Annotated in this window: 50 protein-coding genes and 3 pseudogenes (2 of these 53 running past the window's edge); 26 read left to right on the forward strand and 27 right to left on the reverse strand. The window is 51.5% G+C overall.

The annotated features are described in order from the left end of the window. The 9 genes from SH580_RS01730 to SH580_RS01770 all read right to left on the reverse strand — a co-directional run. Positions 1–1,342: the 5' portion of a sulfatase family protein gene (locus SH580_RS01730; protein ID WP_319833280.1), read on the reverse strand. It extends 104 nt beyond the left edge of the window; the window shows 1,342 of its 1,446 coding nt (coding positions 1–1,342); its start codon is at positions 1,340–1,342; its stop codon lies beyond the left edge, outside the window. After that, complete coding sequence (locus SH580_RS01735; protein ID WP_319833281.1) at positions 1,339–1,599, reverse strand: hypothetical protein; 261 nt, start codon at positions 1,597–1,599, stop codon at positions 1,339–1,341. Before SH580_RS01735 ends, SH580_RS01730 begins: the two co-directional genes overlap by 4 nt. 732 nt (positions 1,600–2,331) lie before the next feature. Beyond that, positions 2,332–3,894 carry an arylsulfatase gene (locus SH580_RS01740; protein ID WP_319833282.1) on the reverse strand — a complete coding sequence of 521 codons (1,563 nt, stop codon included), beginning with the start codon at positions 3,892–3,894 and terminating at the stop codon, positions 2,332–2,334. A 9-nt stretch (positions 3,895–3,903) separates the two neighbouring features. Further along, positions 3,904–5,304 (reverse strand): sulfatase family protein, encoded by a 1,401-nt coding sequence (locus SH580_RS01745; RefSeq protein WP_319833283.1) that lies wholly within the window; start codon positions 5,302–5,304, stop codon positions 3,904–3,906. 17 nt (positions 5,305–5,321) lie between these two features. Continuing rightward, positions 5,322–6,683: a sulfatase family protein gene (locus tag SH580_RS01750; protein ID WP_319833284.1), complete on the reverse strand. Its 1,362-nt coding sequence runs from the start codon at positions 6,681–6,683 to the stop codon at positions 5,322–5,324. 54 nt (positions 6,684–6,737) lie between these two features. Beyond that, positions 6,738–8,030 carry a Gfo/Idh/MocA family protein gene (locus SH580_RS01755; RefSeq protein WP_319833285.1) on the reverse strand — a complete coding sequence of 431 codons (1,293 nt, stop codon included), beginning with the start codon at positions 8,028–8,030 and terminating at the stop codon, positions 6,738–6,740. A 207-nt stretch (positions 8,031–8,237) separates the two neighbouring features. Next, positions 8,238–8,453 carry a hypothetical protein gene (locus SH580_RS01760; protein WP_319833286.1) on the reverse strand — a complete coding sequence of 72 codons (216 nt, stop codon included), beginning with the start codon at positions 8,451–8,453 and terminating at the stop codon, positions 8,238–8,240. A gap of 419 nt (positions 8,454–8,872) precedes the next feature. After that, complete coding sequence (locus SH580_RS01765; RefSeq protein ID WP_319835034.1) at positions 8,873–9,247, reverse strand: transposase; 375 nt, start codon at positions 9,245–9,247, stop codon at positions 8,873–8,875. 23 nt (positions 9,248–9,270) lie between these two features. Then, positions 9,271–9,693, reverse strand: coding sequence for an IS5 family transposase (locus SH580_RS01770; protein WP_319833287.1), 423 nt, complete (start codon positions 9,691–9,693; stop codon positions 9,271–9,273). 178 nt (positions 9,694–9,871) lie between these two features. Between SH580_RS01770 and SH580_RS01775 the strand changes: the two genes are divergently transcribed. The 10 genes from SH580_RS01775 to SH580_RS01820 all read left to right on the forward strand — a co-directional run bounded on the left by SH580_RS01775 (position 9,872) and on the right by SH580_RS01820 (position 19,966). Then, positions 9,872–10,645 carry a PEP-CTERM sorting domain-containing protein gene (locus SH580_RS01775; protein WP_319833288.1) on the forward strand — a complete coding sequence of 258 codons (774 nt, stop codon included), beginning with the start codon at positions 9,872–9,874 and terminating at the stop codon, positions 10,643–10,645. A gap of 311 nt (positions 10,646–10,956) precedes the next feature. Next, on the forward strand, positions 10,957–11,730 hold the full coding sequence (locus tag SH580_RS01780; RefSeq protein WP_319833289.1) for a PEP-CTERM sorting domain-containing protein: 774 nt from the start codon (positions 10,957–10,959) through the stop codon (positions 11,728–11,730). Between the two features lie 120 nt (positions 11,731–11,850). Next, the gene (locus SH580_RS01785) at positions 11,851–12,573 is read left to right on the forward strand and encodes a sialate O-acetylesterase (RefSeq protein ID WP_319833290.1); all 723 of its coding nucleotides are present in this window, start codon (positions 11,851–11,853) and stop codon (positions 12,571–12,573) included. Positions 12,574–12,639: 66 nt separating this feature from the next. Then, positions 12,640–13,455 carry an SGNH/GDSL hydrolase family protein gene (locus tag SH580_RS01790; RefSeq protein WP_319833291.1) on the forward strand — a complete coding sequence of 272 codons (816 nt, stop codon included), beginning with the start codon at positions 12,640–12,642 and terminating at the stop codon, positions 13,453–13,455. Positions 13,456–13,614: 159 nt separating this feature from the next. Then, positions 13,615–13,923 carry a roadblock/LC7 domain-containing protein gene (locus tag SH580_RS01795; RefSeq protein WP_319833292.1) on the forward strand — a complete coding sequence of 103 codons (309 nt, stop codon included), beginning with the start codon at positions 13,615–13,617 and terminating at the stop codon, positions 13,921–13,923. Between the two features lie 9 nt (positions 13,924–13,932). Continuing rightward, a complete protein-coding gene (locus SH580_RS01800) occupies positions 13,933–14,496 on the forward strand; it encodes a hypothetical protein (protein ID WP_319833293.1) in 564 nt (187 codons plus the stop codon). Positions 14,497–14,524: 28 nt separating this feature from the next. Beyond that, positions 14,525–15,757 (forward strand): DNA-binding transcriptional response regulator, encoded by a 1,233-nt coding sequence (locus tag SH580_RS01805; RefSeq protein WP_319833294.1) that lies wholly within the window; start codon positions 14,525–14,527, stop codon positions 15,755–15,757. Positions 15,758–15,778: 21 nt separating this feature from the next. Then, complete coding sequence (locus tag SH580_RS01810; RefSeq protein ID WP_319833295.1) at positions 15,779–17,173, forward strand: ammonium transporter; 1,395 nt, start codon at positions 15,779–15,781, stop codon at positions 17,171–17,173. 180 nt (positions 17,174–17,353) lie between these two features. Next, positions 17,354–18,562 (forward strand): Lcl C-terminal domain-containing protein, encoded by a 1,209-nt coding sequence (locus SH580_RS01815; RefSeq protein ID WP_319833296.1) that lies wholly within the window; start codon positions 17,354–17,356, stop codon positions 18,560–18,562. Between the two features lie 12 nt (positions 18,563–18,574). Beyond that, positions 18,575–19,966, forward strand: coding sequence for a sulfatase (locus tag SH580_RS01820; protein ID WP_319833297.1), 1,392 nt, complete (start codon positions 18,575–18,577; stop codon positions 19,964–19,966). Here the strand turns inward: SH580_RS01820 and SH580_RS01825 are convergent. The 4 genes from SH580_RS01825 to SH580_RS01840 all read right to left on the reverse strand — a co-directional run bounded on the left by SH580_RS01825 (position 19,936) and on the right by SH580_RS01840 (position 22,977). Continuing rightward, positions 19,936–20,508: an HNH endonuclease gene (locus tag SH580_RS01825; protein ID WP_319833298.1), complete on the reverse strand. Its 573-nt coding sequence runs from the start codon at positions 20,506–20,508 to the stop codon at positions 19,936–19,938. The two genes, SH580_RS01820 and SH580_RS01825, sit on opposite strands and share 31 nt — an antisense overlap. 200 nt (positions 20,509–20,708) lie before the next feature. Beyond that, on the reverse strand, positions 20,709–21,416 hold the full coding sequence (locus tag SH580_RS01830) for a hypothetical protein (RefSeq protein WP_319833299.1): 708 nt from the start codon (positions 21,414–21,416) through the stop codon (positions 20,709–20,711). Between the two features lie 16 nt (positions 21,417–21,432). Then, positions 21,433–22,071, reverse strand: coding sequence for a phosphoribosylanthranilate isomerase (locus SH580_RS01835; RefSeq protein ID WP_319833300.1), 639 nt, complete (start codon positions 22,069–22,071; stop codon positions 21,433–21,435). Between the two features lie 45 nt (positions 22,072–22,116). Continuing rightward, complete coding sequence (locus SH580_RS01840) at positions 22,117–22,977, reverse strand: FKBP-type peptidyl-prolyl cis-trans isomerase (RefSeq protein ID WP_319833301.1); 861 nt, start codon at positions 22,975–22,977, stop codon at positions 22,117–22,119. Positions 22,978–23,094: 117 nt separating this feature from the next. Between SH580_RS01840 and SH580_RS01845 the strand changes: the two genes are divergently transcribed. The 3 genes from SH580_RS01845 to SH580_RS01855 are packed head-to-tail and all read left to right on the forward strand — an operon-like array spanning position 23,095 to position 24,667. Beyond that, entirely contained in the window at positions 23,095–23,310 is a 216-nt protein-coding gene (locus SH580_RS01845) for a hypothetical protein (RefSeq protein ID WP_319833302.1), read from the forward strand. A 33-nt stretch (positions 23,311–23,343) separates the two neighbouring features. Further along, entirely contained in the window at positions 23,344–23,754 is a 411-nt protein-coding gene (locus SH580_RS01850) for a DUF983 domain-containing protein (protein ID WP_319833303.1), read from the forward strand. Beyond that, positions 23,729–24,667 (forward strand): hypothetical protein, encoded by a 939-nt coding sequence (locus SH580_RS01855; protein ID WP_319833304.1) that lies wholly within the window; start codon positions 23,729–23,731, stop codon positions 24,665–24,667. Before SH580_RS01850 ends, SH580_RS01855 begins: the two co-directional genes overlap by 26 nt. Positions 24,668–24,679: 12 nt before the next feature. Here the strand turns inward: SH580_RS01855 and SH580_RS01860 are convergent. From SH580_RS01860 to SH580_RS01875, 3 genes and pseudogenes are all read right to left on the reverse strand, one after another. Beyond that, positions 24,680–26,511, reverse strand: a pseudogene (locus SH580_RS01860) (sodium:solute symporter family protein). Positions 26,512–26,521: 10 nt separating this feature from the next. Beyond that, positions 26,522–26,788, reverse strand: a complete 267-nt coding sequence (locus SH580_RS01870) for a DUF4212 domain-containing protein (RefSeq protein ID WP_319833307.1) — start codon at positions 26,786–26,788, stop codon at positions 26,522–26,524. Positions 26,789–26,920: 132 nt separating this feature from the next. Beyond that, positions 26,921–27,784 carry a helix-turn-helix domain-containing protein gene (locus SH580_RS01875; protein WP_319833308.1) on the reverse strand — a complete coding sequence of 288 codons (864 nt, stop codon included), beginning with the start codon at positions 27,782–27,784 and terminating at the stop codon, positions 26,921–26,923. 193 nt (positions 27,785–27,977) lie between these two features. Between SH580_RS01875 and SH580_RS01880 the strand changes: the two genes are divergently transcribed. Next, positions 27,978–29,762 (forward strand): L-fucose isomerase, encoded by a 1,785-nt coding sequence (locus SH580_RS01880; protein WP_319833309.1) that lies wholly within the window; start codon positions 27,978–27,980, stop codon positions 29,760–29,762. Between the two features lie 68 nt (positions 29,763–29,830). Here the strand turns inward: SH580_RS01880 and SH580_RS01885 are convergent, their stop codons facing one another. Further along, positions 29,831–30,727, reverse strand: a complete 897-nt coding sequence (locus SH580_RS01885) for a LysR family transcriptional regulator (RefSeq protein ID WP_319833310.1) — start codon at positions 30,725–30,727, stop codon at positions 29,831–29,833. 159 nt (positions 30,728–30,886) lie between these two features. Between SH580_RS01885 and SH580_RS01890 the strand changes: the two genes are divergently transcribed. From SH580_RS01890 to SH580_RS01905, 4 genes are read left to right on the forward strand one after another with little or no spacing between them, the layout of a single operon-like run. Beyond that, positions 30,887–32,098: an efflux RND transporter periplasmic adaptor subunit gene (locus SH580_RS01890; RefSeq protein WP_319833311.1), complete on the forward strand. Its 1,212-nt coding sequence runs from the start codon at positions 30,887–30,889 to the stop codon at positions 32,096–32,098. A 39-nt stretch (positions 32,099–32,137) separates the two neighbouring features. Next, positions 32,138–35,269 carry an efflux RND transporter permease subunit gene (locus SH580_RS01895; RefSeq protein ID WP_319833312.1) on the forward strand — a complete coding sequence of 1,044 codons (3,132 nt, stop codon included), beginning with the start codon at positions 32,138–32,140 and terminating at the stop codon, positions 35,267–35,269. Positions 35,270–35,318: 49 nt separating this feature from the next. Next, positions 35,319–36,722, forward strand: coding sequence for an efflux transporter outer membrane subunit (locus SH580_RS01900; RefSeq protein WP_319833313.1), 1,404 nt, complete (start codon positions 35,319–35,321; stop codon positions 36,720–36,722). Continuing rightward, entirely contained in the window at positions 36,715–38,094 is a 1,380-nt protein-coding gene (locus tag SH580_RS01905) for an MATE family efflux transporter (RefSeq protein ID WP_319833314.1), read from the forward strand. The genes SH580_RS01900 and SH580_RS01905 overlap by 8 nt, the downstream gene beginning before the upstream one ends. Before the next feature lie 950 nt (positions 38,095–39,044). Here the strand turns inward: SH580_RS01905 and melA are convergent. Next, a pseudogene (gene melA / locus SH580_RS22285) lies at positions 39,045–40,319 on the reverse strand (alpha-galactosidase); the annotation flags it as partial. 105 nt (positions 40,320–40,424) lie between these two features. Between melA and SH580_RS01915 the strand changes: the two are divergent. Then, positions 40,425–41,261, forward strand: a complete 837-nt coding sequence (locus SH580_RS01915) for an AraC family transcriptional regulator (RefSeq protein ID WP_319833316.1) — start codon at positions 40,425–40,427, stop codon at positions 41,259–41,261. Between the two features lie 35 nt (positions 41,262–41,296). Here the strand turns inward: SH580_RS01915 and SH580_RS01920 are convergent, their stop codons facing one another. Beyond that, positions 41,297–42,607, reverse strand: a complete 1,311-nt coding sequence (locus SH580_RS01920) for a Gfo/Idh/MocA family oxidoreductase (protein WP_319833317.1) — start codon at positions 42,605–42,607, stop codon at positions 41,297–41,299. 71 nt (positions 42,608–42,678) lie between these two features. Here SH580_RS01920 and SH580_RS01925 point away from each other — a divergent pair, with 71 nt between their 5' ends. Then, positions 42,679–43,512, forward strand: coding sequence for a helix-turn-helix domain-containing protein (locus SH580_RS01925; RefSeq protein WP_319833318.1), 834 nt, complete (start codon positions 42,679–42,681; stop codon positions 43,510–43,512). Here the strand turns inward: SH580_RS01925 and SH580_RS01930 are convergent. The 7 genes and pseudogenes from SH580_RS01930 to SH580_RS01960 form a co-directional block, all read right to left on the reverse strand. Then, a complete protein-coding gene (locus SH580_RS01930) occupies positions 43,477–43,716 on the reverse strand; it encodes a hypothetical protein (protein ID WP_319833319.1) in 240 nt (79 codons plus the stop codon). The genes SH580_RS01925 and SH580_RS01930 overlap by 36 nt on opposite strands. 138 nt (positions 43,717–43,854) lie before the next feature. After that, positions 43,855–44,696 (reverse strand): annotated as a pseudogene (locus SH580_RS01935) (alpha-L-fucosidase); the annotation flags it as partial. 37 nt (positions 44,697–44,733) lie between these two features. Continuing rightward, positions 44,734–45,864, reverse strand: coding sequence for an ABC transporter ATP-binding protein (locus tag SH580_RS01940; protein ID WP_319833321.1), 1,131 nt, complete (start codon positions 45,862–45,864; stop codon positions 44,734–44,736). A gap of 108 nt (positions 45,865–45,972) precedes the next feature. Next, positions 45,973–46,812: a carbohydrate ABC transporter permease gene (locus tag SH580_RS01945; RefSeq protein ID WP_319833322.1), complete on the reverse strand. Its 840-nt coding sequence runs from the start codon at positions 46,810–46,812 to the stop codon at positions 45,973–45,975. Between the two features lie 47 nt (positions 46,813–46,859). Beyond that, complete coding sequence (locus SH580_RS01950; protein WP_319833323.1) at positions 46,860–48,371, reverse strand: carbohydrate ABC transporter permease; 1,512 nt, start codon at positions 48,369–48,371, stop codon at positions 46,860–46,862. 27 nt (positions 48,372–48,398) lie between these two features. Continuing rightward, complete coding sequence (locus SH580_RS01955; protein WP_319833324.1) at positions 48,399–50,240, reverse strand: extracellular solute-binding protein; 1,842 nt, start codon at positions 50,238–50,240, stop codon at positions 48,399–48,401. 23 nt (positions 50,241–50,263) lie between these two features. After that, complete coding sequence (locus SH580_RS01960; RefSeq protein WP_319833325.1) at positions 50,264–51,139, reverse strand: tetratricopeptide repeat protein; 876 nt, start codon at positions 51,137–51,139, stop codon at positions 50,264–50,266. A gap of 276 nt (positions 51,140–51,415) precedes the next feature. Here SH580_RS01960 and SH580_RS01965 point away from each other — a divergent pair, with 276 nt between their 5' ends. Continuing rightward, positions 51,416–52,525 (forward strand): GntR family transcriptional regulator, encoded by a 1,110-nt coding sequence (locus SH580_RS01965; RefSeq protein WP_319833326.1) that lies wholly within the window; start codon positions 51,416–51,418, stop codon positions 52,523–52,525. A gap of 7 nt (positions 52,526–52,532) precedes the next feature. Here the strand turns inward: SH580_RS01965 and SH580_RS01970 are convergent, their stop codons facing one another. Then, on the reverse strand, positions 52,533–53,279 hold the full coding sequence (locus SH580_RS01970; RefSeq protein WP_319833327.1) for a helix-turn-helix domain-containing protein: 747 nt from the start codon (positions 53,277–53,279) through the stop codon (positions 52,533–52,535). Positions 53,280–53,429: 150 nt separating this feature from the next. Here SH580_RS01970 and SH580_RS01975 point away from each other — a divergent pair, with 150 nt between their 5' ends. The 5 genes from SH580_RS01975 to corA all read left to right on the forward strand — a co-directional run. Continuing rightward, positions 53,430–54,245, forward strand: a complete 816-nt coding sequence (locus SH580_RS01975) for a sugar phosphate isomerase/epimerase family protein (protein ID WP_319833328.1) — start codon at positions 53,430–53,432, stop codon at positions 54,243–54,245. 23 nt (positions 54,246–54,268) lie between these two features. Then, the gene (locus tag SH580_RS01980; protein WP_319833329.1) at positions 54,269–55,378 is read left to right on the forward strand and encodes a Gfo/Idh/MocA family protein; all 1,110 of its coding nucleotides are present in this window, start codon (positions 54,269–54,271) and stop codon (positions 55,376–55,378) included. Between the two features lie 184 nt (positions 55,379–55,562). Then, positions 55,563–56,525 carry an alpha/beta fold hydrolase gene (locus tag SH580_RS01985; protein WP_319833330.1) on the forward strand — a complete coding sequence of 321 codons (963 nt, stop codon included), beginning with the start codon at positions 55,563–55,565 and terminating at the stop codon, positions 56,523–56,525. Positions 56,526–56,741: 216 nt separating this feature from the next. Continuing rightward, the gene (locus tag SH580_RS01990; protein WP_319833331.1) at positions 56,742–57,026 is read left to right on the forward strand and encodes a YhbY family RNA-binding protein; all 285 of its coding nucleotides are present in this window, start codon (positions 56,742–56,744) and stop codon (positions 57,024–57,026) included. Positions 57,027–57,062: 36 nt separating this feature from the next. Beyond that, a protein-coding gene (corA, locus tag SH580_RS01995) for a magnesium/cobalt transporter CorA (protein WP_319833332.1) crosses the window boundary here: on the forward strand, positions 57,063–57,671 show its 5' portion. It continues 588 nt past the right edge of the window; 609 of the gene's 1,197 nt are visible here — the first part of the coding sequence; its start codon is at positions 57,063–57,065; the stop codon falls past the right edge of the window.

Here is a 57,671-nt window from a genome sequence, read left to right on the forward strand (position 1 = left end):
TCTCAGAGAGTTTGGCGGCATACTCCGGATTTCCAGACAGATCATTCATCTCCAGCGGATCCTTATCGATATTGAAGAGCTTTATTTTCTTCAGCTGCGGATAAGCGATGATCTTCCAACCATCCTTCATAATCATCCGCTGCGTGCCCATGTAAGCACCATACATGGCGTCATAGCTTTGACTCGCAGAACCATCCAACAGAGGCAAGACACTCTTGTAGTCGATGCCTTCCGGCACCTCCCCGGCAATATCCAGGGCGGTTGCCATGGCATCCTGAATGTAAATCGGGGTATCTAGCTTCTTACCAGAGGGCACACCAGGACCGCACACAATAAAGGGCGCACACATCCCATCTTCATACATATTCTGCTTACCGACCAAGCCGTGATGCCCGACCGACAAACCATGGTCCGAGGAGAAGATGATCCAGGTATTATCCGCTTTACCTGAGGCTTCCAAGGCATCGAGGATGCGGCCGATCTGTGCATCCATGTGAGTAATACTGGCGTAGTATTCCTGGCGGTTCACCTTGACCGCGAATTCAGTGCGGGGAAAAGGCATCAACTTTTCGTCGCGAATAATAGGCACGCCCTTTGCCCCCTGATCTTCATACTGAGGCACAAAATTCTTCGGAACCTGTATCCGCTCAAGTGGGTAGCGGTCCACATATTCTTTGGGAGCCTGCCGCGGGTCATGCGGTGCATTGAATGCCAGATACATGAAAAATGGTGTCTCTTTATCGGCCGCAGTTTCAATGAAGCCGATGCTCTCATCTGCAAGCACCTCACTCCAGTGCGTGCCGCCTTCCCAGAATCCGCCTTGCGCCGGATCCCATGGTTTCCAGCCGCTTTCGTAGTCGGCTTCATCTTTGGGACGATTGTAGCCAGCAGGCTTTTGCTTGGGCATACCGGCACGAACAGTGCCAGCATGGTCGAACACTTTGGGCACACTGATTCCGCCGACATGCCACTTCCCCGTCATGTAAGTCTCATAGCCTTGATCTGCCATAAGCTGCGACCAACTCTTGCGCTCACCTGCCCCAACCTGCTTGACCGCAGCTTGCGCGCGCCACAGGAAGACGCCGGTATTTAAACAAGAGCGACTCGCCACACATACCGCTCCGCCCCACGCTCCCATATTATAGGCTTTGCTAAAGCTCGTGCCTTGATTCACAAGACGATCCAAATTGGGCGTATCGATATCCGTCAGACCATGCGCCCCAATCGACTCATAGACTTGGTCGTCGGAGAAGATAAAGAGGATATTCGGCTTCTCTGCATGAGCAGATACCGAGAATAATGAGGTAAGGATCAGTCCTAAGTAGAGGGGTTTCATTTTCATAGTTGTATATTTCCATTCGCAGACATGGGCCGATAGACATTGGCCTTCCTCTTCAGGAGATGCCGCAGCTGTAAATTGTATCCGATTGAAATCGAATCCCCCAGAATCAGCACATTGGGAAGCTCCGGATCGGGGGTAAAACTCCAGTCCGCCTTTCGGTCAAATTCCGCCAGCGAACCCGCCTCCGGAGCCGCGCGAAGAGAGAGCGTAAATAAACCGAGAATGAGGGCAAGCAAGGGCAAGAATGATTTCTTCATGGTTTCACAATTATAGCGAAATACGGCTACATTGATATCCCGATAATACGGGATATATTGGCAACATGTCCTTATAAATGGTTCATCGTCATTTGGAGTGAAAGCCATTGAGAAATGCACGCTCGGAGAGCGGTCGACCTCGCTACGATTCTTCTGATCTACAACCAAACTGTAGCGATGCGACGCGAGTCGCGTCTGTTTTAGACGAGAGGCCTAGCAGCGGTGAAGCACTCGCCTCTAACATGCTCAATCACAACAGTGGCGATCGAGTCTGGCACTGTTGTTGTGATTGACTATCATCGCCCGCGTTACCAAGGCTCCGGCTGAGCAGGAAGAGGCGTTTCAACGGTAGCCGAATCGGGATCATACGCGAATGGCGCAGACTAAAGCGCACTGCTACTGGTTCCGGCTTCACACAAATCCAATTTATCTAGAGCCATATTCAGAAAAAAACTGATAAAAACTCTGCTGGTGTAGCGGATCGGCGAAGCCGTTTCGACCGACGGTTGTAGCGTTGCCGCAACTCGAAATCGCTTCGCGAGTCCGCTACATTTAAACGAAAAATCATGCGTTATTATCTCAGCAAATTTCTGAGGATTGCTCTAAAGAACGGTGCGTAAGGTCTAATTGAAAGGGTGCCCTGCAAGGGTATCTATCGATAATATTTGTTCGCGGAAGAAGCTGCGAAAAGACTATCGAACTCGTTTTAAGGCTAATAAACCTCAAGACTATTTACTTAGGACCCGCTCCGGCCGGGGTGGATGCATACCAAGCCGAAAACATTGCCTTCATGGCCTGGGCTTTTTCGGGATAAGCCCGGGTCAAATCCGTGGTTTCGGTAATGTCGTCCGCAAGATTGAAGAGCTCCCAATTGTTCCCCGAAGCGACAAGTTTCCAGTCGCCGAGGCGAACGGCTTTGCCCTTGGCCCATTGCCAGTAGAGCGCTTGATCACGTGCCACCGACGTTTCAGGACTCTCAAATACTGGCAGGAGGCTCAGGCCCTGCATGGGAGTCACGGCTTCCCCACGATACTCCGTGGGATAGTCGGCGCCGGTCAGATCGACGAGTGTTGCCATAATGTCGATGAAGTGACTCGGATACGCTGTGATGCTTCCGGCAGATGTGATCCCGAGCGGCCAGTTCACGATAAACGATGTGCAAATGCCCCCTTGGTAGCTGTCGCTTTTCGCTTTCCTGAAAGGAGTGTTCGAGACATTGGCCCAGTCGCTCCCCTGACTGGCCCAGTAGCCGACGCTGCCCATTTCCCCTTTAAACTTTTTACTCAGCCCCGCTTCAGGACTTTCGGCAGAGGCACCATTGTCCGAGGCAAACAGGATCAGCGTATTCTCAAGTTCACCGAGCGCTTCGAGTTGGGCCAATAACTGACCAATATTCTGATCCACGCGATCAATCATGGCCGCATAGATCGCCATCCGCTTGGCTTCCTTTGCCTGCTCCTCATCCGAGAGACTATCCCAGTCCCGATACGTGGGCTCGGAGATTTTGGTATCCTCGGGGATCAAACCGAGCGCTTTCATCTTCTGCCCCCGTGCGGCACGAATCGGCGCATAACCGTCCTTATAAACCGCTTCGTATTTGGCGATGTCCTCCGGCCAAGCCTGCAAGTTATCGTGCGGGGCGGTGTAGGAAAGATAGAGGAAAAACGGCTTTTCACTCTCCTTATCCTCTTCGAGGAATTCCATGGCCCACTTGGTGTAGTAATCGGTCGTGTAAAAATCCGCCTCCTCAGGCGTATAGGGCCTAATCTGGCGCTCATCGAAATTGTAAACACGGGCCCCTGGTTTCTTTTGCGCGGGGGCGGATTCTCCGGGTCTTTTCAAGCCAGGGTTGAACTGATTATTCGCGCCATCCAAAAGACCGTAATAGCGGTCGAACCCGCGATCATAGAGGGACTCATTGGAATGGTGCTTGCCCGAGGCGTAAGTCCGGTAACCCGCTTCACGCAAGACCTCCCCCAAGGTGACCGAGTTCGTATAGTTACCGGGCTTTTGACTCGTGCCGGATTGTTGCGCGTAAACTCCCGTCAGCAAGCAGGCTCGTGAAGGAAAGCATTTTGCAGTGTTGTGCATCTGGGTGAAGCGAATCCCCTGAGCGGCCAAGCGGTCGAGGTTGGGCGTCTGAATCTCACTGCCGTAGCAGCCGATATCCGACCAACCCATATCATCCACCAGAATGAACACGATGTTCGGGCGTGTATCAGCCGAGGCATTGACTGTGACAAATGAGAGCAATGCGACCAAGGTCGCTGCACAAGTTTGAATTATATACTTCATGCTGGAATCTTAGTTCTTCTTTTGCATACGGGCAGGAGCAGGCAGACCATCATCACCCTGCTGCTTCATCCAAGCTGCAATCGAGTCCTTCAACTGATGCAGCGTGGCGGCATACTCGGGATTCTCCGCCAAATTCTCCAGCTCCCATGGATCCTTGGATAGATCATACAACTGAAACTCCGGATGCTTGCGAAAACGCTGAACCGCAGCCTCTGCGGCAGCGTCTGTTTGCGCCGCCTCCAGCCAGGATTGATAGAGTTGCCGCACGTGACGATCCGGCATCTTAGTGTCCTCATAACCGAAGTCGAAACCATTTATAACGCGCACCGCAAAGAGCTTATCCGGTGTAAAATTCCACATTAGCTTGAAGCGCCCATCGGTCACCGCACGCGAGACAAAGGGCGGCCCCTCTCGACCGCTGTTATAAGTAAAGAATGCCTGTTCGCGATGCTCCTGAGTCTGCCCCAAGATCAGCGGAAGCAAGCTCCGACCATCCAAGTCGGACGGCACCTCTCCGCCGGCAGCATCAATGAGCGTGGGCACAATATCGCAATACTGGGCCAGCGCATCCGTCACCAAGGCACCGGACTCGACGCCCGGCCACTTGATGAGACAAGCCGAGCGGACGCCCCAATCGTAATTGGTCCACTTGCCCCCCGGCATACCGGCACCATTTTCGTCCATCACGATCAGGACGGTATTGTCGTCCAAACCGAGTTTTTCGAGAAGCACCTGCGCCTTGCCGACTTGATCGTCGAAAAGCCGAACTTCCGCCAAATACTCCCGAAAGAAATGCCGGGTTTTCTCGGTGTCCACCATATGCGGTGGCAGCTTCAAGTCATCCAGTTCCCAGCGAGACGTGTCGCCCGCATCCCAGGGCGCATGCGCGTGGATGGAGCAGATAAAGAGACAAAACGGTTGTTCCGCATCGCGGGTCATAAAGGACTCCACACCGCTCCAATCTTCAGTCGAGACCCCTCTCGCATTACAGTTCGCCGGAAAGCCCTTCACCTTCTCAAAGGGATAGACCGACTTCGGATTAAAATGCGTTTTACCCGTCAAACCGACGCGGTAGCCAAGCCGCTCCAAATACTGCACGACACTTAAAGTCCCCAGCTTGGTCGCCTTGTGGTTTTCCATGCTGCCGTTGCGATGTGGTTGCAAGCCGGTGTAAAGCTCCGCACGCGCAGGCCCACAGACCGCCTGCGAGACAAACATGTTGGTAAAACGCAGCCCCTCTTCCGCCAGCTTATCGATGTTCGGGGATGTGCCGGGATTCTCCCCGCCGTAACAACCCAGGCTGGTGGCACTGATATCATCCGCCAGCAGAATCAGGAAATTCGGCTGCTTCGCCTGCGCACACAAACTAAACCACAGTCCCAGCAATATTATGAAATGTTCTCTACGCATACTCATCCCCGTAAGTGTTATGGTTTCAACTGAGCATTCACTGCTGCCAGTCGTCGTAAGAGTTCATTCGCTTTTTCCGGATAGGTCTGAATCAAGTTTTTCGTTTCACCGATATCCTCAGATAGATTGAAAAGCTCGGTCTTCTTCTTGAACTGAACCAACTTCCAATCTCCCACACGAATCGAGTTATTACTGCGATAGAGGAAGAATTCCGGCGCTGGGAGTTCATCGATAGTTCCGGTCAACACAGAACGAATATCCCGTCCATCGATCACCCGATCCTGCGGCACGGGGGCTCCGGCCAGTGCCGCGATCGTCGGCAACATGTCCAAGGTGGATGTCTGCACCTCACATTCAACACCTGCGGGCACCGTCCCCGGCTGCCATGCGATGCAGGGCACGCGGCAACCACCTTCGTAATCGGTAAACTTGCCGTCGCGAAATGGCGCGGCGGTGCCAGCGGCTTCTTTTTTCGACAACCATGGACCATTATCCGAGGTAAAGATCACCAGCGTGTTTTCGGCAATCCCCTCTTCCCGCAAGGTCTTCAGCAGCTCACCGACCGACCAGTCCAACTCTTCGATCACATCGCCAAACAAACCGCGTTCACTTTTCTCTGCAAACGACTCCGATGCGAACAAAGGCACGTGGGGCATGGCATGCGCCAAATAGAGGAAAAACGGTGCTTCTTGATTCTCCCGTATAAACGCCTGCGCTCGCTCGGTATACATCCGGGTGATCTGCCCTTGGTCGACCGGCCACTCAATCACTTCATTGCCAAGCATCAAAGGTACTTTATCCCGATACAACTTTCTGCCGTTCTTTCCATCGAGATATTCAGCGCGCCCAAGCCCTTCATTGAAGACGACATTTTCGGCGAGCGGAATCTCGGGCGCTTGCCACATGTCATTGCTGTAGGGAATTCCATAATACAGATCAAAGCCCTGCGCGGTCGGCAAATACTGCGGACGGTGCCCCAGGTGCCACTTACCGATGAGCGCGGTCTGATAGCCAACCTCTTTGAGTAGCTCGGCAATGGTGATCTCCGAGGGTGGCATCCCATCTTTACTATAGGGAAAATAAACCTTGCCGTCATGCCCCCAACGCTTGGCGTAGCGCCCCGTCAAGAGCCCTGCTCGGGAGGGGGTGCAAATCGAGCTGGAGGAGGAGAAATCCGTAAAGCGCATCCCTTCCTCCGCCATGCGGTCAAGGTGCGGGGTCTCGTAGCCCTGCGCGCCATAGCAAGCGAGATCACCGTAGCCCAAATCATCGGTATAGATTAAGATGACATTGGTCGGTGTGGAATCAGCAGCACTCAGCCTTGCCAATAAAGCAAGGCATAGGCCCAAGAAAGAAAGATAACAGCGGACATTCTCCATTATTCTGGGAGTGGTAGATTCGGCCTTGTTACAGCCTTTTCTGGGACTTGAAACTTACACTGTCGGCAGTTCGTAGCCAGCGCGGCGTGGACGATCTTGCATCGAGGCGGCTTCGGCATCGCCGATGATTTGTTGCGCTGCGGGATCCCATTTCAGGGGACGCACGAGGCGCTCTGCGATGCCACCAAGTTGGCAAATCGTGCCGGTGCGATGGCCCACGGATGCTGGGCAGATCGTCGGCTCGCGCGACTTGATGGAGTCAATAAAGTTCTGGCGGTGGTTCTTCGACTCGTAGACTTGGATCTCATCGCCGGTGAAGCGGTGACGCTTTAGGTCGACTGGGATCGTATCGAGTTTACCGCGGCTAACATGCACTTCGCCTTCGGTGCCGATGAAGCGAATCATGTGCTCTTGGCCCGCTTCTTTGTCGCGCCATACGGTGATGCCGTCCGCATAGCGGTAGTGGTGAGACTCCGTTCCTTCATAACCTTTCGGAATGAACTCAACGGGCCCGGTATCGTCACGACCGAGTGCCCATTGCACGATGTCGAAGTGGTGTGCGCCCCAGTCACCGAACTTACGGTTGCCGTAGTCCCAATAGCAGCGCCAACCGCCGCTGTATTGCCCTTTTGCACGGTGTTCTGTGTAGTCGTAGAATGGAGTCGGGCCCAACCAACGATCATAATCAAAGCCTTCCGGCACAGGTATCACAGGCTCGTTTTCAAGTGCTGGAGGGAAATTGCCTATTTTGCAATAGACCTCTTTGACCTCGCCGATGAATCCATTGCGCACCAAATTCGCAGCAATACGGAAATGCGCAGAGGAGCGTTGTTGTGAGCCGACCTGAAGGATACGACCATATTTCTGCTCCGCAGCCACCACGGCTTTGCCTTCTTCAATCGTCAGCGTCATTGGCTTCTCCACATAGACATCCTTGCCCGCTTTCATCGCTGCGATGGCGATTGCCGCATGCCAGTGGTCGGGAGTAGCAATACAGACGAGATCGACATCGGGATTTTGCAGGACCTCTTCGTAGGCAGGTGTCCTGGTCACGGAAGTGGCACCTTTTGCAGCCAAGATGTCTTGGGCCTCCTGCATCTTCCAATCCCTGACGTCACAGACGGCAACCGCTTGCAGATCGCGCATACCCGCAAAACTTTTAAGGTGCCCTTTGGCGATCAGGCCTGTCCCGATGAATCCGATGCCCATACGGGAGTTAGCGGCCGCTTTCTGCGCGTTGCCGAGCGTCTGAGCTTTGAGCAGCAGAGGAGCACCGAAGAGTGCGCCCGCAGCGGTTGCGGATTGCTTGAGGAATGAACGTCGGGGAATCGAGTTACGTCTAGTCATAATGGTTCTATTTGTTGGGGATGAATCGAGGTGAGAAAGCAGTCGTTCTCAATTCTTGATTAATTATACTTCATGAATGGTGCAGCGTAATCACGTATTTACTTGATTGGCAGGCCTGCTTGTCCGCCGCAGCCTTGACGCAGGCAGGAGCATGTCGGACGGGTTTTTCACCTTTTGCAGCATCAATCGTTGCTGTAAGACACACCGCTACTGCGGAAACCATTCCTGATCAGGCGCTCCACCGTTCAGAGTAGAGAATAAATTTGCACGCACGACTTTAGCCCCATTCCCCTGATAAGTGAGCTCCACGGAATTGCCCTGCTGCGCCGTAGTTAACACAGTGTAAACCGCCTCTTTCTTCGGCAGTTGGTATTTAACATCCGGATTGTAATACGGATAGCTCGCCTTCATCCCTTCGAGCATCAACGTCAATCGTTAATACATCTCCTTTGCCTTTTCGGACATCGCCTCGACACAGGTGTGCCCCCTTCCATGGCGGAAATCTTGCCGCGATCGAGCGGATAGTTATCCGTAATGATCTAACCAGAAGAAGCCCTGATTTTCAGGCTGGGGATATGAGCTACGGTTGATGGCTATGTGCCACTAGCCGCAATGCCCAGTGCCCAGTGCCGTTGTGCTGCAAGGCTCTGGCGAGCGTCATCTCGCCCTCTCGCTTACATCCGCAATACCACGGCACCATCATGCGATGCAGCTCTCACATTCCAAAACAGACCGCCCGTTAATACTAGAATCTGTGAGATGAAAAAAGGCCGCGCCCTGCAGCGCGGCCTTTACCCTAATCAAACAGCGCTGATTCTGGCATCCGTCATGATCGTAAAGCGCTATGCGCAGCACCTGTGCGTGAAGGGGCCTTTGGTTGCATTGCGGAAGTGAACATGTTCGGCTTGCTCGCCACCTCGCTCGACCCAAAGCCGATCCACGCGTTGATACACCAGCGCTCCACTGACATCGCGAACATAGAACTTCTGGTTGCTGCGAACGTCGGCAACGTAACGTAGCCCTTGCTCTTCAAGCTTTGCTAGCAATTTGCTGTTGCTGCCATAGAGACTGTCCATGCCGACCCAGTTGAACTCAAGTCCTTGATTGATCGCATTCTCGATAATCTCCCAAGCTAGTTCCGGTTTCGTTTTAAACGTGCGCTTATCTGCAGGAACATGAGAGACTATCGCGAAAGTACAAGCGTAAAGTTTAACAATGTAGAACTAGGTAGTGTTTTAAATTAAAATTTGATCCATACGAGGATTGCCGCGATGGCGACCATCGCGGCAAAGGTCGTCTGCAACTTTTCGAATCGTATGGCGACGCGCCGATAGCGTTTAATTTTCTGGAAGAGGTTCTCCACTTTGTGTCGTTCCTTGTAAATATCCTTGTCGAACTCAGGGACTTTAACACGGTTTTTTCTATAGGCTATGACGGCAGTGGCACCTTGTTGCATGACACAACTGCGGATGTCGTCGCTGTCGTAGCCTGCATCCATTAGGCACTTCTGCTCGGCTTGGACAAATTTTTTGATCAGAGCCCTAGCTTGGGTGCAGTCGTGCCGCTTCGCCCCTGTGAGTATGAAGCCCAGAGGGTATCCCAAGCCGTCGCAAGCCATGTAGATCTTCGTCGATAGACCGCAGAAAAAGAGCTTGAAACTCATTCATTAGCCGCATGGTTAGTAACAGTGGATGCTAAGGCAAGATCCAAGCGCTCAATCGGTGAGCACCCAAATTTGTTAAAATAGCAATATACTTGACGATGCGGGTGAGTAAAGTCACATATTTTTACATTTTTATGGAGCTTCAACACCTGACGAAGCAATAAAGGAACCTACCTAGATGAATACAACAGCCCTCCGCGCACTACAAATCACCGGCCTTCTAAGCGTAGCGTCTTCTACCATGACAGCAGCTGAAGAGTATACTGAAACGTTTACCGTAGCCGCATCATCCTCTTTTTCTGCGGTCGGATGGAATGTTTATCTTCTGGCCGACAACGGCGACGTAAATGATCTATCCACGTCTTCTGGCGAGCCTGCAGAAATCTTCCTAACCGATTATGCCTATATTAGAACAGCAATTACGGGCTATAGCACACAGGATGGTCCGGGGCTCATGTTCACTACGGAACCCACAACAGAACTCGTAACGACAAGCCTTTCAAGCATCAGTAAACTATCAGTCGGAGTCAGAGCTGACAGCACAGATGGGGCCCCAGCGACAGGTCGCTTTGCAATCCAAATCGGATCCCAGTGGTATGTTTCCTCGCTCTCGATATCCCAGACAACACACTTCGGCCCCCCCAGCAGCACAAACCCTGCTACTGATTTCCCGACCTTCGAAACACCAAACCTCTTCGACTTTACCGACGGCAACAATTGGCACGAACTGACCGTAATCACTGGTGCAGGTGGCGAAATATCAATTGCAGCCAGCACCGCCGGCGGCACACTTTCCGGCGATGTAACTGCCTTTGGTGTATACGCAGAAAATGGCAATAACGGGGACCACTTCCGCATCGACAACTTCACCGTCGTCGTCCCAGAGCCCTCCACCTTTATCTTACCCTCTATCATTGGTATCGGCTTGATGATGCGCCGACGACGTAACTAACTCGAATTTCTAGTTTGTATTTTCACCAAAGCTCGGAGGCGCCCCCCTCCGAGCTTTTTCATGCATAGACATAACGCGCACTATGACGCTCATGTTAGACAGTTACACATTACTCCAAAAAAAAAAACGACTTCTAGACTTGCATCAGCAAAATCAAAACGATGTTATTTTAACAAAATAATAATCCTCAGAGTAAAACAAGAGTCAGTAAAAGTAAATTTGCTTCCCTCCCCCAAAAGATTCTGAGCCGAATATTATATTTCCCCGAAGAACCACACATCAACCACAACATACACCAGAAATAATCAAAGATGAGATTTAATCGACTACACCCAATTCTATTTGCCGCGGCTATCGGAGCCGCTTCGTCAGCCATAGCTGCCACGGAATATACGGAAACCTTTACCGTGAGCAGTTCATCCACCTTTTCCTCAGTCGGCTGGAACGTATATCTCAAAGCTGACAGCAGTGTTAACGACCTATCCAGCACTGGAGGCAGTAGCATAGCTGAAATATGGAGCACTGACTATGGCTACATAAGGACGCAAAATGAGGTAGGCTATAGCACAACAGATGGCCCCGCGCTCATGTTCACAACGGAGCCCACGTCGGTCCTCGACACAACCAACATTTCAAGTATCAGTAAATTATCCGTTGGCATACGAGCTGACGGCTCCGGAACCGACATCGCTGAGGGACGCTTTGCTATTCAAATAGGCAGCCAGTGGTATGTGTCCGCAATTTCAGCAACTAGCAATTCAAACCTAGGCCCCCCAAGTAGCTCCAACCTCCCGGAAGAGTTCACGACACTTGAAACAGCCGCCCTCTTCGACTTCAGCGACGGCAACAATTGGCACGAACTAACAGTGGCTCTGGGCTCAGAAGGAGAAATTTCAATCGCAGGAAGTGCTACCGGAGGCACGCTTTCAGGTGACGTGACTGCTTTTGGTATATACGCAAAGAACGGCGCGAATGGCGACCACTTTCGCATCGACAACTACACTGTCGTCGTCCCAGAGCCTTCAACCATTATCCTACCTGCACTGGTGGGGATTGGCCTGATGCTTCGCCGCCGACACAACTAAACTGAATCGATGAACACTAAAGCCCGGAGTCGCCCTCCGGGCTTTTTCATGCCACAACAATATAAGACATCTATGAAGTGAGCGTTTCTGCTTTAAACGTAAAACCCCACAATTCCCATCATGCAAAAAATCTCTCGATTCACCCTACTCCTCTTGCTAAGCATAACGCTTGTGCACGCGAAAGAAATTGATGTATATTTAGCCGCAGGACAATCGAATGCCAAAGCCATTTGGGCACAGAGCATTCAATCCGAACTCAGACGTCTATCTAACAACCAAGACTTGCAAGTCGTTCACTCCCATCACCCCGGAAACTGGCTCAACGCTTGGTGGAAAGATGATCAGCCACAAAAGAATTACACAGATAATTACAATGCAGTACAGGCGAAGTTTAAGCAGATTCTGGCCGCGGGTAATACACCAATATTTAAAGGTATTTTTTGGTTTCAAGGCGAAGGCGACACTCGAAGCCCCAGAGACAAGGCGCTCTACAAGGCACGTTTTAAAGCGTATATCCATCGACTTGAAAGCGATTTTCAAAGCAGCGAAATCACCCCAGTAATCACTGTGATCGACGGCAATTCGGCCCCCAAATACGACGACCCCAAAAACCTAGCAGGTCGCACGCGTCAAGATGTCGAAGGAATGCGCAAGATACTGTTTGAGTTAAGCGAAGAAGTTAATGGACTTGCCGTAGATAGCAGAGACTACAAACGAGGGGATGCCTGGCATATAGAGAGTTCGGACCTGATTGCTTTGGGCCAAGAAAGCGCACAACTCTATTATGAGAAATTCCTAGCCCCCAATAACACAAGCACTGATTCCAATCAGTGCTGCAACTGAAAGTCCAACGACACACCTACGTCCTACAGCCATTTATTTTACTGCGGATATTCGCAAGCAATGACCATGACTCCAGAAACACCTCCAAGTATAGAACCTCGTAATGCAGCCGAGGCACAACTACAGAACGAGTTTGCATCAAAGGTTTCAGCCGAAACTTATCAAAAATGGCTTGCATATGTGGCATCCAGCCAACCTGAAAAGAAAGCATGGCTTCAGACTCTCGAGGCAAATCTAGGAGGTTTTTACTTCCCTCACTATTTAAACGAAACCCTATTCAAAGACGATTACGATCCTAACACAGATTGCTGGGCTTACGTCAAAGACGATCCAAAGCTAGCGCGACTGCTGATTATCGGAGATTCTATCTCGCGTGCATACACAGCTACTGTTCGTCAGCTGTTAAGGGAAGTCGCTAACGTGCACCGCGCCCCAGCCAACTGTGGTCCCAGCTCCAACTTTATGCATGACGGTGAAACCTGGCTACTGCAAAACGGCAGCAATCAATGGGACTACATCATCGTCAATTTTGGCATCCACGACGGCAAAAATCCCGATGGATACGAGCAGCGCCTTAGGCTAATTTTCGAACGCCTGAAAGCAACGAAAGTAAGGCAAATTTTTTGGGTTCGAACCACTCCTTGGGGCTTGGATGCGTCAGTATTTGATAATATCGAAGGCGACTCCAGTCGAATTACTAACCCAACTTCCGATCGCATAGCCTTAGAATTTGGTCTAAATATCATTGATGCACACGCATTGATGCACCCCCTCCTGCACTCAGACTTAAATCGCTCTGACTTTTCCCATTGGACCGAAGCTGCCTACCAGTTATTAGGTAATTTTATAGCTAATGAAGCTAAAAAGAAGCTACCTAAATGAACATTGCAAAGGCATAGAATGAGCAAATTCACGCAATTATCCACCTGGTGGAGCGATAGATTTAGCTTCCTTCGGGCCTAAATTCACAAAAATATCGTTAAGTCTCGCTAGAAAAGCGTAAAAAGTTCTTGTTGGCACGCGCGTTGCTCATACCAACGTATGTTTGAAAATATAGAACTGTCAGAATTGGAAGAGCGCGGATTTATCGGTGCGATTGCATGTAGTTCGAATGGCACGGTGATCGATGCCACCAGCGATGATCTCGAAGTTTTTGGCAGCGTGCTGAGTTATATCGCGCAGGTTGCCGACATGATCGGGGAACCTTTCGGAATGGACTCCATTGAGGAGGTTCACCTGGAAAGCGCAAACACGAAGGCCATTTGTATTCCGCAGGAAGAAGAGTGCTTGGGCGTGCTGTGCCACAGCAGAGGCAACGTCGAAGAGATCATAGGCGAATTATTAAACTAGACCATCCATATGATCGAAAAAATTATTAAAAACGTATTGGAGCTACCTGGTGTCGACGGGGCATGTATTCTAGATAAGAAGGGAAATCTGCTACACAATGCATTGCCCGAATTCTTTTTGGATTCATTTCTGGAAGATCTCGCACGCCGTATTAAAACACTCTACGAGGCAGTCGATGAGAACTACATGCCTTGCGATGATTACTTGCTGAAATTTCCACAGAAATATATACGCCTGCGCCGAAGTCGTAACGTATTCCTACTCGTCGCGATTGATCCGAGCGTCAATTTAGTGTCTCTACGTATGGTCACCAACATCGTGCTCAAGCACATCACGCCCAAAGTGGTCGGCGAAATGCGAGCCATACTAGCCGAATCTCCTAGCGATCAAGCAAGCGCCCCGGAAGCAGTCAAAGTCGTGCCAGCAGCAAGCGAGCCAGTCGCCCCTCCAGCACCAAAACCAGAAGCGGCCCCGGCTCCCCCACCGGAGCCCGCGCCTAACAACGCCCCGATGCGCGGAGAACGAGTCGCAAGACCACGCCCGAGCCGCTCTTTCCGCGGCACACGCTACTAGCGAATCCAATTTACAATACTGCATGCATGTGCTCACATCAAATCGGACGACGCGTAGCCAGCTCGCACTCTTATTGCGCGAACTAGGATTTACGCCGATCTTCCACGAGGACTTTCGAGCGCTCTTAAGTGCACTTTCCGGTAAGCCAGGCGACCTACTGGTCGATCTCTCGATGGATCTATCCGAGCTAGAATTAGAACGCCTCAAAGCAGCACAACCAAAGGCAATCGTCATCGGTTTTCAGCACTACTCGGAGAGCAGGACCAACGCTCCCCTCAAAACCAATGGCTATACCAACTTAATCGTCATCCCCAGTCACGCGGAACGTGCCAAAGCACGCCTCAAAAGCGCATTTCGCAATAGCACCAATGAAAGCAGTTCAACGCGTAGCTGGGCGACACGTGCTCCCTTTAGTTATAGCCGTCCACCCAGCACTGCTAAGACGCCTCGTCCGTTTGCAACTAAACCTAAACTGACTCGAACTGACATCCGTTCACGCTACATCACAGCCTATAGCGCGGTTTCGAAGGATTTTGTGCACTGCTTAAAAGAAGAATGCAAGCCGGGCACCACATTGATCCTAACTGGTGAAGAAGGCACGGAGCATGAACTCGCCGCGCGAGAGTTTAACTATCAATTCAATGCGGATAGCGTCCCACTCTATATTTTACCAAGCGATACAATTAACATAAAAGAGTTAGAACGCTTGGAACAGAAAGCCAACAAAGCAAAACAACCAATCAATTGTTACCTGGGGCGATCGGACGATTTCAATCAAGAGTCCATTCAACAGGTGGAACTTTTTCGACAATATTTGGATAATCTGCGGAACCCACACTTGCAGTTAATCATAGCACACGAACATGGTTCCGAATGCTGCTTCCACCACGGCGTCGAAGCCCCCTTTAAACAACTGCAATCCAAAGCAAAGTCACTTACGATTCCGCCGCTGCGTGCACGCAGTGAAGACATTGCTCCGGTTTGCCACACACTGCTCGGAACCCTGCGATCGGCACACCCCTTCCTACTAGTGCAGTATATCTCGAACGCCGCAATTGAACACCTCGTAGAGCACCGCAGCGAACTCAGCTACGTCAAGCTGGTGCGTTTACTACGCAATGCGGTGGCACTCAGCCAGCGTAATTCACTCGAAGTCGAAGACTTAAAAAACTACGGCGAAAGTGATATGGTCAACCAACACTTACTGGAGACGATGGCCGACGAACAATTTTTCAAAGAGCAACAAAGCGCCAATTTTTAACCACCAATCAGAAATACAACTATGATTAAAGCTCGATCCATCCACATGTGCTCACTCGCAACGGGCATTTCACTCGTCGCGCCGACCTTACTATCGGCACAAGAAGCCGCCGCGGAGGCTCCGAGTTACCTAAGTCAAAACACTGGCGATATTCTTTGGTATCTCGTTGCTGCCGTTTTAGTATTTTTCATGCAAGCGGGATTTGCACTGGTTGAAACCGGTCTCACTCGAGCAAAGAATGCATGTAATATCATGATGAAAAATATGCTCGATTTCAGCTTTGGAGTGGTGGCATTCGCCATTGTCGGATATGCGCTGATGTATGGGGACTCGATCGGTGGCATTTTCGGATGGAGTAACGGCTTCTTCTTCATGAAGGATGCCTTAATGGTGGGTGACGATTTGGCGTCCACCAACCTCGTGGCAGCCGAGTGGCTATTCCAAGTAGTATTCGCCGCTACCGCGGCCACCATTGCTTCTGGAGTCATGGCCGAACGCACGAAGTTCAGTGCTTACATTTTCTATTCGATCGCGATTACTTGTTTAATCTATCCGGTGGTCGGACACTGGATTTGGTCTGGCGACGGCTGGCTGGCAGCCATGGGCATGCGTGACTACGCGGGTTCGACTGTCGTCCACTCAGTGGGTGCTTGGGCTGGACTGGCGGGGGCAATCGTGCTGGGTGCACGTAAGGGAAAATTCGACAAAGAAGGCAAACCACTCCCCATCCCTGGTCACAATATGCCACTCGCGACTTTGGGTTGCTTCATTCTGATCGTGGGCTGGTTCGGATTTAACGCGGGCTCAACACTGGGCGCAGTCGACGACATGGCCTACATTGCCATGGTCACAATGATCGCCGCGGCGACAGGTTGCATCGGTGCGACAATGTCCACTTGGGTAAAATTCGGCAAGCCCGACCTATCGATGACCTTGAATGGGGCTCTCGCCGGCCTAGTCAGCATCACCGCCTGCTGCGGGAGTGTTTCCATTATCGGCGCCATGGCCATCGGATTGATCGGCGGAATCATTGTGGTATTCTCCGTGCTATTCTTCGAACAAAAACTACATGTTGACGACCCGGTCGGCGCGGTGAGCGTGCACGGGATCTGCGGCATCTGGGGCACATTATCGGTAGGCTTGTTCGGTAGCACAGCAATCGACTCCGGCTTGTTATCGGACGGTTTGCTCTATGGCGGCACCGCGCAAATCGGTGTTCAATTAATCGGTATACTCGCTGTTTTCGTATTCGTCTTTCCAGTCTCTCTCTTGCTCTTCAAAGCGATCAAAGCCACCTCAGGCCTCCGCGTGAGTGAATCCGAAGAAATCGAAGGCTTGGACATTAGCGAGCATGGCAATGAAGCTTACGCCGACTTTCAGGTGTATGCGGATCTACCAGAAGAAGATCTGGCCTAAGAGCCTCTAAAGTATCTCACACGACTAAGCCACAGCCGGTTCGCCGACTGTGGCTTTTTCATGTCCAGTCTGCGGTTCAGCGCGAACGACACACTGCTATCGATTCACTGAAACTAATCAGGCGGCCTGACGATTATCCGTCTACGCCCGACGTTCCTGTTAAGCCTTTCCATTTGAATTATGCAGTCATTAACCGCCCTCTTCCTCAGTCTATGTGCGACAAGTATCGCCTCGGCAGTCAGTTACCCCATCGTCGATACCGCACAAGAGCATTTCTACGATGCACGCCAAGTCATTGAGCCTCCCCAGCAGGGTGAGCCCTACTACGGACAAGATGCTCAATATGCAGGCCATACACCCTCCTATCAAGACAACCATGACGGCACCATTAGTGATCGAGTCACCGGCCTCATGTGGACGAAAAACCCGGGGAGCAAGAAAACCTATGCCGCCGCCTTGGCCGGAGCATCTAAATGCCGTGTGGGAGGTTACCAAGACTGGCGTCTGCCTACGATCAAGGAACTGTATTCTTTAATACAAATGAATGGCACCGATCCCAATCCGAGAGCGACCAGCAGCGATTCATTGACGCCGTTCATCAATACTGACTATTTCAATTTTCAATACGGCAACACCAAGATGGGTGAGCGCATTATAGATTCCCAGTTTGCGAGTAGCACGCTCTACGTCAGCACGACCATGAAGGGCGCGAAAACGGACTTTGGGGTGAACTTCGCAGACGGCCGTATTAAAGGCTACGGTTTGCTCGATCCGCGAGGGCGCGAAAAGACCTTTTACGTGCTTTACGTTCGCGGCAACCCCAACTACGGCATCAATCACTTCAGTGACAATCTAGACGGCACCATAACCGACACCGCCACTGGATTAACATGGATGCAGACCGACAGCGGCGAAAGTATGGACTGGCCATCCGCATTACAATACGCGGAGGAAATGGAGCATGCAGGCTACAGCGACTGGCGCCTCCCCAATGCCAAAGAATTACAAAGTATCATTGATTACACACGCTCTCCCGACACGACTAATTCGGCCGCAATTCACCCGCTTTTCAAATGCACCGAAATCGTCAATGAACAGGGCATCAAAGATTATGGCCACTATTGGAGCAGTAGCACGCATCTAAGCACACGTGGTGCGGCACAAGCAGTCTATTTCGCTTTTGGCCGTTCCTTGGGTTATATGAAAGATCGTATTTCTGGCAATGGTGCATGGTTAGACGTCCATGGAGCCGGATCACAGCGAAGCGATCCCAAGATCGGTGACCCGGCGAAGTTCCCACAAGGCCGTGGCCCTCAAGGCGACGCGATTCGCATTTATAATAAGGTCCGATTGGTGCGCGGAGGTGAAGCTCATGTGGTATCCAAATAGAACTTGCGTCGCATGAAAGCCTATACTCTAGCCGCGTTCATGTGCCTATGTATGGTCAGTCTAGAGGCAGCTCCTAACATCGTCTTTATTTTAGTCGACGATATGGCTTGGACTGGCACCTCCACCCCAATGGCGCCCTCGATCCTAAATTCGAAAAGTGATTTTTATCTCACCCCACATATTGATGGTCTGGCGTCTTCGGGGATCCGATTTTCACAAGCCTACGCTCCAGCGGCACTATGCACGCCATCACGAGCCGCGATCCTGACTGGAAAGACCCCGGCGGAGCTGCACATGACCACCCCTGGTGGTGGTCGTCGTGCACAGAGCTTCCAACAACTCAAAGCGCCGCAGCACATCAAAGAGCTCCCAGAATCCGCACTCACCATTGCCGAGTTACTCCAGCAACAGGGCTATGCCACTGCACATTTCGGCAAGTGGCACCTGGGGCAAAAAAGTCCAAGCCTCCATGGTTTCGATGTGCATGATGGCAGCACACACAATATGGTGCCCGCCTCACAGCAGGGCCCCAAGGATGTCTTTGGCCTGACACAACGCGCGATTGCGTTCATGACGGAACAAGCCGCCACCAAACGAGCGTTCTATCTGCAACTTTCTCATTATGCTGTGCATTCTCCAGTCGAAGCACTGGACAGTTCCAAAGCCAAATTCTCTCAGATAAAAACCGGCAGCCGCCATAACGAGATCGAGTATGCTGCCATGACTTACGACCTAGACACCAGTATTGGACAATTACTACAAGAGATAGATGCTTTAGGCCTAAGCAACAATACCTACGTAGTCTTCATGTCCGACAATGGGGCCAGCAGCAAGCCACGTGAATCACTGAACACGCCTCTACGTGCTGGCAAAGGCACGCTCTATGAAGGCGGTATCCGTGTGCCTTTAATCATCCGCGGCCCCGGAGTCCCTGAAAACCGTGTGTGCCACGAGCCAGTCACGGGCTGTGATTTATTGGCCACTTTCTGCGACTGGGCAGGCATTTTCACAACTACAGAGACCGACGGCTCCAGCCTCGCAGCGCTGGCATCCGCCGACACAAGCTCCTTCAATCGAGCGCAAAACGTTTTCCTCTTTCACTACCCGCATTACGGCAAAGGCCCCCGCCAAAAGCCTCAGACTGCCATTATTATTGATCAGTTCAAACTGCTAAAAGATCTGGAATCGGACAGCTATCAACTCTTTGACTTATCAAATGATATTTCAGAATCTAAAGATTTACTGCTACAAATGCCTGAAAAGACTGCCTCGATGAAACGACTCATGCAGCAGCGTTTACTCGAAGTCGATGCACAACAAGCAAGCATCAATCCTAATTACAATCCAAAGGCCGAACAAACACGGGAATCCAATCAAGCAGGCTTTTTAAGGTTCAAAAAATGATCCCAGTCAGAGTCATAACTCTGCCCAATCAAGGAACTGACAAATGGTCGCCAGCGAGGGCGCTCTGGTTTACGAATCAGATGCATATTCGCCTGATGCGGCAAACGATTGGCCTTGCGAGAGTTACACTTGATACAAGAGGTGACAATGTTTTCCCAGGAGGTGCGCCCACCACGATCACGTGGAATAACGTGATCCATGTTCAATTGCCCGGGCTCAAAGTGTTGGCCACAATATTGACAACGATAGTCATCACGTTCGAATAAATTATCTCGATTGAATTGGATCTCCTTGACCGGCAACTGATCGTAGCTGCGTAGCAAAAGCACCTTCGGCACACGAATCCGCAGCCGAACCGTCTGAATATAAGCTTCATTCGACCCTGGCACCGACTCCTCGGACAACTGAAGCCAAGCCGCCGAATCCATCATCCGAAAATTCTCATCCCCCGTGTAAATCACCTGTGCATGATCCTGCAACAATAGACTGAATGCCCGTTCGACGCCAACAATATTAACCGGTTGCCACAACCGATTCAACACTAGGACTCGAAATTTAAGACCATTGCCCATCTGGGACTTATGGAAGTAAGCAACGCTCGCAATTTGTCAATACTTTGCAAGAAAGCTTTACCCGATTGAAACAATACAGCATCACGCACCACGGCTCGCTGCGGATCTGTCTTTCCAAATTATTGGACGACGAACAAAAACAGGAAACTAAGCCCTCATCACGCCCCTGATCAGTGACGGCGCATACCAACCATGCATGCGGAAATCAGGCCTAGGATAGCAATAGAAGCGCTTGGCTCGGGAATCACCGAAACCTCTGTGATCGCAATCGCCATCTCACCTGAACCCGACGGTGCATTCACAAATAATTCAATCGACTCACCATTCGCTCCGATAAGCCCAGGCTGTGAATATTCAGGAAGATGAGGATCCATATAAACTTGGAAACTTGCATTCGAGCTATTGCCATTGCTCTGCGAATTAATCGCACTAGAGCCAGTCACGAGGGAACCTAAAGCATTTTGATTGGTGAAGATTACAGGTTTAACTAAGCTTAAAGTCGCATAAAATGTTAAGTAACCTCCAGAAGCGGGATTCCAATTAATGCTGCCGTAGTTGGCGGATCCTTCAACCGCAGTAATCGATATCTGCCCCTCCAGAGTGTCACCTGCCAAATGATAGGTCGTCTCCCCAAGAACCAGCACCGCACTGGTCACGGCCCCCACGAATTGACCGACATCATTATTCGTACTGCTATCAGTCACCTCATCCTCAACCCCAAGCTCTACCAGCCAGTCTTCATTGTTATAAGCGACCGAATTGACCTCACCACTCGCATTTCCAACGCCTGAAAATTGAATGAAGCGGATCGATGCTTGTGTAGTATTACAGAAATATAGGCCAATGAGCAGGCCCACATACAATTGGATTTTTGGCATATAATTATTGATTCAATCAGCGTAACAAACGAAAAACTTCACGCAACTTAGCAGGGTCTTTGATCCCTGGCTGAGTTTCGACGCCGCTATTGATGTCGAGGTGCTGCGCGGTGGTCGAAGTCACCGCTAAACGCACATTATCAGGCGATAGACCACCTGCCAGCACCCAGTGAATCTGCGGGTGCGCGGATTTCAGTCGGTTGAAACGCGCCCAATCGCCGACTTTGCCAGTGCCCCCGACCTGATCCTTGGAAAAGGTATCGATCAGTAGGGTGTCGGCATACTCCATCATAGCGATGGGAAAGACATCATTCGGTGCGAGACGCGGCGCAAGCCACAAGCGATCGCGTCCAACTAGCTGCGACCATGCCTCCAGGGTGGCCGCGTCGGTCTCGGGGCTACAGTGAATCTGAAAGTAGTCAAAGCCGGCATCACGGTAGCGCTCCAAGGCCTGACAATCTGTAGCGACATCGACCATGACCCGTTTACCTGCGGGCACACGGGACACGAGTTCAGTCGCACGCTCCAGACTCAGAGCTCGGGGCGATTTAGGATACAGAATAAAGCCACAGAAGTCCGCCCCAAGAGAAAGTGCCTGATCGACATCCTCCTCTCGGGTGAGACCACAGATTTTTATTTTAAGAGTGCGTGACATTTATAACTGAAGACGATGCACCTGCCCGCCCCCCCCCCTGCTCGACTAGCGACCGATTTTAATCAGTTCGACATCAAAGACCAAGGTCCCTGCGGGGGCGCCTCCTTGAGGATTGTCGCCGTAAGCCAACTTGGCGGGAATCCAGAAACGACGTTTTTCGCCCTCAACCATCAGTTGCACACCTTCGGTCCAGCCAGGAATGACTTGATACAGCCCGAAAGTTGCGGGCGAGCCACGCATCACAGAGCTATCGAACATCTGACCGTCTGTGGTCCAACCGCTGTAGTGCACGGTGACCATGTCTTGCTTGCTAGGATGCTGACTACCAGTCCCGGCAGAAAGCACGCGCGAAGCCAGACCGCTTTCGCGCACTTCAGCATTTGCAGGCACGGAAGCAACGTCTTCTGGAACTTTGGGTGGCTCAGGTGCTTTCTCGATGCCGAGCAGCTCGACGTCAAAGACCAGCAAACCGCCCGGACGGCCACCACCTGGGTTCTCACCATAAGCAAGGTCCGCAGGAATCCAAAAGCGACGTTTTTCGCCAACGACCATCAGTTGCAGACCTTCGGTCCACCCCTTAATCACGCGATTGAGCGGAAAGCTAGTGGGCTGGCCACGCTTCACAGAGCTGTCGAACATCTTTCCGTCGGTCGTCCAGCCACTGTAGTGCACTGTCACAGTATCAGCTGCAGAGGGCGACTCCGTGCCGGAGCCAGCTTCGAGCACGCGGGAAGCGAGACCAGAAGCGGTAGCGACTGCGTCGGATGGAACGGAATTTACATCTTTGGGTGTATCAAGCATAGAATAGGTATCGTTTTCCGACGCAGCAGAGGTCAACGGAAAAGCGCAGATGGAGCTCATTAGCGCAGCGCTGAGCAAGAAGAGTCGATTGTGTTTAGGCATCATAATGAATTTGAGAATAGATAAAACAAAGACTCTTAATTGAGAGCCTCTGTATGGCAAATGCAAGCAAGCAGTATTTACAACATTGCCAGTCGGCCAAGAGCACGATTACTTCGGCCAATGAAACTAGCACAAGGACAAATTTGGAAGACCTCACCGGAGGTGCACAGTCACGCCGGAGATGCGGTCTACCTGCGCATCGTGGAGCTGGAACGCCTCTCGGTCACCTACAAAGAAATGCTCGCTCCGAACACCAAGGACGGCACCCATAAAGAAACGAGCAAAAAGATATTTTGTCGCTTAATAAAAAATGCGGAACTACTGGGAGGCGAGTAAACCCAAGCATCAGCGAGCAATCATACGGCTGACATGGATTCTATGAAAATCGAGCGTGGAGAAATTTTTAGTCGTGCCATGACGGGGCGTTGCCCCAATTGCGGGCATTTTGGCATGTTCAAGAATTGGTTTCGACTCAACAAGCGCTGCCCCAGTTGCGACATGGAGTTGGAGAAGGAGGAGTCTGGGTTTTACTTTGGCACGACCTCAATCGGTTACGTGTTGGCGATCGTGATCGTCATCATCCCCGTCTGCATACTAGTGGTGCTGAATATGCTCAATATGTGGCTCGGTGTCGCCATCGCCATCGTCGGCTCGATCCTGCTCTGCACTCTACTCTATCCAATAATGCTGTGCTGGGTGATTATGCTGTACTATATTGTGCAGACAGAAGAGCTGCCCAAAAATCAGAAAGAGAATGCGCCGTCCGTTACAGACAGTTAAAAATCTTCAAACGCTCACTTCATCCGAATGGCAGTCCTTAGCCGCGCAACATCGCCAGCGCGCGGAAGAATGGACTGTCCCCTACCGGGCGCGGCGTGCCTCGGGGCAAATGCACCCGATCTACGATTTCTTATTCATCTATTATCGCAATAAACCTTCACAGCTGGAAGCGTGGCACCCGGGCTATGGGGTCGGCCTACAGGACGCGCCACTGGGTGGGACGTATAAGGATTCGCACTACTGCTGCGTGGATGGACTCACAATATTAGATCCCAACTGCATGTCGGCATCGACACGTCATCGCTTGGAAATGGCACTGCACCTCTGTCGCGTGGTACAGGAGCGGCCACCGGCATTTGGCTGTTTCGGTATGCACGAATGGGCGATGGTGTATCAAGGTGACGCCGAAGGCGAAGTGCGACACGCCGAGCGTCTGCCGCTGCGACTCTCGCAGCAAGCGACCGATGCCTATGTGCGCAGTCGACCGATCCAATGCAGCCACTTCGATGCATTCCGCTTTTTCAGTCCTGGCGCGAAAGCATTGAATCGTATCCAGCCGGACAAAGACAGCCGTTTAGAAAACGAGCAATGCGGCTGCCTACATACTAATATGGATTTGTATAAGCTGGCGGCGCAATGCATGCCATGGGTGGGCTCCCAACTGCTCTGGCAATGTTTCCAGTTTGCAGTCGGCGCGCGACAACTTGACATGCAAGCCAGCCCCTACGATTGCAGCTCATTGGGCTTCGACGCGGTCAAAGTTGAAACGCCCACCGGCAAGCTCGAATACGAGCGCAGGCAGCGAGCGCTCAGTGCAGCCGCCCGCCCTCTGCGTCGCGAATTGATTGTCCGGCTGGAAACCTTACTGGAGTCCTCAGGGGCCGATCCGTCGCCAGAAGATGGCACGAAATAAAAGAGAACGAATTTAGATCTCAAAATCGTGCGTTTTCGCTTCGCCGGCACCGCTGGGAATATGTATCTCTGCGACCATCTCCTGAACGTGCTGTGGTGCGTCGCCCGTAAAGGATTTAACGATAAATGCCACCGCAAAGTTCAGTAACATACCGACAAACCCGATCCCTTCAGGCGTGATACCGAAGAGTAGTTGCTCCTCATGTCCGCCCAAAAATTGAAAGTATACGATATAACCGATGGTAAAAGTAATACCTGCCAGCATGCCAGAGATCGCCCCCACTTTATTCATTTTCGTTGAGAATATACCAATCAACAAAGTTGGGAAAAAGGACGAAGCCGCGAGTCCAAAGGCAAAAGCCACCGTCTTGGCGATAAAGGCAGAAGGCGGATTGATACCAAAGTAGGCAGCAACCCCCAGCGCGATAAAAGACGCCGCCCGTGCGTAATTGACTTCCTCACGGTCGCTTAAGTCTGGCTTCACGATCTTCTTCATCAAATCATGCGAGATCGAGGTTGATAGCACCAGCAATAGACCCGCTGCGGTAGAAAGCGCGGCAGCGATGCAGCCAGCCATGAGCAAGGCGATCACCCACATTGGCAGGCCAGCCATGTATGGATTGGCCATAACCATGATGTCATTACCAAACCAAAGTTCATTGGGATTCGAGTCGTCGGCCTTGCTCGCCAGCAAGCGTTCCCCATGCGCACCGATGCGTTGATGCTCGGGCGCATCATAACTGGGATACACCGGGCTCTTACTTTGAAAGACGGTAAACGTGCCCGCTTCGGATTTTGCCGGCCCAGAGTATTGAATCACCCCATCACCGTTTTTATCCACCCATGCCATTTGCCCCGTAGCTTCAAACTCAAAAAACCATGAGGGCGCTTGCGTATAGGCGGTGCCATTGAGTTTCTCAATTAAGTTCACCCGCGAGAATGCACCGATGGTCGGTGCTGTCAGGTAAATCACCGCAATGAAGCTCAAAGTCCATGCCGCGGAGCGACGCACTGAGCGCACGTTCTTCACTGTAAAAAAGCGCACAATCACGTGCGGCAAGCCCGCAGTGCCACACATCAGCGCAGCCGTAATACAAAACATATTGATAGTGGACATCTTGCCCGAAGTGTATTCCTGAAAACCGAGTTCCGTGTTGATATTATTCAGCTTCTCTAAAAACGGCACCACGGGCTCACTGGCAGTATAATTTCCAATCAGGCCCAACTGTGGAATCACATTGCCCGTTAGCGTCATCGCAATATAGATCGCGGGAATCGTATAAGCAAAGGCCATTACACAGTACTGGGCAACTTGAGTGTAAGTGATACCCTTCATTCCCCCAGTCCCGCATACGCGAATACAATCGCAGCCCCAATAATCACACCGAAGGGAATGCTAATGCCAAACAGCTGCGAGAAGACGACACCGACCCCACGCATTTGCCCCATGATATAAGTCATGCAAATAAAGATCGCGCAGACCACGGCGACACCACGAGCCAGCTTGGAGTAATAACGATCACCGATAAAGTCCGGCACCGTGGCTTTACCGAACTTCCGCAGATAGGGAACCATCAACACCGTTAAAAGCACGAAGCCTCCGGTCCAGCCCATTAAAAATCGGGAAGCATCATAACCACTGATAGCGACCGTGCCCGCCATCGAAATAAAGGTGGCGGCCGACATCCAATCAGCTGCCGTTGCCATACCATTGGCAAAAGGTGAAACCCCTCCCCCAGCAGTGTAGTATTCCTTGGTCGAGCCCGCGCGTGAACGAACGGCAATGGTAATGTAGAGAGCAAAAGTCAGCCCGATGAAAATAAAATTTAGTGTATCTTGAGACATGGTCGGGGAATTAACGCTCTTCGGAGTAGCCGTGTTTACGATCTAAACGATTCATTAGGCAGGCAAAGACGATCAATATCAGCACAAAACCAAGGATCGATCCCTGCTGCGCCATCCAAAAACCAAAGGGCGCCCCACCAACCATCGGTGCATGCGCATCCAACCAATCGCGTAATAAAATGCCCGCGCCAAAACTGATCGTAAACCAGACTGCGAGGAGACAGAGAGTAATTTTTAAACAGGCACGACGATGTGCTCGGGGATGATCGACTTCCATATTCTTATAAGGGGTATTAGGAAAAACACGCATCCTGCGATTTTTCAGCCCACTTCCAAGAATAAAGTCAATTTTTATGAAGCGTTTGGATAGCTACCTATCTGAACCGATGGAAGCGTATAGAAGCCACACTTAAGCAGGCTCCGTTTGATTGGACATCACTGAGCTAGGTGCGCAGCCCATCACCTTCCTGAAGACCCGAGAAAAATGCAAGGGGTCCTCGTAGCCGAGTTCACGCCCGACAGCGCCGACTTGCAATTGACCATCGTGTAAAAGCAGCCAGGCGGCACTCATCTTTCTGTGCAGTAACACCTGATAGGGCGACTCCCCATGATATTTCTTAAAGACCCGACACAAATACTCACTGGTATAACCGGAGCGCTCTGCCAAATCAGCAAGCGTGTGTAGACTTTTATACTCACGCAGTAAAATCTCCAACGACAATTCATAAACCTTCCTCGAGCGAGACCGATCCCCTTTAGATAATCCAAGGTGGCGCGCAATCAACGCAATCAAGACCTCCTCTAAGCTGGAAACGATCTTCGACGTATGCGCATCACTGCGCTGCCCTTGATCCAATAATTGGTCAAAAATCGGGACCACCGAGGTCGGATTGCCCAGGTGAAAAAGTCGACCAGGCGCCAATCCAGCCTCGCGCCAGAGCTCTGGATACTCACGCCCACTACGCACAATAAAATACTTGCGAAATGGACGACTACGGTCGTTCCCAAAATACTGCATCACTCCCGGACCATAAGTATACACTCCGCCAAAAGTTAGTTCCTGCATCTGCGCGCCATCCCGATAATATCCATGTCCGCCCACAACAAACTCAAGCGTCCAAAACGGAAAGTCATTGCGATCAATTGTATAATCAGTCGCACATTCTTCGTAGCCTAAAATAAATGCGCGTTCATGCCCATCCAAAGGCCGGGGCAAGTTTGCATAGCGCCCTTTCTCCACCTGCGAGGACAATTCTAAAGGAAATTCTTCCATAAGTGATCAATTCAGTATTATGTTCAACAATATCCATACCTTGTCAGCAATCCCCCTAGCATAAAAGTCCAAAATATGAAACAATGACACTTTACACATCCCGATGACTCTCGACTGGATCGAGGTCAGCGCGGATTCTCTGGACCTAGCGTCTTTTCTATCAACACCCAACCTCAAATAATACATACACATTATGAAGAATTATCCCTTCACGTTTCCTAAAATTGGCATTCGCCCAACAATCGATGGTCGCCTAGGTGGTGTGCGTGAGTCCTTGGAGGACATCACCATGAACATGGCCAAGCGCGTCGCCGCTCTTTACAGCCAAGAGCTACGCACCCCAGACGGCAGCCCCGTCGAGTGCGTGATCGCTGACAGCAACATTGGCGGTGTGCGCGAAGCAGCTGCCTGCGAAGAAAAATTCCAACGCGAAGGTGTCGGCCTCAGCCTGACAGTGACACCTTGCTGGTGCTACGGCTCCGAAACGATGGACATGGACCCCCACCGCCCGAAAGCGATCTGGGGCTTCAACGGCACCGAGCGTCCCGGCGCAGTGTACCTTGCAGCCGCACTAGCAGGTCACACTCAAAAAGGCATCCCAGCCTTCGGCATCTATGGTAAAGACGTACAAGAAGCCGGCGACGAGACCATGCCGGAAGACGTCGTAGAGAAGCTACTCAACTTCGCACGTGCGGGTCTGGCGGTCGCTTTCATGCGTGGCAAATCATACCTGTCAATGGGCGGCACTTCCATGGGCATCGCTGGTTCCGTGGTCGACTCCTCATTCTGGGAGCGCACACTCGGCATGCGTGTCGAAGCGATCGACATGTCTGAATTCGTTGGCCGCATGAGTAAAGGCATCTACGACCAAGCTGAATTCGAGAAAGCACTGGCATGGGTCAAAGAAAACTGCCCTGAAGGCAAGGACTACAACAGCCCTGAAACACAACGCAGCCGTGAGCAACTCGACTCCGAGTGGAGCGATTCCGTGAAAATGGCACTGATCGCCCGCGACTTAATGGTCGGCAACGACGAGCTCGCGAAAGCTGGCTACGGCGAACAAGCCCAGGGCCACAACGCCATCGCGGCTGGTTTCCAAGGTCAACGCCAATGGACCGATCACTTCCCGAATGGCGACTTCATGGAAGCCATCCTCAACACCTCCTTCGACTGGAATGGCAAGCGCCCTCCTTATATCGTAGCCACAGAAAACGATGCGCTGAACGGTGCGGGCATGCTCTTTGGTCAACTCTTGACCAATAGCGCACAAATCTTTGCCGATCTCCGCACCTACTGGAGCCCCGATGCAGTTGCACGTGTCGCCGATGGCTACCAACTCGAAGGCAAAGCGGCCGACGGCCTACTGCACCTGATCAATTCCGGCCCTGCAGCACTCGACGGCACTGGCGACCAAACCGATGCAGAAGGCAACCCAACCATGAAGCCTTTCTGGGAAATTACCGACGAAGAAGCCGAAGCCAGCCTGAAAAACACCACATGGCACCCATCCATTACTGAGTATTTCCCTGGCGGTGGCATGAGCACACGCTTCAAGACAAAGGGCGGCATGAAAGCGACCATGATTCGTCTCAACCTCGCTGCAGGTCTCGGACCTTGCCTCCAAATCGCTGAAGGTTGGACCGTCGAACTGCCCGAGAACGTACACGACGCACTCGACGAGCGCACCAACCCAAGCTGGCCCACAACTTGGTTTGCACCTCGCCTCACAGGTAAGGGCGCATTCAGCTCAGCTTATGAAGTGATGAACAATTGGGGTGCCAACCACTGCGTAATGACAGCGGGTCACGTCGGCAATCTCTACATCACATTGGCATCGATGCTTCGTATTCCAGTCTACATGCACAACGTCGAAGAAGAGCGCGTCTTCCGCCCCAGTGCGTGGCGTGCCTTCGGCACTGCAGACCTCGAAGGCGCCGACTTCCGTGCCTGCGAGTCCTACGGACCACTCTACAAGTAGTCCAAGCGATAAACGCTTTTCTAAAATCCGCATGGCGTATCCGCCATGCGGATTTTTTTTAGACTCAATTAATGCAGATCCACACTGCGCAAGATCTCTACAAAATTATTTACTAATTTGGGCTGCAAATTACGTCGCCAAACGGCGGATAAAAAGATTTCAAGGTCATCCCCATCTTCGAGTATAGGCTTTAAGACGATTTGGGACGTTTCTCCGAAAAAACGTGGAAAGACCAGTGACACTCCATAGTTCCCTGCGAGCAAAGCCATCATTAGTTCCAAATTGGCCACATACTTGAGTGGTTTATGATGAATGCTGCGCTCCGATAAAATACTTTGCGTGATGCGACGGTGCAAATCGTAGATTCCTGCTTTGCCTATACAGAAAATATGATCGTCATCAAAGTCCTTTAGGCTGACGGCTTCTTCCTGCGCCAAGGGATGGCGCACACTCATGGCAATGCGCGCACGGGATTTGACCACATGCACGGAATCAAATTCACGGGTCAATAGTATGTTGGGATCGAAGGAGAAACCGAGATGGACATTGCCCGCGCGTAACTCACTGATCAGATCACGATGGCCAATATCATGCAAACTCACATCGACTGAGGGATACATCACTCGGAACTTGGCAAGTGTATCCGAAAGTAAGCCGAGTGACATGCTGCCCAGCCCCGCGATGTGCAAGTGCCCGCGCCGTCCAGCCTGAGCATCACGGGCCATTTCTCGGGCCATATCGATGCGTTCCATAATGTCGCGCGCCTCTTCCAGCAAGACCGAGCCCGCCTCCGTCAAACGCGTGCCTCCAGTATCACGCTCCAGTAATTGGACGCTGATCGAATCCTCCAAATCCTTGATCTGACGGCTTAAGGCTGGTTGCGCCACATTAAGCCGCTCCGCAGCCCGGCGAAAGTTAAGCGTCTCAGCGACCGCGATGAAATACTTCAAATGGCGTAACTCCATGCCCAACTGATACCTAATCGGCATCAGCCTGCAAACAACAAAGTAAGATCATTCTGTCAATTTCACGCTATGATAGATAGGTCGCCGCATTCGTCGCACTGAAGCAGTGATCCAAACGACACGGCCGCACCTCAATTTGAGCTATCTGATTTAATTTACATGAAAACACAGCAGTCATTCCCCCGTTCGATTACTCACATCGCAGTCGCCCTCTTGGTCACGACTCAGTTGCTAGTGCTAGCCGCCTGCAGCGAACCCAGTGAAGCCAGTAATTCCAGCGGCAGCGCCGCGGCCGCCCCGGCTCTGGTCGTGACAGTGCGCAACGTGGCAACGGAGGCGGTGACATTGAAGCGCGAGTTGTCCGGCCGCACCGCTCCTCTACGCATCGCAGAAGTGCGGGCACGGGTGAATGGCATCATTGAAAAGCGCCATTTCGTGGAAGGTGCCATCGTTGAAGCGGGTGAACTACTCTATGAAATTGATCCGGCCCCTTACCAAGCTCAACTGGACTCAGCCAAAGCCAACCTTGCCCGTGCCGAAGCAAGCTACGCATCGGCACAGTTGCAAGCCGACCGCTTCGAGAGTTTGGTTGAGACCAATGCCGTCTCACGTCAAAACTATGACGATGCCAAAGCCGCTGCACTTGCGCTAAAAGCTGAAATCGCAGCAGCCCAGGCCAGTGTGCGCGTCGCAGAAATCAACCTGGGCTACACCCGCGTGACCGCGCCCATTAGTGGTCGGATCGGGCAAGCTGAAGTCACCGAAGGTGCCTACGTGCAACAAGCCACGGCCACATTGCTGGGCACTATTCAGCAACTGGACACCTTGTATCTGGATCTCACCGAATCCGCCGAAGAAGTGCTCCAGCTCAAAGAAGCCCTGGCCACGGGAGAACTCAAAAGCGCAGACGGAGAGAATACGGCCATCGAAGTGATTCTTTCAGACGGCACTGTGTATCCCAAACTCGGCTCGTTGCAATTTTCCGACGTCACGGTCAACTCGACCACCGGCACGGTGAAACTGCGGGCCACGGTGCCCAACCCGGATTCCAAACTCTTGCCGGGCATGTTTCTGCGCGCGCGTCTTGTCGAGGGGGTCGATCCCGATGCCATCCTCATCCCCCACTCTCTGGTCAGTCGCAACAGTAAAGGTCAAGCCACCGTGTTGTTGGTCAATGCTCAGAACACCGTGGAGCTACGCACGATTGAAACCGAACGCTCCATCGGCAACGCCTGGTTGGTGACCGGCGGCCTGAAGGTGGGCGAATCAATCATTACCGACAATCTGCAAAAGATTCGTCCCGGCATGACCGTGCAGCCGAAAGCTCAATCGGAGACGGACGCACAAAACCAGAATCAGCCCGCCGCATAGTTCACCGATCAGCCTTATCATTACTAACAGGATTTAATCATGGCCCGTTTCTTTATCGACCGTCCCGTCTTTGCATGGGTGATCGCGATCATCATTATGGTCGCAGGTGTGCTCTCCATCACTTCCTTGCCAATTGCGCAATACCCAAGCATCGCACCGCCTGCCATCAGCATTCAAGGTAGCTATCCAGGTGCCTCGGCCAAGACTCTGGAAGACACAGTGACTCAGGTGATCGAGCAAAACATGAGTGGTCTCGACCACTTGCGTTATATCGAATCATCCAGCAGCTCGACGGGTAGTTTCGAAATCACGCTGACCTTCGACGCAGAAGCCGATCCCGACATCGCACAAGTTCAAGTGCAGAACAAACTCTCGCTGGCTACGCCACTCCTACCGCAAGAGGTGCAGCAACTGGGCATGCAGGTCACCAAGTCTGTGCGAAACTTCCTAATGGTGATTGGCTTCCGTTCCAGCGATGGCAGCCTGTCTGCCGCCGACATTGGCGATTACGTCATCAGCAATATCAAAGAGCCGATCAGCCGCGTGCAAGGCGTCGGTGAGGTGCAGGCCTTCGGCACGCAATACGCCATGCGTATATGGCTCAATCCGGATGCGCTCAACAACTACAAGTTGATGCCCTCCGATGTGTCCGCTGCGATCAGTATTCAAAACGCACAAGTTTCTGCGGGTGAGCTTGGCAGTAATCCGGCCGTCGAAGGGCAACTGCTCAACGCCACCATCACCTCCCAAACACGCTTGGAAACACCGGAGCAATTCGAGAATATACTTCTGCGCGTCAATGAAGATGGCTCGCAGATTCGGCTTAGAGATGTGGCCCGGGTCGAGCTGGCCAGCGAAAGCTATATCACCGAATCACGCTTCAACCAATCACCGGCATCGGGCATGGCGATCCGCCCCGCGACTGGTGCCAATGCCCTGGATACCGTCGATTTGATCCGTGCAAAAATCGATGAGATGAAGCCCTTCTTCCCGGAAAGTTTAGAGGTGGTCTATCCGCTCGACACCACGCCTTTTGTGCGTCTTTCCATCGAAGAAGTGGTCAAGACCCTGATCGAAGCGGTCGTGCTGGTCTTCCTGGTGATGTATCTCTTCCTGCAAAATTTCCGCGCTACACTGATCCCAACCATTGCGGTGCCGGTCGTGCTACTTGGCACCTTCGGCATCATGGCCGCGGCTGGATTTAGTATTAATACACTCACCATGTTCGGCGTGGTATTGGCCATCGGCCTGTTGGTCGACGACGCCATCGTGGTGGTCGAAAACGTTGAGCGGGTGATGAGCGAGGAAGGTCTGTCGCCCAAAGAAGCGACCAAGAAATCGATGCGTCAGATCACCAGCGCCCTGGTCGGCATCGGTATGGTGCTCTCGGCTGTGTTCATCCCCATGGCTTTCTTCGGAGGCTCGACGGGCGTCATCTATCGCCAGTTCTCCATTACCATTGTCTCCGCGATGACACTCTCCGTCATCGTCGCGATCGTGCTGACACCGGCGCTGTGTGCAACCATGCTCAAACCGCTCAAGGCGGGACACCACCACGAGAAACGCGGTTTCTTTGGCTGGTTTAACCGAACATTCAATTCAAACGCGGACCGCTACGAAAGCGCCCTCCACTATTTACTACACCACAAAGTGAAGGCTTTCTTCATCTACGCACTCATCCTCGGCGCACTGGTCTGGATGTATAATAAAGTGCCGACTGGCTTTTTGCCCGACGAGGACCAAGGCATCTTGTTCGGTCAGGTGCAATTGCCTCCAGGCTCTACTCGTGAACAAACGCTGGAAGTGCTCAAGCGTATGGAAGAACACTTTCTGGTGGATGAAAAAGATAATGTCGAAGGGATGTTCGGCGTCACTGGCTTCAGCTTTTCCGGCAGTGGACAGAACCAAGCCTTTGCCTTTATACGTTTGAAAGATTGGGACGAACGCACGCGTCCGGACCAGTCGATCAAAGCAATCCAAGCGCGCGCCATGGGGAAGTTTCTAAGTTATAATGATGCATTTGCCTACGTCTTCGCGCCGCCTGCGGTCTTGGAACTCGGCACCGCCACGGGTTTTGACTTCCGTTTGACGGACAAAGCCGCACTCGGACACGATGCTTTGATGGCAGCCCGCAATCAATTACTCGGTCTGGCAGGCGCGAACCCGGACTTAAAGAATGTGCGCCCCAATGGCTTGGACGACACTCCTCAGTTTAATATCGATATCGATCAGGAAAAAGCCTCGGCGCTGGGCGTGTCCATTGCCGATATCAATTCCACCCTCTCCACGGCATGGGGCTCTTCTTATGTCAACGACTTCATCGACCGCGGCCGTGTCAAACGGGTCTACATCCAGGCGGATGCGGAATATCGTATGCAACCCGAAGACATCGATCGATGGTATGTCCGCAACAATGTGGGCGAGATGGTGCCCTTTAGCAGTTTCTCCAGTGCACACTGGACACTCGGCTCGCCTAAACTGGATCGCTTTAACGGTGCCTCCTCAGTGTCCATTGCGGGAGAGCCTGCCGCAGGTGTCAGTTCCGGACAAGCGATGGCCACCATCACCGAAATGGTCGAGCAGTTACCGAACGGTATCGGCTTGGAATGGGCTGGCTTATCCTATGAAGAGCGTCTGGCGGGCTCACAAGGCGCCCTACTCTATGGCATTTCTCTGCTAGTCGTCTTCCTCTGCTTGGCTGCGCTCTATGAAAGCTGGGCGGTGCCCGCGGCAGTCATCTTGATCGTGCCTCTGGGCGTGCTGGGCACTCTCGGGGCGGCCATGCTTCGTGACATGTCAAACGACGTATATTTCCAAGTGGGATTACTAACGATCGTCGGGTTGTCCTGTAAAAATGCCATTCTGATCGTCGAATTCGCCAAAGAGGCATACGATCAGGGGGCCAACATGTTTGAAGCTGCCGCCACTGCGGCGCGTCTGCGTTTACGTCCGATCTTGATGACCTCGCTGGCCTTCGGTTGCGGTGTGCTACCACTGGCGACCAGTAATGGAGCCGGTTCCGGCAGTCAGAATGCGATCGGCACAGGCGTGATTGGGGGCACCCCCAGTGCGACCTTTTTAGGGGTGATCTTTGTGCCCATTTTCTTCGTCATTATTCTGAGCTGGTTCCGCGTGAAGCCCAAGCAAGCGAATGACAATGTGACGGCCTAATCCACTGAGTGATTCCCATTAGAAAAACGAAATTCAGAAATCATCTTCCATGTTCAAAGCTATTTATCCAGCAGTCCTCGGGCTCAGTTTACTCGCCGGTTGCTCCATGGCGCCCGAGTATCAACGCCCTGAATCTCCAGCCGCCAGCAGCTATCCATACGCTTCCAATGACAACAACGCAGCACTCGATGCAGTCCCGCAATGGCGGGCTTATTACGCCAACAGCGAATTGCAGCACTTGATCGAACTGGCCTTGGAAAACAATCGCGACCTGCGCATCTCGGAGCTCACGACCGAACGTATCCGTGCCTATTATCGGATACAAAGTGCCGCGCTCTTGCCCAGTCTCAACGCTTCGGCATCGGACACCCGACAACGCACACCCGCTGACTTAAGCTATAGCGGTGAATCCGGGATCAGTGATAGCTATGCTGTCGGGCTGCAAATGCCTGCCTACGAATTAGACTTCTTTGGCCGCATTCTCAGTTTGAAAGATCAAGCCTTACAGCAATATCTCGCAACCGAGGAAGCGCAGCATAGCGCAGAAATCGCGTTGGTGGCCGCGGTCGCCAATCAGTATCACCAGCTTGTCGCCTTGAAAGAGCAAGCCAAACTGGCCAGCGAGGCCAAGGTGACCGCCAAGCGCGCCTACGCTATCAATCAAGATAGCTTCGACGCTGGAGTCGGCAGCGAGTTGGATCTGAGAACCGCGGAGGCGCAGTATCAAAGCTATCGTGCCAGTGAATTAGCCTACATCGATCAAGTGCGTCAGGCACAAAACGCACTAGCGTTGCTGATCGGCACGGATTTACCTGAGCTCGCGGCGGATAGTTCGCTACTCAATGGCGAGCATGCACCGATCGATCTGCCCGTTGGTCTGCCCTCGGAACTGCTCACCCAACGTCCGGACATCCGCGCGGCGGAACATACTCTGGAGGGCGCCCATGCAAACATCGGCGCGGCACGTGCGGCGTTCTTCCCATCCGTCCAACTGACCGCTTTTGGTGGCACCGCCAGCGCAGAACTCTCGGACCTTTTCAAGTCGGGCTCTGCACAATGGAGTTTTAGTCCACAAATCAGCTTGCCGATTTTTTCTGCTGGTCGTAATCAAGCCAACCTAGACGTGGCATGGATCCAACAACGCATCGAAATCGCTAACTACGAAAAGGCCATACAGACGGCGTTTCGCGAAGTCGCGGACGCATTAGCGGTGCGTCGCACGATCGACCAACGGATCGAAGCGCAAGCCGAACGCGTCAAGGCTGCACAACGTCGCAGCAGCCTATCGCAGCAACGTTTCGACGCCGGAGTCGATAGCTACTTGCCGGTGCTCCTGGCTCAACAAGAACTCTTTAGCGCGCAAAAGGACCTCGTTCAGGCACAGTTAACCAAGCTGAATAATCAGTCCGCTCTCTTCGCTGCGCTGGGCGGCGGCTGGCAATCGAATGACTAAACCACCGATATCCAGTCCCGAGCAAACGGGCCCTAAGCTGACGCGTCGACCGGTCCCCACGACCTTATTCCGCATGGCTCTCCCCATGCTGGGGGGCACTTTTGCGCTCAACGCCTTCAACCTCACGGACACCTGGTTCGTTGCTCAGCTCGGCACTCTGCCACTCGCCGCCATGGGCTTCAGCTTTCCAGTGGTCATGTTTTTAGTCAGCATCACCTTCGGGCTGAGCATGGGAGCCACCGCAGTCGTCTCACACGCACTGGGCAGCAGCGACCATGCTCTGGCCAAACAAATCACCACCCACACTCTATTTCTCAGTGTTTGCATTGTCGCCCTAGTCTCGGCACTCGGACTCTTGACCATCGATCCCCTGTTCCGCTTCATCGGCGCCAACGATAACGTTCTCCCCATGATCCATGAATACATGACGATCTGGTATCTGGGCGTCGTCTTCATGGTCGTCCCCATGATCGCCAACAACATCATCCGCGCCACAGGTGACACTGTCTTGCCCAGCATGATTATGGTATTGAGCTCGGTGCTGAATATGATTCTGGACCCGATCATGATTTTCGGCTGGATGGGATTCCCCAGCATGGGCATTCGCGGAGCCGCCCTGGCGACTTTAATTGCACGCGCAGTGGCTGGTGTCGTTGTGCTCTGGTTCTTGCACCACCGCTATCAACTTCTGGCAATCCAAATCCCGGACTGGCGCTCCATGTGGCATTCATGGAAGGAAGTGCTCAAAATCGGCCTCCCCAGCAGCTTAAGTAATGTATTGGTCCCCATCTCCGGCGGGGTGATCACCTATATCGTCGCTCAATATGGCGAAGAGGCCGTGGCGGCCTGTGGGGCGGCCAGTCGCATTGAAATGTTCGCCTTCATGATTCCGATGGCGCTCGGGGTGACCTTAGTGCCCTTCGTCGGACAAAATGTCGGTGCCAAGCGGCTCGATCGCGTCAAGGAGGCCCAACACCTCAGCTACGGATTTGCGATTGGCTTTGGCGTTCTCATCGCGATCTGCTTCGGCCTCTTCGCCCACCACCTGGCCGCATTATTCAGTGACGATGCTGAAGTGGTCTCCATACTCGCCCACTATCTCACGATCGTCCCCATCGGCTACGGAATGATGGAGCTCCACCGATACAGTGGATTTTTTCTCAATGGCATCAAAAAGCCGCTTCATTCTACTGGGGTCAACGTCACTCGCATCGTGGTGCTGCTCCTCCCGTTCACGATCATCGGCAGTCATTTCTTCGGGCTGGAAGGTCTCTTCTGGGGACGCATTGCCTGCGACCTCATCTCCGGCGTGGTCGGCATGATTTGGTCTCATCGCGTGTTGAGTCATCTAATGAAACAACCAAATGCGTAGTCAATGCCTCAAAAACGTATTAAAACAAGCAATGAACTTTAGAAATAGTCAGCCACACACGATAACGACTAACAATTCAGAATAAAGGCCCGATCACTGCTTTCCTGAGGTTGACTCTCACCGCTTAGGCTGGCTTTACCACCCGAGTGTGCATCTCCCAATGCTTCCAATGACGCGTGCGCATCCAAAAGAAATGGACCGCTGGTCGGTATTTCAAGATCGGCCAATGGAATGACTGCCTTCAGCGTGTAACTCAAATTGGTTTGCGAATACTGATAGTCCGTTTGCTCAATCAGTTTCCTCCCACCAAACACCTCTAGCTTACAATCCGCACCTACATTAGGCAGCACTTGCAAGCCCATGATGGGCCCACCGTCCAGCTGCGAAAAGAATAACTGAACGAAAGAACCTTGCAGCGGACGATCCAAACAAGACTTCGGATTGGAATCTTGCACTTCTATCTCCAGCTCGAGCTGCGCTCCCTTGCGCCGCATTTTACCGGTGGCGCATGGGAAGCCGGACAGTGACATCTCAAAATGACTATAACCATCTTCCTGCACCTCGATGCGATCACGCGGAATCAAAGTCGCCCCAATCAACAGGAGCCCCTCCGCATCGGTCGTCAAATCGATATCAGTCGGCTCTGTGATGGCAGTTTTAAGAGTGCCATTTACAACTAGACTCTGTGTCGATTCCGCGGGCACTTCGATCCGCACTTCAGTCTTCTCCAACACGACCGCAGCACTGGCTGGCACGATCTGTAGAGTCACTTGCGTTGCCTCAGGATTCGGATTTTCGACATTAATCTCTAATTGAAGCGCACTACCAGCGACATCCAGTTGCGCTCCGCTGGCTTTGGCGCTGACAATCACGCGATCTCCCACACCGGCGAACGCGCGGCCGGTCCCAGGAATGACGGACTCAAAATCACCGAGATATCCATCTTTTTGATGCTGCTCAATGAGCTCATCACACATCGCCCAAATCTTATCCAGTGGCAGTGTCGCGGCCGTGTGAGGGTCGGCCATGGCGGCATGGTAGATACTTTCACGCTGACCACTCAAGGCCGCGGTCACGGTGAGGCGCTGCACGTTGACATTAGTCATGCAAATGGCGGCCAGCTGTGGCGGCAACTCTCCGATCTTAACCGGACTCAGGCCAGTGCCATCCACTAAGCAGGGCACTTCGACACAACAGCCGTCTTGCAAATTATCAATAATGCCCCGATTCGGAACATTCCCATAGACCGTGCGCGGCGTGTTGGTCTCCTTAGAATGTATGATGAACGAGCCGTATTCATGCGACTGTTCTTTAACCTCAATGTCTCCATCCTCACCGATTAATTTGGCCTCGGTATCCTTCCACGAAGACATGATCGCTTCGCAACGGCGGATGTACTCATCCAGCGGAATCTTGTAGCGATCAACGACCTCTTCACCGAAATGGATGAAGTGCGGCACATATTCCGCCTGGTGCTCACTGGACTCCGTGACAAAGTATCCGAGGCGACGCATCATTTCATAACGCACAAGTTCATAGTTTCGCGACGGATCCTTCAGTGCTTTAAACAGCAATGGGTATGCATCCTGCCCCTTATATTGAAACTTAAGGAAGAAGGCCATGTGATTCACGCCCGCGACGAGATAGGAGACATCATCGTAACGAAGTTTGGCATGCGATGCCAACATACGCGCGGTGCCAAAGACCGAATGACACAAGCCCACATGAGGAATACCAACCGCTTCATCAATCGCCCAGCAATTCATCGCCATAGGATTGGTGTAGTTGAGCAACAGGCAGTCCGGGTGCGCGAGCTGTTCAATCTCTTGCGCAATCCCGACGAGCACGGGAATCGTTCGCAAACCGCGAAAGATGCCGCCAATCCCTAGTGTATCCGCGATCGTCTGACGCAGGCCGTATTTTTTGGGAATCTCAAAGTCCACCACCGTCGATGGTTTATAGCCGCCCACCTGCACAGTGCAAATCACGTATTTCGCCCCCTTAATCGCTTCACGTCGATCCAAGGTCGATACAATCTTGGCTTTCACCCCAAGTTTGCGCGCCACCCGCTTCATCATCACGTCCGCTACGCGCAGACGATCGGCATCGATGTCCATCAAGCAAATCGTGGCATCCGACAGTTCTGGAAATTGCAGGATATCGCCAATCAAAGTTTTGGCAAAGACAACAGATCCTGCGCCAATTAGTGTAATTTTACAACTCATAATAAGGTTTTAAAGTAGTTTAGATCTGCAAGCAGATCGGGGAGTATTGAACTAAATACAGAACAAGCGCCGCCGAACATCAAGGTTTGCTTTGTGATATCTATTATGCAATTTGTGATCTACGCTATGCAACTGCCCCTACTCTCTATTCTCTACTCCAGTTCCGATACGGTGCAGGATCGTGATTATTTCTTCGACAACTATACGCGCCCTCGCACCCCCATCGCCTGTGTCATTCAACGCACGCGCCGAGGCGCAGCTTATTTGGACGACCCGCAGACGCGACATATCGCACAGCCAGGCGAAGCCATTCTCTTTCAACACGGAGAAGACACCCGCTACGGCATACCGGAAGACAGTGAGCTCCCCTACGAAAACCAGTGGGTCTGCATCAGTGGAGAGGCTGCCCCCGAACTCTTGCGTGGGCTGATCAGCCACACCGGACGCAAACTGTCGATGCCCGACGGCAGTCGGGCCAGCCGTTTATTGCAAACAATCATCGAGCATTACCAGCAACGCTCTTTTGAAGACCGTTTTCACGAATCCACTTTGGCCTACACCTTACTCATGGCCTGCTTTCGCCTCAGCGATACCGAGAGCACACCGCTTGATATCGCCCGTCAATCACAGGAGTATATTCTAAGCAACTATCACCGCCCCTTCTCTCAGCAGGACATGGCTGCCCACATTGGTATCAGCCGGGAACACATCAGTCGCCGCTTCAAAGAAGCCTATGGTGTCAGCCCCGGCCAATATTGCTGCCAATTCCGCATGACCCGCGCCAAAGACTTACTCAGTATCTCCTACGCGCCGATCAGTGAGATCGCACGCCAATGCGGCTTTGCCGACGCCAATAGTTTTACGCGCGCCTTCAAACAATGCTACGGAATCAGTCCGCGGGAAATGAAAGATCGCTCCAGCCATACGCAGAACATTCAATGAAGCGTCCCCTCAAGTTTGATACATTCAACTGAAACTTATAGATCGGGAAACATTTCCGAAATATTGACCGGTAAACCAGTTGCAATGGATTGGTTTGCAGCAATGCCCGTAAGAATAGAAAGTGCCCCGTCTTCATGCCCGGCAGCACGCGCAAGTGCATCGGGTTCCGGATCGCCAAAAATATCACGTAGTAGCACCGCGTCACCGCCGCCGTGTCCGCCCGCATTACTTTCCTCTAATTCAATCCGCTGAGGCTCCCCCCAGTGTGGACGATAGAGCAGAGTCGTGGGCTCCACGACTTTGTGCGTCGAGCCTCCCTTGACGTTGCGGCTCAGATTATGATCACCCTCACTAGCGCTGACATAAGACTTCTCCGTCACATCAATTTCAAGGCGTCCCTTGGTCCCGTTAAACGCAACGCGATAGCCTTCCCATGGTGCAAAGGCGACGAGATGATAAGTCATAACGGCCTTATTCTGATAGCGAACCATCACGCCAATATCGTCCTCGATCGAGATACCATCTCCAAAGATATTTAAATCCCGCTGATAGCCATCGGCCGCCTCGCAATCGTAATATAAACGCTTGAGATCTGGCTCTTGAGTTAAATCCAGGGAAAAAGGATCCGCAGCAGCTAATTCACTACCGGTGCTGCGTGCATAGAATCTAGGCTCGCCACGGCTTTCCGCATTCTCGCGCCCATAAAAGCGAAGATCCCCCATTGCCATCACAGTTTCCGGACGGCTCGACAGCCACCAGTTCACCAAGTCGAAGTGGTGAGTCGACTTGTGCACCAGTAATCCCCCGCTATTGCGCTTATCACGGTGCCAACGACGGAAGTAGTCTGCTCCATGATTGGTATCCAGTAGCCACTCGAAATGCACTGAAGTCACCGTGCCAATCAATCCCGACTGCAAGAGCTCCTTAACCTTCGAATTACGTGGCGAGTAGCGATAATTAAAAGTAACCGTAAGCTTTTTACCCGTGCGCTCCTGCGTCTCCAGAATGCGGCGACACTTTTCTGCATCCACCGTCATAGGCTTTTCAGAAATCGCATCACAGCCAGCTTCCATTGCCCGACAAATATAGTCATGATGCGTACGGTCGATACTGGTCACAATAACAACATCGACCGCATGCTCCTGAATCATTTTTTCAAACTCTGCAGGCGCATACGTCGGCAGATCCAGGTCGACCGTATCCTGCCACGCTTGCATACGAAGCGGATTCACATCACACAGCGCCACCAATTCACAAGTGCCCGCATACGTATTCAAGATGGCATCACGAAACATCGTAGCGCGACTACCGGTACCCACAATTGCATATTTTGTTTTCGACTTCATGCTCACCAGTGTAGCAAAACAGACTTATTTCTTATATTGCAAAATCGCTCAACATATAGGCAAAATCGTGCATGATTAGCGGATACAAAAATCTTCGATATCTCGCATACGGCGAACGTCGTTACGGCATACAGCCCATATTCGGAAAGATGCGTAACCTATGGGAATTTGAATTTATTCTCTCTGGCGACGCGCGTCCAAGTGATGTTCAAATACCAAGAGTAGCGACCTCACAAGCACGGCTCTACATCTCACACCCACATTCTGAACATGGTTGGACCGATGATAGCGATGGTGTTTCTGAGGTATTTGTGCTGCACTTTTTCGATATCCCTGAAGAATTACAAGACCGCATCGAAGCCACAAAACCGCTCATCATCGAATTAAGTCCGAATGCACTGGTTCGCTATACCTCACACTTTGAGAACATCAAGAATAGCGTCAGCCAAAACGATGCACTCACCTCCTTATCCATCAACAGTTTCCTGCTGGATCTAACGGAACTAGCACTCAAGCATACGCCCCATTTCCCTCTTCGAACCGATCCCTTAGACAAAGTCGATCGAGCACTCCACTGGTTTCAAGAAAACCTCGGGCGCTCTCCCAGCGTAGCAGATGCCGCCAGTGCAGTTGGGGTCTCAGCGGCACACCTGCGGCGCATGTTCGCCGAGGCGAAACGCCCGTCCCCTAAGAGCGAATTGGCCCGCCTGCAAATGGAAGCGGCGCAGCGTAGCTTACTGGAGGGCTGGCCACAAAAAGCCATCGCCAATTACCTAGGCTTCAGCGAACCGAGCACATTTGCCCGCGCATTCAAAGAGCTCTGTGGACAAGCGCCCGGGATCTGGTTGCAAGAACAACAGCGTCAGGAATTACCCCGGAATCCAGAAGGAGGTTTGCTCCACTAAAGCTTCGGGCACGCCTTCCAGCTCAAGCACAATGGTTGTTGCAATCGGATCGGTCAAAGGCACCGGTAATCCTCGTAAATACAAACGGTCTTCCGTCTGTTCAAACTCAACATCTTGACCGCTCTCGAGGAATTGCGCCGAGATTACACGATTCTTGATCTCCGCATAGCAGAGCTCAGCTCCAGTGCTTTTAAAGATGTTCATGTAAATTTTATTTCCCTTCTGAGTGACCTTCCCCCAATTATTCCATGAGAATGGGCACTTCTCGCTAGCGTAAATAGCTTCACCATTACGCTTGAGCCAGTCGCCAGCCTCTCGCAGAATTTTCACTGATTCCTCCGGCACAGTACCGTCACTCTTGGGACCAATGTTTAGAAGCAAGTTCCCCCCTGCCGCGCCGTATCGGTGAGCATCTGAATAACATCATTCGCCTGCTTCCAATTGGAATCCCCGGCATGAAAGCCCCAATTGTCGTTCAAGGTCATACAGGCTTCCCACTTGATATCATGCTGCGGTGGCTTGATGGCCTGTTCGCAGACCTCCACATGAAAAGGCTCACCATTGCGTTCATTGATCAAAATATCTGGCTGTAACGCAATGACAGCTTCATTCACCTCTTGGCTATGCAAGTCATCGGGAATACAGCCATCATACCACAAGTAATCAATCTTACCATAGTTGGACATCAGCTCAATGAGTTGTGCTTTATAATGCTCAATGAAACGTTCACGATGCGCTGCGCTTTCCCAATCCCCCTCATTCGGCCAATCACGGAAAAACGGACCCGGATAGTCGGGATGATACCAGGACGCAGGCGAGAAGTAAAAACACACTTTCAAGCCAAACTCACGAAATGCTTCCACAAAAGGGCCCACGAGGTCCCTTTTAGGTCCATAATTGCCAGCATGAAAATCACTGGTTTGGGTCGGCCACAGTGCGAAACCATCATGGTGCCGTGTTGTCAATACGGCGTACTTCATGCCCGCATCCTTAGCCAACTGCGCCCATGCTCTGGGATCATAGTTCTCTGCTTTAAAATTACTCACGTAGCGCTGCTTATACTCTTCAAAGGGTATGCGCTCGCGATTAGCAAACCACTCACCACGTGCAGCGTATGAATAAACACCCCAGTGAATAAACATGCCATAACGGGCATCATCAAACCAATTGGTTTCTTTCGTCATATTCAAAAAATCTCTATGTTATCAAACTGCAAGCATGCTAAGCTTTAAGCACTTGCTCTGTAGCCTGATCAAAGAGCGCAACGCGCTCTTGATTAAATTTAAGATGAACGGTTTGCCCCACCTTAAACGCATGATCTGCTTCAACCTTCGCAATAAATGAACGGCCAGCGAGTGTATTTAGGTATAGATAAGTTTCCGCTCCCATAGGCTCAGACACATCAAGTACTGCATCGATACTATCCGCGCCTTTAGTATCCGAGACTTCAATGTGCTCGGGGCGCACTCCAAATACGGCCGGTTGAGTGCCTTGTTTTGCTGCGATTGCTTTCAAATGCGGCTCCAATCGAATCTTAAAAGGCTGCTCATTTCCGCCCTCTTCGGCTTCAGTAAAATAAGCGTATCCCCCATCAAGCTGTAAACTACCAGGAAAGAAGTTCATAGGAGGGGAGCCGATAAATCCAGCAACAAACATATTCTGAGGATCGTTATACAACTGCAGGGGTTCATCGACTTGCATGATGTTTCCATCCTTCATCACACAAATGCGATCCCCCATAGTCATGGCCTCCACTTGGTCGTGCGTCACATAGATCATGGTCGCGTTCAGCCGTGCATGTAGCCGTGAAATTTCAGTGCGCATTTGGACGCGCATTTTGGCATCCAAATTAGAGAGTGGCTCATCAAAAAGAAACACGTCTGGCTTACGAACGATCGCGCGCCCTACAGCAACACGTTGACGCTGTCCCCCAGAGAGCGCTTTAGGCTTACGATCCAACATCGAAGTGAGTCCAAGTATTTCGGCCGCTTCATCGACGCGACGTTTGATCTCGTCGCGAGGCGTCTTGCTTAACTTCAATCCGAAAGCCATATTGTCAAATAAGGTCATGTGCGGATATAAGGCGTAATTTTGAAAGACCATCGCGATGCCACGATTCTTGGGCTCGACATCGTTCATAATCTGATCGCCGATTTTAAGCGTGCCTCCAGTAATTTCTTCGAGCCCAGCAATCATGCGTAAAGTCGTCGACTTACCACAGCCCGAAGGTCCGACAAAGACCATAAATTCCTTATCGCGAATTTCGAGATCGATTTCTTTAACAGCGCGAAAGCTATCCTTTTTGCCGGGACTATAAGTTTTATCGAGTTTGCTAAGCGTAACAGTAGCCATATTTTGAAGTTTGAAGGTGGACGTGGGAAGTTTGAAACTGAGGTGGGTTAGGAATGTTCAGTATTCAAGGTTCAAGGTTGGACGTTCAAGGTTCGCGCCAGAGGCGCTCTAGCCTTTCACAGCACCAGCGGAGAGACCTTTGACGAAGAATTTCATCGAGAACAGAAAGATAATTAAAAGAGGGACCGAACTAATGGCATATCCTGCCATCAATTGACCATATTGCTTCACGTATTCTCCATCGAGACGGAACAGTCCAACAGGAATTGTCAGCAATTGATCATCGCGCAAAAGCAATAAGGGAAGAATCGTGTTATTCCAGGAACCAAGAAAGTCCATAATACAGGTCACCGATATAATCGAAGCAGAGAGCGGTAAAATAATATGTCGGATCTGCTGCAAGTGGCCGGCGCCATCCAATTGTGCAGATTCAAAAAGCTCCTTAGGTATATCTTCGATAAAATTTCGCAGAATAAACACTCCGGCAACCTGCCCCCCCACAGAAGCCATCAGCACCAGTGCCCATAGATTATTCACCAAGCCCATACTGCGCAACAAATCGAACAGCGTCACCAGCGCAGCCACAGTGCCAGGCAAGAACATAGTCGCCATGACCATGTAGAAAATAAGATTTTTGCCCGGAAAATCATAACGAGCGAGTGCATAAGAGCACATGAGAACGATACAAAGTGTAATCGTGGTCCCGAGGAAAGATACAAAGATTGAATTACAAATGTAACCGCTGACGGTATCCCATCCAATCGCCCAATTATTCCAATTCCAGCTCGCGATAGAATCAAAAAACCAAGGATTTGCGAGGAACTGTTCGTTACTCTTAAAGCTCACGACAACCATCACATACAGTGGAAAGAAGGCGAACACGAGTACGAAGGCGAGATAGCCAAGCTTGATCAACTCGCTAAATTTATTCTGAGTTTTTGGAGTCATCTGTGGGATATTATAAGTTCTATAGTCAAAGTGTGTATATGCTCGGCCTACTTATCGACTTTCACGTATTTCTGGTAAACAATGGTCAGCAATAAAATGATGACAAAGAGCACCATTCCGAGCGCACAGGCGTAACCAAAGCGCCCTTCGGTGAAGGCGGCACTAAACATGTAAAGTCCCGGCACCATTCCTTTACCACCAGGACCGCCATCAGGCCCTAGCAAAATCAAGAAAATCTCATAGGTCGTGAGCGTTGCGATAGTCATAAAGATCAGGTTAATGCGCACTTGCGTCATAATCAGTGGCAGTTCGATCTTTGTAATCATTCCCAGCGGACTCACTCCATCCAGTTCCGCCGCCTCATACACATCCTGAGATATGTTTTGCAAACCAGAAAGGTAAATCAGCACCCCAACAGTCCCGACCCAGGGGAAGCCCCAGAAGAGAATCGCAGGAATCACAAGATCCTTATTCCCGAGCCAAGCAGGTGTTCCATTTGCAAACTGTCCATTGGGCTGTGTCCAGATATTAGCTAAAAAGATGAAGAGAATGCCCACGCCCAACATACACCCTGCAATCGCCTGAAAATAAGGCCGTGAGGTGTATTCATCCTTCTTCATTCGAAGTAATTCAAACAATCCTAATGTAATCAACATGGCCAATGGTAGCCGCCACATTTCTTGCCAAAAGACGCCAATGCCGCCTAGTAGTAGAAAGGGCCAGGCGATCCATGCGCCTTGCATGCGGCAGGCACAAACAAACATCCACAACAAAACTGATATTGCGAATATCAACACCTTTAGGTCAGTCGGGTCTGCCTGAAGGCCGAGTATGGCATTGGCAAGCGGTAACAATGAAGCGCCCACCAATAATACAATGTAATCCCCCCAACGGGACGCATCGTGCTGCTTCCGCTTACTGATTGCGAATATGAAAGCCCCGAGTATGATCAAGCCACCCAAGCCACCAAAAATGGGGCCGATGACGCCGTTTTGAATTGGGGCTAAGGTCGCCGATAATTTTGGCATAGCGCTATCCATCCAATTCAACAAGTGCATGCCACCTGTCATATTAAGAAAGCGATTCACCAAACCAAAATCAGGGTCATAAAAGTTTTTCCAGATCAAGAGGAACACCATGCCTGGGATGATCATCGGAATCACAAAACAAACCTGAATATAGTATCGCAGTCGATCGTTCTTGAGTCGATTCAACGCTATAGCCGCGAGAATACCTGGCCAGAGCTTAAACAAGTTGGCAACCAGTAGGATACCGACCAACTTAAAGGACTGCCAAAACATAGGATCCGAGAACGCTTCCTTAAAATTACGCAGCCCGATAAATTCCTCCACTGTTGGCGGTTGCCAGCGAAAGAAAGACATCAGAAAGACATCAAATTTGGGATAATAACTGAATATCAGCAGCGACAATGAGGTGGGAAGCACCAATAAATAGAGTGCCAAAAAGAGCTTACTTTTCTGGAACAGCTTGGCACGCAATTGACCTTTATTGTGGGCAGCGGGCACGGCAACAGGCGGAAGTTTGGATTGAATGGGCATCAGTCTACGATAAATTTACTTCAATATTTAATATGTTGGATAGGGCTCGTTCGGATAGAGCTCATGCCACCAACGCTTCAGAAACACACCTTCATCTTCGATAAGGTTCAGATAAGTATTCGAACGTTCACGCGAAGCCGCTCCGGTCGAGCCCAGCATCGCCCCCAATCGTTCAACAGACATAGAGCGTTGATTGGCCCTGGACTTATCCAATTGCTGCTGCAACGTAGTGACCCAAGCCTTTCGAATACCAATACTAGAATCCTCAAACACCCGTGTGATTCGTTCTGCCATTGCAGAATAATCAATATCACCAGCAATAAAAAGCTTAACCGTAGAGGTCCAAACATTACGCAAGGCCATTGGCACGTTCGAACTACCAACACTTAAGGCGAAGTCTTTAGGAACCCCCTCCGCGATCGGCAGGAATGCTTCCACATCCTCAGGGGCCTTGGTACCACTAATGACTGGTAGCCATCCAGCCCGCTGCGCAAATCCTTCATTAATCCGATGCGATGAAATAAAACGGAGAAAATCCAATGCCCAATCAAAATTCGGCGTTTGCTTGTTGATCGCAAATGGCACCCCACCCTTTGCATCCGCCTCGGAAGCACGCATGGTCAAGACATCCGCCCAACGCTCACCAGCGACTGGAAATGGTTCTGGAGTGATTAATACTTCAAAACGATCTGCCGGATTCGAGCGTCCCTGAATGCCTTGATAAATACTCGTCGCATCCCACCCACCGGTGCAAAGGATGGCTGCTTGCCCCAATACAAAACGACGCTGTGCTTGTTCACGATCCAGGCCCATGTATCCTTGGGGATAAAATTCTACGAGCAATCGATTAAATTCATAGTATTCTTGAAGCATCGCAGAGTTGAAGCCCCACACGCCGCGCTCAAACCCTGCGAGCGCTTCAATTGAAGTCGGTTTCTTCCCGAGCTCTAAACTATAGTCCTGCCACATGCCCGACATCATCTCAGTGGAATATAAACTAGCTAAGCCATTCGCAGCATAGCTACTAGCAGCTACGGGAACCAGATAGTCTAAACCAGATGCTTGCTGATAGGCCTTAATCGCAACGCAATAAAGCATCAACTGGCCTAGGGTCTGTGGCTCTGAATTATTGGACAACCACTCCACTCCACTCTCTTCCGGCAAAAAGCCGTTTTCATTGTCAGGAGTACGCCACACGGATTGCATCCACTCAGGTTGCGGTTGCTGCTGAGCAAGCTTGGCTGAGAATTCTTTCACAGCCTGCAAAATACTCATATTATAAATCATCCGCGTGCCTCCCCAAGTGCAGATGGGAATCGCATAGTAATCACTTAAAGTCTCCTCATAGCCTCCTTGCAAACCGTCAAAAAATGTATCCCGCCAAGGTGTTTTCGATAGACTATTGGCAAAATCATCTGGCAAACTTGGCAGTTGATACTCCGGGGCATTATAAGGATTGGGGGTTTCAACATGACTACCGAGTGGTGTATAAAACTTTGCCAAGGCGTTCCCCTTAACCAACTCCGACTCCCGTTTCACCGCAATATCAGGAGCCGTCCCGCTAATCAAGTGCACATTCATAAACTGGTTATATACTTTTTCAGCAATGGGGGATTGCATGACAGTCACCCCTGCAGCTTGCACTTCCGGCAACGCATTATACTCCTCCATCACCCACTCTAAAGCTTCGCGAAAACCAGGTTCCAATTGCCAGTGTGCCACACGAATCACACGAGCACCTCCCTCTGCGCCACCGTCCCCCGTCTGTCCGGATACAATATAAAAACGAACAGCACTAACGATAAACGCTCCGAACAAAAGTGCGATCGCCAACCAATTGGTATTAAACTTAGAGAAAATATTTTTCATAAGGGATAGAAGACGATCATACTTTAACGACCAATGCCTAAGCCATGCAGCTCAGGGATTTCAATGCCGGCGTCGGGATATGCTTGAGCAAGTTGGATGACGCGCTCACGCGCCACAGTGCCATAGGTCCTACGTGGATAATTTTCCACCAAGCGAGTAAACACACGAGCCGCTGTCAGCGCCTCCCCGGCCTCTTCGGCTAATAGCCCCATTTGCCATAAGGAAACATCAGAATCAGCCGAACGCGGAAAGCCCACCTCCATCGCCCGCTCATAAGGTTCCAATGCCGCTTTGGGATCATGCGCATAAAAGGCATACAATTGCGCTAAATACTGTGCCATCGTACCCATCCATGGTGACTCCGGCTGTGCAGCCATCTCCGTCTCTAGTAAGTGGATCGCTTCACGCACCAACTCGGGATCAAAACTCTGAGCCATACTCTGCGCCAGAAAAACGGTCGCTCGAACAGACATTTCCGTGCCGGGAAATTGCGTCAACACTTGGCGGTAATAAGCCTGCGCAGTAGCCACATCCTCAGTATCATCGATAAAATCTGCAATCTCTGCCATTCGTCCCAGGTCCAACAACGAACTCGCGGCCCATTCCGATTCCGGCTCTACAGCAACCACCTGCTTAAAATAGCCTTGAGCTTCCACCAAGGCATCGTGACTGGGAGGACTTTTATGCCAGGCAGCTAAAGCCAAACTGTACGTAGCCAAAGCCCATTGATCTGAATCTTGCTCTAACTGCGGATGCGCATGCTTTAGCACCTTGTATGCATCCTCAAAATTGAAAACGCGCAAATACTCGACACCCGCAGTCACCTGCTCCTCCAATGGCATATTCGCATGCGCTCCATCACCGGAACATCCAGAGAAAGCGACTGCCATCCAAAGCATTGAACATAAAACGAGCAGTTGACATTTAGATTGCGTAACAAAGTGCATGAGAAGGCAGACTACAGGGAAAAGGGTAAAACAATTACGTAAATACGTAGTGATCTCTTTTTTATTGGCAACAAGATTGATGTAGATCAATTTAAAAAAGACGTTTTACCCAAAAAAGTATCGCAGGGGCCAGGGCAGAGCCGCGATAGAATCCTTGCTTTACATTAATGCCCCCCAAATCCATGTGTTGCACAGGCTCCGCATAAAAGTAATCTAATATTCTCCACAATGAAAGAAAGCCCGAGAACAGCACGCAGCAAACAACCCTACGTCATCCAAATGGTCACCAAGATGGCCAAGGAGTATGGCCCCGGAGCGAAACTTCCGACTGCGCAGAAGCTAGCCAAGCAGCTCGGCGTCACCCTGACCACACTCGATCGGTCACTGGGTAAACTGGAAAGCAAAGGAGTGATCCACAGGCGGCAAGGCAGCGGAATCTACGTTTGCGAGAATTCATTTAGCAAAAATATCGGCATGGTTTTTGGCCGCAATATTTTCCAAATGGGCAGCTCCACGTTCTATCTACTATTGCTGCAACACTGCGAATTAAGAGCCAGCATGGAGCAGGAGCAATTCTCCTTCTACTTATCGCCCCCACAAAGCCCCACTAACACGAGTGCCCATTTCATCAACAACGACCTCGCTGATTCCATAAAACGAGGCAAACTGGATGGTCTCTTAATTTGTGAAGTCGAAGAGTACGAAGTGGAAGATTGGCTTATAAATCAAGACATCCCAATCGTCGCACTGTCATCCGGAAACAATTCCATACCCCGAGTCGGGATCGACACCCGAAACCTCATCCACAGCTCCATGCAAGCCTTGGCCGCACAGGGCTGCAAAACCGTCGGCTTACTCGGAATTCTAGCCCGCGATTATACCATCTTTGAAAAAGCCGCCAAGAAATACCAGTTAGAGATCGTAGATGAATGTGTCATCCACCCCGAAGACGAAAAGGCCCCTCCCGTTCACATACACGAAGAACTCGGACTCGACTGGATGCATAAATGCCTGGAACGCTGCGGAGGCGCCCAAGGCCTACCGGATGGCTTACTAATCACCGATGACATTCTGGCACGCGGAGCCTGCCTATGCTTAAAGGAATATAAAATCAGGCCCGGCAAAGACCTGCAAATAGCCAGTCACGCCAACAAAGGCTCCCTAATCCTGGAATACTGGCAAGATGACTTAATTCTAGCCGAAGTGGATCCAGCTGCGATCGTCTCCAGCATGTTTAAAATGCTCAAAGCACAAATAGCAGGCACCCCACTCAAGCAAAAGGCGGTGCGTATCAAACCCTATATGCGCTTGCCCGAAACAAGCAGCCCACCCTCTTAACAATCATTCAGCTGTTTAAGCCACCAATATAGGCACTGCGATACTCACTCGCAGAACGACCGAAGAATTTCCGAAATGCGCGACAGAAGTTTTCCGTATTCGCATAGCCAAACTGACTCGCAATAACTTTGATGGGCTCACGACTCGTCACCAAAGCATGTCCGGCTGATCGCATCCTTTTCTGAATAAGGAACTGCCGTGGACTCTCTTTCATATGCTCACGAAAAAGCATATGTAAGTGTGATACACTCAAATCTGCTGACTGCGCAACATCATCGAGGCTAATAGGTTCCGCATAATGTAAATTGATAAAGTCGATCGCCAGTTGTAATTTGGGATGCACCACCTCGCGATCCAAGCTCTGCCGATACCGCTCCAACTGAAACTGCAAACGCGCCCAGAGCAAATTCCCAACCACCGAGCGCCTCAAGGCCGCGGAGTGATAAGCATACAGCATTTCATCGGCAAATCGATGCATCACCAGACGATCATCCCACTGAAAATAGCTCGGCCAAGGCTCTGCCATAACGCCAGGATCATACTCAAAGTATGCCACTAAACAACTATAATAACCATCACTAGGGCTCTCCGAAACGGTAATCTCGCCAGAGCCATGCCAGAAAACACTCCCCTCACCATACAATTTCGAGTCCCCATGATTCTTACCGTAGACCGCCCCCTCACGAATGATCTCAAAGCACACCTGATTGTCCCGAATTAAAGCAGGCGATTTCGACCCACCAACTGGGCTCATATAGCTGGAGAGCTGAACTAAGCGTGGGCATACTCTTGAACCGTTAATCATAGTTTTAGTCAATATACATTATTCGTCGGCCATGTTATATTATATTTCTCACATTATTATTCATATAATACGACAATAATATAAAATAAACAAAAAACAATGCCCCCACAAATAACTGTTCAACTCTACAGCGTTCGCGACCAAGCCTCAGCCGATTACGAAGGCACGATTCGTAGCATCGCAGACATGGGTTTTGGCTGTGTCGAACCCGCTGGCTACCCCGGCAGTAGCGCAGAAAAAGCCGCAAAACTATTCCAAGAACTCGGGCTCAGCGCCCCCACTGCACACATTGCGCTACCGATCGGTGATCAAAAAAATGAAATCATCGAACAAGCTCTCATGATGGGGCACAAATACCTAATCACAGGTTGCCCTCCCGGCTTTCAAGACGCCTACAGCAGCCTGGACAGCATTAAAGCAACCGCAGACCTCTACTGCCAAGCCGCGGAAAACCTAGCCCCGCATGGCCTACAAGTCGGCTATCATAATCACGATTGGGACTTGGGGCTGATTGGGGAGCAACGGAAATATCAACTGTTCCTAGAACAGACACCAGAGACAGTCATCTACGAAGCAGACATATTCTGGGTCGCACGTGCGGGTCTGGATCCCGTCGCCTTCATCAAGGAGATCGGCGCACGCGGTAAAGCATTACACTTTAAAGATGGCATCGTCTCCACCCAAGAGAAGTTCACTGCCGCCAAAACCGAGAGTGGTGATGTAATGGTCAGCGACTCCATTCCATTCCGTGCAGCCGGCACCGGTCAGGTCGACTTACTCGCAGCCTACAAAGCAGTCGAACACGCGGAATACATTGCTGTCGAACTCGACGCCTTCGAAGGCGACATGCTACAAGCAGTCAAACAAAGCTACGACTACCTCACCTCGAACGGCATCGCTCAAGGCACTAAATAATCCCCCAACAATCTATTACCCAAATGACAAACAAAGAAACAATCGGCATTGGCATCATTGGATGTGGCAACATCTCAAACGCATACTTCAAAGGCGCGAGCATTTTTGAAGTACTCGAAGTCGCAGCCTGTGCGGACATCAATATGGATGCCGCAATCGCCAAGGCCGAAGAGCACGACTGCCAAGCTCAAACAGTGGATGAACTACTCGCCAATCCGGCAGTTCAATTAGTCATCAATCTCACCATCCCTGCGGTGCATGCCGAAGTCAGCCTCAAAGCCCTCAATGCCGGCAAACACGTCTACAGCGAGAAACCGCTGGCCGTAAAGCTGGAAGATGCCGAACAAATCCTCAAGACCGCTGAAGATAAAGGTCTGCTCGTAGGTTGTGCGCCCGACACCTTCATGGGCGGCGGCTACCAGACTTGCCGTAAGCTCGTCGATGATGGCTGGTTGGGCAAAATCGTCGGCGGCACCGCATTCATGATGGCGCGCGGCCCCGAAAGCTGGCACCCGAACCCCGCCTTCTTTTATGAAATCGGCGCAGGCCCCATGTTTGATATGGGCCCCTATTATATTACCGCACTGGTGCACCTGCTCGGCCCAGTCAAGCGTGTCAGTGCCATCACATCACGCGCATTTGAAGAGCGCACTGCTACCTGCAAAGAGCAGTTTGGTAAAATCTTGCCAGTTTCCGTGCCCACCAACTACTCGGGCGTGCTCGAGTTTCACTCCGGCGCAGTGATCAACATGACCATCTCGTTCGACGTGCATAAGCACACTCACAGCCCGATCGAACTCTACGGCACCGAAGGCTCACTCAAAGCGCCAGATCCCAACACTTTCGGAGGACCGGTTGAACTTTGGACGCCCAGCACTAAGGAATGGAAAGAGCAAAGCTTCAGCCACCCTTACCTCTCCAATTCCCGCAGCATCGGTGCCGCAGACATGGCCTATGCCATCTTGAGCGGCAATCAACGCGCCCACCGCGCCAGCGGCGCTCTGGCCTACCATGCGCTTGAAGTCATGCACTCCTTTGAGAAATCCTCGCTCAGCGGAACGAGCACCGAGATCCTGTCGTGTCCCGCACAGCCGGAAGCCTTACCAATCCACCTAATCGAAGGCCGTTTGTAAGCAGCAAGCGACTCAGCTCAGTGAGTCAAGACATTCGATCTTTTGATAGGCTGCATCACGCCGTTCACTAAAAGATCTCCAGCAGAGGCATCCAGTTAAGTGAATCCACTTAGCTGGATGCTTTTTTTGTTATAGATCCATAAGATCTTGAAATTTCGAAAACTCGGACCAAAGATTTCCAACTATGCCAGCATTAGACAAGCCCCTCGAGCAACTCGTAAAATACACTACGTCGACGCCCAGACCTAAAGATTTCGACACCTTCTGGCAACAGGGCTTACAAGAGCTAGATGCCTTAGATGCGAATGTCAGCTTTAGCCAGGCCGACTTTCAGGTGCCTTACGCCAACTGTCGCTCCATGCATTTCACCGGCACCGGCGGCGCACGCGTGCATGCACGTATCGCCACGCCATCAACGCTCTCAGGTCCAGCAGGCCCAGCACTCTTATTCTTTCACGGTTATTCCGGGGCGGCTCCGAGCTGGGTAGAAATGCTCCCTTACGTGGCCGCAGGCTTCACCGTGGCCGGTCTCGATTGTCGCGGCCAAGGCGGCCTGTCCGAGGATGCCATTTCGACCAAAGGCAACACCCTCCATGGCCATATAATCAAGGGGCTCGATGACGCACCGGAAAAGCTCTACTACCGTAATGTCTTTCTGGATACGGCACTACTGGCCCGGATTATCATGGCAATGGATCATGTGGACGCCGACCGTGTCGGCGCATATGGCGGAAGCCAAGGCGGTGCCTTGGCGCTCGCTTGCGGCGCACTAGAGACCCGCGTGAAACGTGTTTACTCCCAATATCCATTTCTCAGCGACTACAAGCGCGTCTGGGACATGGATCTCGACAAAGATGCCTACGCAGGCCTCCGTGACTACTTCCGCCGCTTCGACCCGCTTCACAAGCGAGAGGACGCTATTTTTGAAAAATTGGGCTACATCGACGTCAGCCACTTGTCCACCATGATTCAAGGTGAAGTGCTGATGGCCATCACACTGATGGACAACATCTGCCCTCCGTCCACTCAGTTTGCGGCTTACAACGCAATCAGCACTCCAAAGTCACACCTAATCTACCCGGACTTTGGGCATGAAAATCTGCCAGGAGCCAACGAAGAGGCCTTTCAATTTATGCTAGGGCTCTAGGCGCACACGTTATCTCCAAAAGGCTCAGCCACCATCGAAGCGAGCGCGGACGACACATTTGCCACCCCCACACTGCATTCTGGCGAAAAATGTATCATGGTCTGCACCATCGGCCAGCGAGAGCTCTAAGCTCTACTTCGAAGTCTCGCCCGATCGCCACAAACAGCATCCTTTTGTGCTCGTCGACGTCACTCCACAGCCTTAATACAAACCGCTATGAATAATGAACCACTCACTAGCGCAGAGAAAAAAGAGCTTCGCGGCATCGGCCAACGACTCAAACCACACGTTCACATCGGCAAACAAGGCCTCAGTGAAAGCGTGCTAGCCGAGCTCGACACAGCTCTGATCAAAAATGGATTAATCAAGATCCGCTTCGAAGCCGAACGCGAAGCCATCAAGAATTATTGTAGCGAAATTTCTAGTAAACTTGAATGCGAATATGTCGGCGGAGTCGGTAAGGTTGGCATTTTTTTCCGTGATATGCCGGAAAAAGCTTAGCTTGTAATTCATGCGTAATTGGCGAAAATGCGACGTGTGAAGCAACCTATCGAATCTGCCAAAGATGTCGCACATGCCACCAGCGGTGCGATCGCCAAGACCGCGAGTTTCATCACCTCCAGTATTTTGGATCTAGGCAAAGGCGTCTTTGCCCCGATCGGGCACCACCACAGCACGGCCCCACGCGCAGAACCAGGCACTCCCCCAGGCATTGAGCAGTATATCCACCAGGAAGATACCTCACTCAAAGTCGGGATCACAGTAATCGATTATGGCCCCGACGGCCATAACACCACGACTTTTGACGACATCCACGAAGCGCTGGCCTTACCAGAACAAGCGAATCCGCACGTGCGCTGGATCAACATAGACGGTCTGCGTCCCAGCGTCGTCAACGCCGTCTGTCAGCACTACGAGGTACACACCCTCTCAGCCGAAGACGTCATTCACACCTACCAGCGTTCCAAGATGGAGGTATTTGATGACCACATGATCATCATTGCGCGCCAATTACAACTCGCCAACGACAAGCTGAAGAACGAGCAAATCAGCTTTTTTCTCTTCCAGAAAACCCTCATCACCTTTCAAGAAGTGCCTGGCGACGTATTCGAACCCGTTCGTAAACGCTTGGAAAAAAGCACTGGT

The sequence above is a fragment of the Coraliomargarita algicola genome, assembly GCF_033878955.1.
GTDB classification, from domain to species: domain Bacteria; phylum Verrucomicrobiota; class Verrucomicrobiia; order Opitutales; family Coraliomargaritaceae; genus Thalassobacterium; species Thalassobacterium algicola.

Excerpts from the sequence above, each read along its gene's own strand:
- SH580_RS01735 (WP_319833281.1), bottom strand. The coding sequence starts at position 1,599 with ATGAAGAAATCATTCTTGCCCTTGCTTGCCCTCATTCTCGGTTTATTT.
- SH580_RS01740 (WP_319833282.1), bottom strand. The coding sequence starts at position 3,894 with ATGAAGTATATAATTCAAACTTGTGCAGCGACCTTGGTCGCATTGCTC.
- SH580_RS01745 (WP_319833283.1), bottom strand. The coding sequence starts at position 5,304 with ATGCGTAGAGAACATTTCATAATATTGCTGGGACTGTGGTTTAGTTTG.
- SH580_RS01750 (WP_319833284.1), bottom strand. The coding sequence starts at position 6,683 with ATGGAGAATGTCCGCTGTTATCTTTCTTTCTTGGGCCTATGCCTTGCT.
- SH580_RS01755 (WP_319833285.1), bottom strand. The coding sequence starts at position 8,030 with ATGACTAGACGTAACTCGATTCCCCGACGTTCATTCCTCAAGCAATCC.
- SH580_RS01760 (WP_319833286.1), bottom strand. The coding sequence starts at position 8,453 with ATGCTCGAAGGGATGAAGGCGAGCTATCCGTATTACAATCCGGATGTT.
- SH580_RS01770 (WP_319833287.1), bottom strand. The coding sequence starts at position 9,693 with ATGAGTTTCAAGCTCTTTTTCTGCGGTCTATCGACGAAGATCTACATG.
- SH580_RS01775 (WP_319833288.1), top strand. The coding sequence starts at position 9,872 with ATGAATACAACAGCCCTCCGCGCACTACAAATCACCGGCCTTCTAAGC.
- SH580_RS01780 (WP_319833289.1), top strand. The coding sequence starts at position 10,957 with ATGAGATTTAATCGACTACACCCAATTCTATTTGCCGCGGCTATCGGA.
- SH580_RS01785 (WP_319833290.1), top strand. The coding sequence starts at position 11,851 with ATGCAAAAAATCTCTCGATTCACCCTACTCCTCTTGCTAAGCATAACG.
- SH580_RS01790 (WP_319833291.1), top strand. The coding sequence starts at position 12,640 with ATGACTCCAGAAACACCTCCAAGTATAGAACCTCGTAATGCAGCCGAG.
- SH580_RS01795 (WP_319833292.1), top strand. The coding sequence starts at position 13,615 with ATGTTTGAAAATATAGAACTGTCAGAATTGGAAGAGCGCGGATTTATC.
- SH580_RS01800 (WP_319833293.1), top strand. The coding sequence starts at position 13,933 with ATGATCGAAAAAATTATTAAAAACGTATTGGAGCTACCTGGTGTCGAC.
- SH580_RS01810 (WP_319833295.1), top strand. The coding sequence starts at position 15,779 with ATGATTAAAGCTCGATCCATCCACATGTGCTCACTCGCAACGGGCATT.
- SH580_RS01815 (WP_319833296.1), top strand. The coding sequence starts at position 17,354 with ATGCAGTCATTAACCGCCCTCTTCCTCAGTCTATGTGCGACAAGTATC.
- SH580_RS01820 (WP_319833297.1), top strand. The coding sequence starts at position 18,575 with ATGAAAGCCTATACTCTAGCCGCGTTCATGTGCCTATGTATGGTCAGT.
- SH580_RS01830 (WP_319833299.1), bottom strand. The coding sequence starts at position 21,416 with ATGCCAAAAATCCAATTGTATGTGGGCCTGCTCATTGGCCTATATTTC.
- SH580_RS01835 (WP_319833300.1), bottom strand. The coding sequence starts at position 22,071 with ATGTCACGCACTCTTAAAATAAAAATCTGTGGTCTCACCCGAGAGGAG.
- SH580_RS01840 (WP_319833301.1), bottom strand. The coding sequence starts at position 22,977 with ATGATGCCTAAACACAATCGACTCTTCTTGCTCAGCGCTGCGCTAATG.
- SH580_RS01845 (WP_319833302.1), top strand. The coding sequence starts at position 23,095 with ATGAAACTAGCACAAGGACAAATTTGGAAGACCTCACCGGAGGTGCAC.
- SH580_RS01850 (WP_319833303.1), top strand. The coding sequence starts at position 23,344 with ATGGATTCTATGAAAATCGAGCGTGGAGAAATTTTTAGTCGTGCCATG.
- SH580_RS01855 (WP_319833304.1), top strand. The coding sequence starts at position 23,729 with ATGCGCCGTCCGTTACAGACAGTTAAAAATCTTCAAACGCTCACTTCA.
- SH580_RS01870 (WP_319833307.1), bottom strand. The coding sequence starts at position 26,788 with ATGGAAGTCGATCATCCCCGAGCACATCGTCGTGCCTGTTTAAAAATT.
- SH580_RS01875 (WP_319833308.1), bottom strand. The coding sequence starts at position 27,784 with ATGGAAGAATTTCCTTTAGAATTGTCCTCGCAGGTGGAGAAAGGGCGC.
- SH580_RS01880 (WP_319833309.1), top strand. The coding sequence starts at position 27,978 with ATGAAGAATTATCCCTTCACGTTTCCTAAAATTGGCATTCGCCCAACA.
- SH580_RS01885 (WP_319833310.1), bottom strand. The coding sequence starts at position 30,727 with ATGGAGTTACGCCATTTGAAGTATTTCATCGCGGTCGCTGAGACGCTT.
- SH580_RS01890 (WP_319833311.1), top strand. The coding sequence starts at position 30,887 with ATGAAAACACAGCAGTCATTCCCCCGTTCGATTACTCACATCGCAGTC.
- SH580_RS01895 (WP_319833312.1), top strand. The coding sequence starts at position 32,138 with ATGGCCCGTTTCTTTATCGACCGTCCCGTCTTTGCATGGGTGATCGCG.
- SH580_RS01900 (WP_319833313.1), top strand. The coding sequence starts at position 35,319 with ATGTTCAAAGCTATTTATCCAGCAGTCCTCGGGCTCAGTTTACTCGCC.
- SH580_RS01905 (WP_319833314.1), top strand. The coding sequence starts at position 36,715 with ATGACTAAACCACCGATATCCAGTCCCGAGCAAACGGGCCCTAAGCTG.
- SH580_RS01915 (WP_319833316.1), top strand. The coding sequence starts at position 40,425 with ATGCAATTTGTGATCTACGCTATGCAACTGCCCCTACTCTCTATTCTC.
- SH580_RS01920 (WP_319833317.1), bottom strand. The coding sequence starts at position 42,607 with ATGAAGTCGAAAACAAAATATGCAATTGTGGGTACCGGTAGTCGCGCT.
- SH580_RS01925 (WP_319833318.1), top strand. The coding sequence starts at position 42,679 with ATGATTAGCGGATACAAAAATCTTCGATATCTCGCATACGGCGAACGT.
- SH580_RS01930 (WP_319833319.1), bottom strand. The coding sequence starts at position 43,716 with ATGAACATCTTTAAAAGCACTGGAGCTGAGCTCTGCTATGCGGAGATC.
- SH580_RS01940 (WP_319833321.1), bottom strand. The coding sequence starts at position 45,864 with ATGGCTACTGTTACGCTTAGCAAACTCGATAAAACTTATAGTCCCGGC.
- SH580_RS01945 (WP_319833322.1), bottom strand. The coding sequence starts at position 46,812 with ATGACTCCAAAAACTCAGAATAAATTTAGCGAGTTGATCAAGCTTGGC.
- SH580_RS01950 (WP_319833323.1), bottom strand. The coding sequence starts at position 48,371 with ATGCCCATTCAATCCAAACTTCCGCCTGTTGCCGTGCCCGCTGCCCAC.
- SH580_RS01955 (WP_319833324.1), bottom strand. The coding sequence starts at position 50,240 with ATGAAAAATATTTTCTCTAAGTTTAATACCAATTGGTTGGCGATCGCA.
- SH580_RS01960 (WP_319833325.1), bottom strand. The coding sequence starts at position 51,139 with ATGCTTTGGATGGCAGTCGCTTTCTCTGGATGTTCCGGTGATGGAGCG.
- SH580_RS01965 (WP_319833326.1), top strand. The coding sequence starts at position 51,416 with ATGAAAGAAAGCCCGAGAACAGCACGCAGCAAACAACCCTACGTCATC.
- SH580_RS01970 (WP_319833327.1), bottom strand. The coding sequence starts at position 53,279 with ATGAGCCCAGTTGGTGGGTCGAAATCGCCTGCTTTAATTCGGGACAAT.
- SH580_RS01975 (WP_319833328.1), top strand. The coding sequence starts at position 53,430 with ATGCCCCCACAAATAACTGTTCAACTCTACAGCGTTCGCGACCAAGCC.
- SH580_RS01980 (WP_319833329.1), top strand. The coding sequence starts at position 54,269 with ATGACAAACAAAGAAACAATCGGCATTGGCATCATTGGATGTGGCAAC.
- SH580_RS01985 (WP_319833330.1), top strand. The coding sequence starts at position 55,563 with ATGCCAGCATTAGACAAGCCCCTCGAGCAACTCGTAAAATACACTACG.
- SH580_RS01990 (WP_319833331.1), top strand. The coding sequence starts at position 56,742 with ATGAATAATGAACCACTCACTAGCGCAGAGAAAAAAGAGCTTCGCGGC.